This is a genomic window from Streptomyces sp. NPDC001832, from assembly GCF_040297265.1.
Taxonomy (GTDB): domain Bacteria; phylum Actinomycetota; class Actinomycetes; order Streptomycetales; family Streptomycetaceae; genus Streptomyces.
Genome location: NZ_JBEOYU010000007.1, coordinates 1 through 57,671, shown reverse-complemented (window position 1 = coordinate 57,671; position 57,671 = coordinate 1). Strand labels below are relative to the sequence as shown.

General features: G+C 69.3%; 49 protein-coding genes and 1 pseudogene. 44 read left to right on the top strand and 6 right to left on the bottom strand.

What is annotated here, in order from left to right; genetic code table 11:
- Nucleotides 1–140 precede the first annotated feature (140 nt).
- From secD to ABT115_RS08185, 4 genes are all read left to right on the top strand, one after another.
- Nucleotides 141–1,874 (top strand): protein translocase subunit SecD, encoded by a 1,734-nt coding sequence (gene secD / locus ABT115_RS08200; protein ID WP_351785419.1) that lies wholly within the window; start codon nucleotides 141–143, stop codon nucleotides 1,872–1,874.
- 1 nt (nucleotide 1,875) lies between these two features.
- Complete coding sequence (gene secF, locus ABT115_RS08195; protein WP_351785416.1) at nucleotides 1,876–2,976, top strand: protein translocase subunit SecF; 1,101 nt, start codon at nucleotides 1,876–1,878, stop codon at nucleotides 2,974–2,976.
- Nucleotides 2,976–3,527 carry an adenine phosphoribosyltransferase gene (locus ABT115_RS08190; RefSeq protein WP_351785413.1) on the top strand — a complete coding sequence of 184 codons (552 nt, stop codon included), beginning with the start codon at nucleotides 2,976–2,978 and terminating at the stop codon, nucleotides 3,525–3,527. Before secF ends, ABT115_RS08190 begins: the two co-directional genes overlap by 1 nt.
- 390 nt (nucleotides 3,528–3,917) lie before the next feature.
- The gene (locus ABT115_RS08185; RefSeq protein ID WP_502969047.1) at nucleotides 3,918–6,329 is read left to right on the top strand and encodes a RelA/SpoT family protein; all 2,412 of its coding nucleotides are present in this window, start codon (nucleotides 3,918–3,920) and stop codon (nucleotides 6,327–6,329) included.
- Nucleotides 6,330–6,394: 65 nt separating this feature from the next.
- Here ABT115_RS08185 and ABT115_RS08180 read toward each other — a convergent pair whose 3' ends face one another.
- Both ABT115_RS08180 and ABT115_RS08175 read right to left on the bottom strand, forming a co-directional pair.
- Complete coding sequence (locus ABT115_RS08180) at nucleotides 6,395–7,624, bottom strand: DUF349 domain-containing protein (RefSeq protein ID WP_351785407.1); 1,230 nt, start codon at nucleotides 7,622–7,624, stop codon at nucleotides 6,395–6,397.
- Nucleotides 7,625–7,818: 194 nt separating this feature from the next.
- On the bottom strand, nucleotides 7,819–8,604 hold the full coding sequence (locus tag ABT115_RS08175; RefSeq protein ID WP_351785404.1) for a peptidylprolyl isomerase: 786 nt from the start codon (nucleotides 8,602–8,604) through the stop codon (nucleotides 7,819–7,821).
- Nucleotides 8,605–8,753: 149 nt separating this feature from the next.
- Between ABT115_RS08175 and ABT115_RS08170 the strand changes: the two genes are divergently transcribed.
- The gene (locus tag ABT115_RS08170) at nucleotides 8,754–9,440 is read left to right on the top strand and encodes an MBL fold metallo-hydrolase (RefSeq protein ID WP_351785402.1); all 687 of its coding nucleotides are present in this window, start codon (nucleotides 8,754–8,756) and stop codon (nucleotides 9,438–9,440) included.
- Nucleotides 9,441–9,453: 13 nt separating this feature from the next.
- Complete coding sequence (gene hisS / locus ABT115_RS08165; RefSeq protein ID WP_351785399.1) at nucleotides 9,454–10,716, top strand: histidine--tRNA ligase; 1,263 nt, start codon at nucleotides 9,454–9,456, stop codon at nucleotides 10,714–10,716.
- Nucleotides 10,717–10,718: 2 nt separating this feature from the next.
- Here hisS and ABT115_RS08160 read toward each other — a convergent pair.
- Nucleotides 10,719–10,975 (bottom strand): annotated as a pseudogene (locus tag ABT115_RS08160) (ATP-binding cassette domain-containing protein); the annotation flags it as partial.
- A gap of 216 nt (nucleotides 10,976–11,191) precedes the next feature.
- On the opposite strand from ABT115_RS08160, the gene ABT115_RS08155 reads away from it, so the two are divergent.
- The 16 genes from ABT115_RS08155 (at nucleotide 11,192) to nusB (ending at nucleotide 27,817) form a co-directional block, all read left to right on the top strand.
- Nucleotides 11,192–11,827 carry a vitamin K epoxide reductase family protein gene (locus tag ABT115_RS08155; protein ID WP_351785396.1) on the top strand — a complete coding sequence of 212 codons (636 nt, stop codon included), beginning with the start codon at nucleotides 11,192–11,194 and terminating at the stop codon, nucleotides 11,825–11,827.
- Between the two features lie 69 nt (nucleotides 11,828–11,896).
- A complete protein-coding gene (locus ABT115_RS08150) occupies nucleotides 11,897–13,255 on the top strand; it encodes a replication-associated recombination protein A (RefSeq protein ID WP_351785393.1) in 1,359 nt (452 codons plus the stop codon).
- Between the two features lie 374 nt (nucleotides 13,256–13,629).
- The gene (rpsD, locus tag ABT115_RS08140) at nucleotides 13,630–14,244 is read left to right on the top strand and encodes a 30S ribosomal protein S4 (protein WP_277325114.1); all 615 of its coding nucleotides are present in this window, start codon (nucleotides 13,630–13,632) and stop codon (nucleotides 14,242–14,244) included.
- A 237-nt stretch (nucleotides 14,245–14,481) separates the two neighbouring features.
- Nucleotides 14,482–14,934, top strand: coding sequence for a DUF948 domain-containing protein (locus ABT115_RS08135; protein ID WP_351785390.1), 453 nt, complete (start codon nucleotides 14,482–14,484; stop codon nucleotides 14,932–14,934).
- Nucleotides 14,935–14,941: 7 nt separating this feature from the next.
- Entirely contained in the window at nucleotides 14,942–15,304 is a 363-nt protein-coding gene (locus ABT115_RS08130) for a DUF6167 family protein (protein WP_351785387.1), read from the top strand.
- Nucleotides 15,304–17,973: an alanine--tRNA ligase gene (gene alaS, locus ABT115_RS08125; protein ID WP_351785384.1), complete on the top strand. Its 2,670-nt coding sequence runs from the start codon at nucleotides 15,304–15,306 to the stop codon at nucleotides 17,971–17,973. The genes ABT115_RS08130 and alaS overlap by 1 nt, the downstream gene beginning before the upstream one ends.
- Nucleotides 17,974–17,981: 8 nt before the next feature.
- On the top strand, nucleotides 17,982–18,455 hold the full coding sequence (gene ruvX / locus ABT115_RS08120; RefSeq protein ID WP_351785797.1) for a Holliday junction resolvase RuvX: 474 nt from the start codon (nucleotides 17,982–17,984) through the stop codon (nucleotides 18,453–18,455).
- A gap of 96 nt (nucleotides 18,456–18,551) precedes the next feature.
- Nucleotides 18,552–20,369, top strand: coding sequence for an endolytic transglycosylase MltG (gene mltG / locus ABT115_RS08115; protein ID WP_351785381.1), 1,818 nt, complete (start codon nucleotides 18,552–18,554; stop codon nucleotides 20,367–20,369).
- Nucleotides 20,356–21,192, top strand: coding sequence for a shikimate dehydrogenase (locus tag ABT115_RS08110; protein WP_351785378.1), 837 nt, complete (start codon nucleotides 20,356–20,358; stop codon nucleotides 21,190–21,192). The genes mltG and ABT115_RS08110 overlap by 14 nt, the downstream gene beginning before the upstream one ends.
- Before the next feature lie 147 nt (nucleotides 21,193–21,339).
- On the top strand, nucleotides 21,340–22,524 hold the full coding sequence (gene aroC / locus ABT115_RS08105; RefSeq protein ID WP_351785376.1) for a chorismate synthase: 1,185 nt from the start codon (nucleotides 21,340–21,342) through the stop codon (nucleotides 22,522–22,524).
- On the top strand, nucleotides 22,521–24,167 hold the full coding sequence (gene aroB, locus ABT115_RS08100) for a 3-dehydroquinate synthase (protein WP_351785373.1): 1,647 nt from the start codon (nucleotides 22,521–22,523) through the stop codon (nucleotides 24,165–24,167). Before aroC ends, aroB begins: the two co-directional genes overlap by 4 nt.
- Nucleotides 24,164–24,604, top strand: coding sequence for a type II 3-dehydroquinate dehydratase (aroQ, locus tag ABT115_RS08095; protein WP_351785371.1), 441 nt, complete (start codon nucleotides 24,164–24,166; stop codon nucleotides 24,602–24,604). The genes aroB and aroQ overlap by 4 nt, the downstream gene beginning before the upstream one ends.
- 139 nt (nucleotides 24,605–24,743) lie before the next feature.
- On the top strand, nucleotides 24,744–25,556 hold the full coding sequence (locus tag ABT115_RS08090; RefSeq protein WP_351785368.1) for a Pro-rich N-terminal domain-containing protein: 813 nt from the start codon (nucleotides 24,744–24,746) through the stop codon (nucleotides 25,554–25,556).
- A gap of 103 nt (nucleotides 25,557–25,659) precedes the next feature.
- On the top strand, nucleotides 25,660–26,766 hold the full coding sequence (locus ABT115_RS08085; protein ID WP_351785366.1) for an aminopeptidase P family protein: 1,107 nt from the start codon (nucleotides 25,660–25,662) through the stop codon (nucleotides 26,764–26,766).
- 50 nt (nucleotides 26,767–26,816) lie between these two features.
- Entirely contained in the window at nucleotides 26,817–27,383 is a 567-nt protein-coding gene (efp, locus tag ABT115_RS08080; RefSeq protein WP_351785364.1) for an elongation factor P, read from the top strand.
- Between the two features lie 2 nt (nucleotides 27,384–27,385).
- Complete coding sequence (gene nusB / locus ABT115_RS08075; RefSeq protein ID WP_351785362.1) at nucleotides 27,386–27,817, top strand: transcription antitermination factor NusB; 432 nt, start codon at nucleotides 27,386–27,388, stop codon at nucleotides 27,815–27,817.
- Between the two features lie 160 nt (nucleotides 27,818–27,977).
- Here nusB and bldD read toward each other — a convergent pair whose 3' ends face one another.
- Nucleotides 27,978–28,478, bottom strand: coding sequence for a transcriptional regulator BldD (gene bldD, locus ABT115_RS08070; protein WP_014157378.1), 501 nt, complete (start codon nucleotides 28,476–28,478; stop codon nucleotides 27,978–27,980).
- Nucleotides 28,479–28,699: 221 nt separating this feature from the next.
- Between bldD and pyrR the strand changes: the two genes are divergently transcribed.
- The 14 genes from pyrR to ABT115_RS08000 all read left to right on the top strand — a co-directional run bounded on the left by pyrR (nucleotide 28,700) and on the right by ABT115_RS08000 (nucleotide 45,366).
- Nucleotides 28,700–29,284, top strand: coding sequence for a bifunctional pyr operon transcriptional regulator/uracil phosphoribosyltransferase PyrR (gene pyrR / locus ABT115_RS08065; RefSeq protein ID WP_351785359.1), 585 nt, complete (start codon nucleotides 28,700–28,702; stop codon nucleotides 29,282–29,284).
- A gap of 93 nt (nucleotides 29,285–29,377) precedes the next feature.
- Entirely contained in the window at nucleotides 29,378–30,379 is a 1,002-nt protein-coding gene (locus ABT115_RS08060) for an aspartate carbamoyltransferase catalytic subunit (protein ID WP_351785795.1), read from the top strand.
- Nucleotides 30,380–30,381: 2 nt separating this feature from the next.
- Entirely contained in the window at nucleotides 30,382–31,668 is a 1,287-nt protein-coding gene (locus ABT115_RS08055; RefSeq protein WP_351785356.1) for a dihydroorotase, read from the top strand.
- Nucleotides 31,665–32,246, top strand: coding sequence for a PH-like domain-containing protein (locus tag ABT115_RS08050; protein WP_351785353.1), 582 nt, complete (start codon nucleotides 31,665–31,667; stop codon nucleotides 32,244–32,246). Before ABT115_RS08055 ends, ABT115_RS08050 begins: the two co-directional genes overlap by 4 nt.
- On the top strand, nucleotides 32,243–33,409 hold the full coding sequence (carA, locus tag ABT115_RS08045) for a glutamine-hydrolyzing carbamoyl-phosphate synthase small subunit (protein ID WP_351785350.1): 1,167 nt from the start codon (nucleotides 32,243–32,245) through the stop codon (nucleotides 33,407–33,409). The genes ABT115_RS08050 and carA overlap by 4 nt, the downstream gene beginning before the upstream one ends.
- Nucleotides 33,402–36,710 (top strand): carbamoyl-phosphate synthase large subunit, encoded by a 3,309-nt coding sequence (gene carB, locus ABT115_RS08040; RefSeq protein WP_351785347.1) that lies wholly within the window; start codon nucleotides 33,402–33,404, stop codon nucleotides 36,708–36,710. Before carA ends, carB begins: the two co-directional genes overlap by 8 nt.
- A 61-nt stretch (nucleotides 36,711–36,771) precedes the next feature.
- Complete coding sequence (locus tag ABT115_RS08035; RefSeq protein WP_351785345.1) at nucleotides 36,772–37,881, top strand: quinone-dependent dihydroorotate dehydrogenase; 1,110 nt, start codon at nucleotides 36,772–36,774, stop codon at nucleotides 37,879–37,881.
- Nucleotides 37,878–38,717, top strand: coding sequence for an orotidine-5'-phosphate decarboxylase (gene pyrF / locus ABT115_RS08030; protein WP_351785342.1), 840 nt, complete (start codon nucleotides 37,878–37,880; stop codon nucleotides 38,715–38,717). Before ABT115_RS08035 ends, pyrF begins: the two co-directional genes overlap by 4 nt.
- Nucleotides 38,718–38,961: 244 nt before the next feature.
- Nucleotides 38,962–39,285, top strand: coding sequence for an integration host factor (locus ABT115_RS08025; protein ID WP_351785340.1), 324 nt, complete (start codon nucleotides 38,962–38,964; stop codon nucleotides 39,283–39,285).
- A 38-nt stretch (nucleotides 39,286–39,323) separates the two neighbouring features.
- The gene (gene gmk / locus ABT115_RS08020; RefSeq protein WP_351785337.1) at nucleotides 39,324–39,941 is read left to right on the top strand and encodes a guanylate kinase; all 618 of its coding nucleotides are present in this window, start codon (nucleotides 39,324–39,326) and stop codon (nucleotides 39,939–39,941) included.
- Between the two features lie 80 nt (nucleotides 39,942–40,021).
- Nucleotides 40,022–40,294 (top strand): DNA-directed RNA polymerase subunit omega, encoded by a 273-nt coding sequence (rpoZ, locus tag ABT115_RS08015; protein WP_164264569.1) that lies wholly within the window; start codon nucleotides 40,022–40,024, stop codon nucleotides 40,292–40,294.
- Between the two features lie 132 nt (nucleotides 40,295–40,426).
- Nucleotides 40,427–41,629, top strand: coding sequence for a bifunctional phosphopantothenoylcysteine decarboxylase/phosphopantothenate--cysteine ligase CoaBC (coaBC, locus tag ABT115_RS08010; protein WP_351785333.1), 1,203 nt, complete (start codon nucleotides 40,427–40,429; stop codon nucleotides 41,627–41,629).
- A gap of 243 nt (nucleotides 41,630–41,872) precedes the next feature.
- A complete protein-coding gene (gene metK, locus ABT115_RS08005) occupies nucleotides 41,873–43,081 on the top strand; it encodes a methionine adenosyltransferase (RefSeq protein ID WP_351785331.1) in 1,209 nt (402 codons plus the stop codon).
- 140 nt (nucleotides 43,082–43,221) lie between these two features.
- The gene (locus ABT115_RS08000) at nucleotides 43,222–45,366 is read left to right on the top strand and encodes a primosomal protein N' (RefSeq protein WP_351785328.1); all 2,145 of its coding nucleotides are present in this window, start codon (nucleotides 43,222–43,224) and stop codon (nucleotides 45,364–45,366) included.
- A gap of 79 nt (nucleotides 45,367–45,445) precedes the next feature.
- Here ABT115_RS08000 and ABT115_RS07995 read toward each other — a convergent pair whose 3' ends face one another.
- Nucleotides 45,446–45,994 carry a hypothetical protein gene (locus tag ABT115_RS07995; RefSeq protein ID WP_351785325.1) on the bottom strand — a complete coding sequence of 183 codons (549 nt, stop codon included), beginning with the start codon at nucleotides 45,992–45,994 and terminating at the stop codon, nucleotides 45,446–45,448.
- Nucleotides 45,995–46,223: 229 nt separating this feature from the next.
- On the opposite strand from ABT115_RS07995, the gene fmt reads away from it, so the two are divergent.
- The 5 genes from fmt (at nucleotide 46,224) to ABT115_RS07970 (ending at nucleotide 52,415) form a co-directional block, all read left to right on the top strand.
- The gene (gene fmt / locus ABT115_RS07990; RefSeq protein ID WP_351785323.1) at nucleotides 46,224–47,156 is read left to right on the top strand and encodes a methionyl-tRNA formyltransferase; all 933 of its coding nucleotides are present in this window, start codon (nucleotides 46,224–46,226) and stop codon (nucleotides 47,154–47,156) included.
- A gap of 66 nt (nucleotides 47,157–47,222) precedes the next feature.
- A complete protein-coding gene (locus tag ABT115_RS07985) occupies nucleotides 47,223–48,656 on the top strand; it encodes an RsmB/NOP family class I SAM-dependent RNA methyltransferase (RefSeq protein WP_351785320.1) in 1,434 nt (477 codons plus the stop codon).
- Between the two features lie 181 nt (nucleotides 48,657–48,837).
- Nucleotides 48,838–50,250, top strand: coding sequence for a dihydrolipoyl dehydrogenase (gene lpdA / locus ABT115_RS07980; protein ID WP_351785317.1), 1,413 nt, complete (start codon nucleotides 48,838–48,840; stop codon nucleotides 50,248–50,250).
- Between the two features lie 300 nt (nucleotides 50,251–50,550).
- Nucleotides 50,551–51,234 carry a ribulose-phosphate 3-epimerase gene (rpe, locus tag ABT115_RS07975; protein WP_351785314.1) on the top strand — a complete coding sequence of 228 codons (684 nt, stop codon included), beginning with the start codon at nucleotides 50,551–50,553 and terminating at the stop codon, nucleotides 51,232–51,234.
- 164 nt (nucleotides 51,235–51,398) lie between these two features.
- Complete coding sequence (locus tag ABT115_RS07970; RefSeq protein ID WP_351785792.1) at nucleotides 51,399–52,415, top strand: sugar-binding transcriptional regulator; 1,017 nt, start codon at nucleotides 51,399–51,401, stop codon at nucleotides 52,413–52,415.
- 65 nt (nucleotides 52,416–52,480) lie between these two features.
- Here ABT115_RS07970 and ABT115_RS07965 read toward each other — a convergent pair whose 3' ends face one another.
- A complete protein-coding gene (locus ABT115_RS07965) occupies nucleotides 52,481–53,503 on the bottom strand; it encodes a terpene synthase family protein (RefSeq protein ID WP_351785311.1) in 1,023 nt (340 codons plus the stop codon).
- Between the two features lie 306 nt (nucleotides 53,504–53,809).
- Here ABT115_RS07965 and ABT115_RS07960 point away from each other — a divergent pair, with 306 nt between their 5' ends.
- The 3 genes from ABT115_RS07960 to ABT115_RS07950 all read left to right on the top strand — a co-directional run bounded on the left by ABT115_RS07960 (nucleotide 53,810) and on the right by ABT115_RS07950 (nucleotide 57,484).
- The gene (locus ABT115_RS07960; RefSeq protein ID WP_351785308.1) at nucleotides 53,810–55,276 is read left to right on the top strand and encodes a GuaB1 family IMP dehydrogenase-related protein; all 1,467 of its coding nucleotides are present in this window, start codon (nucleotides 53,810–53,812) and stop codon (nucleotides 55,274–55,276) included.
- Nucleotides 55,277–55,460: 184 nt separating this feature from the next.
- Nucleotides 55,461–56,918 (top strand): aldehyde dehydrogenase family protein, encoded by a 1,458-nt coding sequence (locus ABT115_RS07955; RefSeq protein ID WP_351785306.1) that lies wholly within the window; start codon nucleotides 55,461–55,463, stop codon nucleotides 56,916–56,918.
- Between the two features lie 110 nt (nucleotides 56,919–57,028).
- Nucleotides 57,029–57,484: an Lrp/AsnC family transcriptional regulator gene (locus ABT115_RS07950; RefSeq protein WP_351785304.1), complete on the top strand. Its 456-nt coding sequence runs from the start codon at nucleotides 57,029–57,031 to the stop codon at nucleotides 57,482–57,484.
- Nucleotides 57,485–57,671: the final 187 nt, after the last annotated feature.

The following is a 57,671-nucleotide window of genomic DNA, read 5'->3' as shown; positions in this document are numbered from 1 at the left end:
CGGGGAGGCTGCCGTGAGCCCACCGGCATCCGGCACTCCCCGGACCGTGCGATCTTCTGCGGGGGCGGGTCCCCACTACACTTCGTGGCCGCTCGGGCGCGTACCCGGCGCGGGGCGGTTGGACAGGGAGAAACGAGAAGGTGGCAGCACCGAAGAAGAGCCGAGGGCCGGCCGGCGGTCAGGGCAGGCCGGGGCGTGCCCTGGCTCTGATCCTGATCGCCATGGTCGCGCTCACCGGCGGGATGTTCCTGGCCGGTCAGACGGCCCCACGACTGGGTATCGACCTGGCGGGTGGCACGTCCATCACGCTTGAGGCGCAGAGCGAGCCAGGCCAGGAAGCGGCGATCAACAAGACCAACATGGACACCGCGGTCCAGATCATGGAGCGCCGTGTCAATGGTCTTGGCGTCTCCGAGGCCGAGGTCCAGACGCAGGGCGATCGCAACATCATCGTCAACATCCCCAAAGGCACGGACTCCGCCCAGGCCCGTGAGCAGGTCGGCACCACCGCCAAGCTCTACTTCCGGCCGGTGCTGACCGTCGCCCCGGGCACGCCCACCCCGGAGCCCAGCGCCTCGTCGTCCGGCAAGCCCAGCCCCTCCGCGAGCCCGAGCTCAGCGGACAACGGGAAGGCGTCGGCGACGCCGAGCGTGAGCGCCACCACCCAGGGCCGCGCGGTCACCGGCGCACTCAAGACCGATTCATCGCCCACCCCCAAGGCGAGCGCCACGACGACGGCCGACGCCACACCGTCGGCATCCGCTGCGGACCAGGCAGCCGCCGCCAAGCTGCAGAAGCAGTTCGCGGAGCTCGACTGCTCCAACAAGGCGTCCCGCGCCAAGGCCGCACAGGGCGCCAAGCCCACCGACATGGTCGTCGCGTGCAGCTCCGAAGGCGACGCCAAGTACGTCCTCGGCCCGGCCGAGGTGTCCGGCACCGAGGTCGACAACGCCAAGGCCGGTTTTGACCAGCAGCGCGGCATGTGGATCGTCAACATGGAGTTCACCAAGAAGGGCTCCAAGCAGTTCCAGGCGGTCACCGAGAAGCTCTCCGCGCAGCAGCCCCCGCAGAACCAGTTCGCCATCGCCCTGGACGGCGAGGTCGTCTCCGCGCCCCAGGTGAACTCGACGCTCAGCGGCAGCGCAGAGATCTCGGGCAGCTTCACCCAGCAGTCCGCCGAGGACCTGGCCAATGTGCTTTCCTACGGTGCGCTCCCGCTCTCGTTCAAGGAGCAGAGCGTCACCACCGTCACCCCCGCGCTCGGTGGCGATCAGCTCCAGGCAGGTCTGATCGCCGGCGCCATCGGTCTGGCCCTGGTGGTCATCTATCTGGTGGCCTACTACCGCGGACTGGCGCTCATCGCGCTCCTGAGCCTGATGGTCTCCGGCATCCTGACCTACACGATCATGTCGCTGCTCGGCCCGGCCATCGGCTTCGCCCTGAACCTCCCAGCGGTCTGTGGCGCCATCGTGGCCATCGGTATCACCGCGGACTCCTTCATCGTGTATTTCGAGAGAATCCGCGACGAGATCCGCGACGGCCGTACGCTGCGCCCGGCCGTCGCGCGCGCCTGGCCCCGCGCCCGGCGCACCATCCTGGTCTCCGACTTCGTGTCGTTCCTCGCCGCCGCCGTCCTCTTCGTCGTCACCGTCGGCAAGGTCCAGGGCTTCGCCTTCACGCTGGGTCTCACCACCCTGCTCGACGTGGTCGTGGTGTTCCTCTTCACCAAGCCCGTCATGACGCTGCTGGCCCGTAGAAAGTTCTTCTCCAGCGGTCACCCGTGGTCCGGTCTGGACCCGAAGCGGCTCGGCGCCAAGCCGCCGCTGCGCCGCTCGCGCCGTGTCAACGCATCCACTGACCCGAAGGAGGCGTGACATGTCGCGACTCGGCAGTCTCGGCGCCCGTCTCTACCGCGGCGAGGTCGGCTACGACTTCATCGGCAAGCGCAAGATCTGGTACGGGATCTCGATCCTGATCACCATCACAGCCATTGTCGGCCTGGCGGTCAGCGGCCTGAACATGGGCATCGAATTCAAGGGCGGTGCGGTCTTCACCACCCCGAAGACAAGCGTCAGCGTCGCCGAGGCGGAGGACTTCGCGACGGAGGCATCCGGTCACCAGGCGATCGTCCAGAAGCTCGGCAACGGCAGTCTGCGTATTCAGATCTCCGAGGTCGACACCGCGAAGTCCGACCAGATCAAGGCCCAGCTCTCCAAGGACCTCGACGTCCCGACGGAGAAGATCGCCGCTGACCTGGTCGGCCCCAGCTGGGGTGAGCAGATCGCCAACAAGGCCTGGACGGGCCTGGGCATCTTCATGGTTCTCGTGGTGATCTACCTGGCCATCGCCTTCGAGTGGCGCATGGCGATCGCGGCCCTGGTCGCACTGATCCACGACATCACCATCACGGTCGGGGTCTACTCCCTGGTCGGCTTCGAGGTCACCCCGGGCACCGTGATCGGTCTGCTGACCATTCTCGGCTACTCCCTCTACGACACGGTCGTCGTCTTCGACAGCCTCAGGGAGAGCACGCACGGCGTCACCAAGCAGACCCGGTGGACGTACAGCGAGATCGCCAACCGCTCGATCAACGGCACGCTGGTCCGCTCCATCAATACCACCGTCGTGGCTCTGCTCCCCGTCGCCGCTCTGCTCTTCATCGGTGGCGGCGTCCTCGGCGCCGGTATGCTGAACGACATTTCGCTGTCGCTGTTCGTCGGCCTCGCCGCCGGTGCGTACTCCTCGATCTTCATCGCCACCCCGCTGGTCGCCGACCTCAAGGAACGCGATCCGCAGATGAAGGCCCTGAAGAAGCGGGTTCTCGCCAAGCGTGCGGCAGCCGCAGCCAAGGGAGAGTCTGCCGAGGACGAACCGTCGAACGACGACCTCCTGGAGAACGCCGCCCCTGCCGCCGCGGTCGTCGGCCAGCGCCAGCAGCCCCGCAGGGGCCAAGGCCGGACCCCGGGGAAGCGCTGATGACCAGCACCACCGAGAGCACGAGGGAACTCCTGCTCAGCCGTATCCGCGACGTGCCGGACTATCCGAAGCCGGGCGTGATGTTCAAGGACATCACGCCGCTGCTCGCGGACCCGCTCGCGTTCACGGCCCTCACAGACACCCTCGCGGAGCTGTGCGTCCGGCACGGTGCCACGAAGGTCGCAGGTCTGGAGGCTCGCGGCTTCATCCTGGCCGCGCCGGTCGCGGTCCGGGCGGGGATGGGATTCATTCCCGTGCGCAAGGCGGGGAAGCTCCCCAGGGCCACGCTGCGGCAGGCGTACGACCTGGAGTACGGCACCGCGGAGATCGAGCTCCACGCGGAGGACCTCCGTGCCGGCGACCGGATCATGGTCATCGACGACGTCCTCGCCACGGGTGGCACCGCTCAGGCGTCGCTGGAACTCATCCGGCGGGCCGGTGCCCAGGTCGCTGGCCTCGCGGTCCTCATGGAGCTCGAGTTCCTCGCCGGCCGGGCCCGGCTGGAGCCCGCCCTGGCAGGCGCACCGCTCGAGGCGCTCAGCCAGGTCTGAGAACCCCCAACCATGAAACGGGTGCCCCAGGGATTTCCCTGGGGCACCCGTTTCATGTCTGCGCATGTGGCCAAGGGCTTCAACAACGGGATGAAGATCAAGGGGGGTGCTTCCCGGGCGCCCGGGAACAACCGGTGCCCGTCAGGCGTTGTGACGGCTCTCACGGTCCCCGCGGGAGGACCGGCCACAGGATCGATACGATGGCCTTTCCGGGTATCCGGATCCGCATGAGGAGCGCTCTTGCCAGACGAGGCCCAGCCAGTCGCCGCCCCGCAGCCTGACAAGCCGGTGGCGGTCCCAGTCGCGCCCGGGAAGAAGCAGGCCGCGGAGAAGCCGAAGCCCCCGGCCCCCAAGACCGGCAAGGGCCCGGAGCGGGCCAGCGCACCGGCGCTGCGGCCCGGGCCCGCTTCGCCCGCTCAGCCGGCCGCCCCCGCCTCCCCGGTCGTTTCCGCGCCGAAGCCCCCGGCGAAGCCGGTAGCCGCGCCCGCTTCCGCGACCCGCTCCGGCGGCTCCTCCAGCCGGGTACGGGCCAGGCTCGCCCGCCTCGGTGTGCAGCGCTCCAGCCCGTACAACCCGGTGCTCGAACCGCTGCTGCGCACCGTCCGCAGCAACGACGCCAAGATCGAGACTGCCACGCTGCGCCAGATCGAGAGCGCCTACCAGGTGGCCGAGCGCTGGCACCGCGGCCAGAAGCGCAAGAGCGGCGACCCGTACATCACACACCCGCTGGCCGTCACGACGATCCTTGCCGAGCTGGGCATGGACCCTGCGACGCTGATGGCCGGACTGCTGCACGACACGGTCGAGGACACCGAGTACGGCCTGGACACCCTGCGCCGGGACTTCGGCGACCAGGTCGCCCTGCTCGTCGACGGGGTCACCAAGCTGGACAAGGTCAAGTTCGGCGAGGCCGCACAGGCCGAGACCGTGCGCAAGATGGTTGTCGCCATGGCCAGGGACCCCCGGGTCCTCGTCATCAAGCTCGCCGACCGGCTGCACAACATGCGCACCATGCGCTACCTCAAGCGGGAGAAGCAGGAGAGGAAGGCCCGCGAGACGCTTGAGATCTATGCCCCACTGGCACACCGCCTGGGCATGAACACCATCAAGTGGGAGCTGGAGGACCTTGCCTTCGCGATCCTCTACCCCAAGATGTACGACGAGATCGTCCGCCTCGTCGCCGAACGGGCACCCAAGCGTGATGAATACCTCGCCATAGTGACCGACGAGGTCCAGGCCGACCTGCGCTCCGCCCGGATCAAGGCCACCGTCACCGGCAGGCCGAAGCATTACTACAGCGTCTACCAGAAGATGATCGTGCGGGGCCGGGACTTCGCCGAGATCTACGACCTGGTGGGCATCCGGGTCCTTGTCGACACAGTCCGCGACTGTTACGCGGCGCTCGGCACCGTCCACGCGCGATGGAATCCGGTCCCAGGCCGGTTCAAGGACTACATCGCGATGCCCAAGTTCAACATGTACCAGTCGCTGCACACCACGGTGATCGGTCCCAGTGGCAAGCCCGTCGAGCTGCAGATTCGTACGTTCGACATGCACCGCCGTGCCGAGTACGGCATCGCCGCGCACTGGAAGTACAAGCAGGAGGCCGTCGCGGGCGCCTCCAAGGTGCGCACCGACGTACCCAAGAACACCGGTCGCGGCCAGGAGACCGTCAACGACATGGCGTGGCTGCGCCAGCTCCTGGACTGGCAGAAGGAGACCGAGGACCCCGGCGAATTCCTGGAGTCGCTCCGCTTCGACCTCTCCCGCAACGAGGTCTTCGTCTTCACGCCCAAGGGCGACGTCATAGCGCTCCCCGCGGGTGCGACGCCGGTCGACTTCGCGTACGCCGTGCACACGGAGGTCGGCCACCGGACCATAGGAGCACGGGTAAACGGGCGGCTCGTACCGCTCGAATCGACCCTTGACAACGGCGATCTGGTGGAGGTCTTCACCTCCAAGGCGGCCGGTGCCGGACCGTCCCGGGACTGGCTGGGTTTCGTCAAGTCGCCGCGTGCCCGGAACAAGATCCGCGCCTGGTTCTCCAAGGAGCGCCGCGACGAGGCGATCGAGCAGGGCAAGGATGCCATCGCGCGTGCCATGCGCAAGCAGAACCTGCCGATCCAGCGGATTCTGACCGGCGATTCCCTGGTCACCCTCGCCCACGAGATGCGCTACCCCGACATCTCGTCGCTGTACGCGGCGATCGGCGAGGGCCATGTGGCCGCGGCCGGTGTCGTACAGAAGCTTGTCCAGGCGCTCGGTGGCGAGGACGCCGCCAACGAGGACCTCGCGGAGAGCTCGCCGCCCTCGCGCGGCCGCAGCAAGCGCCGAGCCAATGCCGATCCGGGTGTCGTCATCAAGGGCGTCGAGGACGTCTGGGTCAAACTGGCCCGCTGCTGTACGCCGGTCCCCGGCGACCCGATCATCGGCTTCGTCACCCGCGGCAGCGGCGTCTCCGTGCACCGCGCCGACTGCGTCAACGTCGACTCGTTGTCGCAGCAGCCGGAGCGGATCCTGGAGGTCGAGTGGGCGCCCACCCAGTCCTCGGTCTTCCTGGTCGCCATCCAGGTCGAGGCCCTGGACCGGTCGAGGCTGCTCTCGGACGTCACCCGCGTCCTGTCCGACCAGCACGTCAACATCCTGTCGGCGGCCGTCCAGACCTCCCGTGACCGGGTGGCCACATCACGCTTCACCTTCGAGATGGGCGACCCGAAGCACCTCGGACACGTGCTGAAGGCGGTACGGGGCGTGGAGGGCGTCTACGACGTCTACCGCGTCACCTCGGCCCGCAGGCCCTGACCGACGACCTGACAAGGCCCCCTGCGCGTCCCTCTGGACGCGCAGGGGGCCTTGTCACAAGCCTCTCAGCCGCCGAACTCCTCCAGGCCCTTCAGCGCCTGGTCCAGCAGTGCCTGCCGGCCTTCGAGCTCCTTGGCCAGCTTGTCGGCCCGGGCGTTGTTGCCCGAGGCGCGGGCCGTGTCGATCTGCGCACGCAGCTTGTCCACGGCCGCCTGCAGCTGACCGGTCAGACCCTCCGCGCGCGCACGCGCCTCCGGGTTCGTCCGGCGCCACTCCGACTCCTCCGCCTCCTGGAGCGCTCGCTCCACCGCGTGCATCCGCCCCTCGACCTTCGGGCGGGCGTCACGCGGCACATGGCCGATGGCCTCCCAGCGCTCGTTGATGGACCTGAACGCGGCCCTGGCCGCCTTCAGGTCCTGCACGGGCACCAGCTTCTCGGCCTCGACCGCGAGCTCCTCCTTGAGCTTGAGGTTCTCGCCCTGCTCCGCGTCCCGCTCGGCGAACACCTCGCTGCGGGCGGCGAAGAAGACGTCCTGAGCACCGCGGAAACGGTTCCACAGATCGTCCTCGGCCTCGCGCTGGGCACGGCCCGCCGCCTTCCACTCCGTCATCAGGTCGCGGTAGCGGGCGGCCGTCGCTCCCCAGTCAGTGGACCCGGAGAGCGACTCGGCCTCGACGACCAGCTTCTCCTTGGCCTTGCGGGCCTCCTCGCGCTGGGCGTCCAGCGAGGCGAAGTGGGCCTTGCGACGCTTGGAGAACGCCGAGCGGGCGTGCGAGAAGCGGTGCCACAGCTCGTCGTCCGACTTGCGGTCGAGCCGCGGCAGCCCCTTCCATGTGTCGACGAGCGCACGGAGACGATCGCCCGCGGAGCGCCACTGCTCGCTCTGCGCCAGCTCCTCGGCCTCGGCGACCAGCGCCTCCTTGGCGCGCTTCGCCTCGTCGGTCTGCTTCGCCTTCCGGGCCTTGCGCTCCTCGCGCCGCGAGTCGACCGTCGCCACCAGCGCGTCGAGTCGCTTGCGCAGCGCGTCGAGGTCGCCGACCGCGTGATGCTCGTCCACCTGCAGGCGCAGATGCTCGATGGCGGTCGTGGCGTCCTTGGTCGACAGATCGGTGGTCTTCACCCGCCGTTCGAGGAGGCCGATCTCGACCACAATGCCCTCGTACTTGCGCTCGAAGTAGGCCAGAGCCTCCTCGGGGGAACCCGCCTGCCACGATCCGACGACCTGCTCGCCATCGGCTGTACGCACGTACACGGTGCCCGTCTCATCGACGCGGCCCCACGGGTCGCTGCTCACAGCGCCTCCTCCACCTGATGCCTGCGAGAGGGTTCGCCCCCCTGGCATCGTCCACAGTTTCCTGGGGCGGGCTGCGCCCGCCCTGCACAACGCCAATCTAGGCGACCGGCCGCCCGGCTGTCCGCACTCAGCGCGGCCGAAAATAATCCGGCCCGCGCTTCGCCGTCATCACCGGCCGGCCCGGTCCGGCCGCGTCACGACTTGTCGACGGCGGCCTTCGAGATGTCCACGGCCTTCTTGGGCGCTCCGTCAGGCGCACCGCCGGCCACACCCGCCGCACCGATCTCCTTGACGGCCTTCAGTGAGGCATCGTCCATGGTGCCGAACGGGGTGTAGGTGGGCGGCAGCTTGCTGTCCTTGTACACCAGGAAGAACTGGCTGCCACCGGTGTGTGGCTGGCCGGTGTTCGCCATCGCCACCGTGCCCGCCGGATAGGTCACCGTGCCGTCCTGGCCCGCCTTGCCCAGCGCGGTCAGGTTCTCGTCCGGGATCGTGTAGCCGGGGCCGCCCGTGCCGTCGCCCTTGGGGTCACCGCACTGCAGGACGAAAATGCCCTGCGTCGTCAACCGGTGACACTTCGTACCGTCGAAGAAGCCCTTGTCGGCCAGCGACTTGAAGGAGTTCGTGGTGTGCGGCGTCTTCGCCGCGTCCATCGTGAACGCGATGTCGCCCTGGTTCGTGTTCAGCGACATTGTGTACTTCGCCTTTTTGTCGATCTTCATCGCGGGCTCGGGCACGCTGCTCTCGCTCGCCGACGGCGAGTCCGACGGGCTGGCGCTCGCGGCCGCGTCGCTCTTGTCCTTGCCGTCGCCGTCCAGGGCGATGTACGAGCCCACCCCGACGACCGCCACCACGGCCACCACGGACGTGATGATGACCGTCAGACGCCTTGTCCTGCGGCGGGCCTCCTCCCGGCGCTGCTGCTGCCGCTCGAACTTCTCCCTGGCGAGCTGCCGCCGCCGCTGATCGCTGCTGACCACCGGGTGATCTCCTTGTAGGTCGTGTGATGAGCCTGGGCTGCCCCGTACCGTATATGGGTTAGCTGTGGAATGAGGAGCGCCGGTAGGCTCTGAACTGCCGCGACCTTTCTCAGTCGCAATCCACCGTCGGACGACCATTAAGGACGATCGTGCTCATTGCCGGGTTCCCCGCCGGGGCCTGGGGGACCAACTGTTACCTGGTCGCCCCGGCCGCAGGCGAGGAGTGCGTGATCATCGACCCGGGCCACCAGGCCGCATCCGGAGTCGAGGAAGCGTTGAAGAAGCATCGGCTGAAGCCCGTCGCCGTCGTACTGACCCACGGCCACATCGACCATGTCGCCTCGGTCGTCCCGGTGTGCGGCGCGCACGACGTCCCTGCCTGGATCCACCCGGAGGACCGGTACATGATGAGCGACCCGGAGAAGGCTCTCGGCCGCTCCATCGGGATGCCGCTCATGGGCGAGCTGACGGTGGGGGAGCCGGACGACGTCAAGGAACTTGGTGACGGCGCCCAGCTGAAGCTGGCCGGTCTGGAGTTCGATGTCGCGCATGCGCCCGGCCATACCAAGGGGTCGGTGACGTTCAGGATGCCCGAGGCCGCGGATGTGCCGCAGATCCTCTTCTCGGGCGACCTGCTCTTCGCCGGCTCCGTCGGACGCACCGACCTGCCCGGCGGCGACCACGCCGAGCTGCTTGAGTCGCTGGCCCGTGTGTGCCTGCCGCTCGACGACTCGACCGTGGTGCTGTCCGGCCACGGCCCCCAGACGACCATCGGCCGCGAGCGCGCCTCGAATCCGTATCTGAACGGTACGGACGCGCCCCGACGAGGAATGTGACGAGAGAAGTTCCGTGAGCACCTTCAAGGCCCCCAAGGGCACGTACGACCTGACCCCGCCCGACTCCGCGAAGTACCTCGCGGTGCGTGACGCGATCGCCGCACCCCTGAAGAACTCCGGCTACGGCTACATCGAGACGCCCGGCTTCGAGGACGTCGCCCTCTTCTCGCGCGGCGTCGGTGAGTCCACGGACATCGTGACCAAGGAGATGTACACCCTCACCACCAAGGGCGGCTCCCAGCTGGCGCTGCGCCCCGAGGGCACCGCGTCCGTGCTGCGCGCCGCGCTGGAGGCCAACCTCCACAAGCTCGGCAACCTGCCTGTGAAGCTCTGGTACTCCGGCTCGTACTACCGCTACGAGCGCCCGCAGAAGGGCCGCTACCGGCACTTCTCACAGGTCGGCGCCGAGGCGATCGGTGCCGAGGACCCGGCGCTGGACGCCGAGCTGATCATCCTGGCCGACCAGGCATACCGCACGCTGGGTCTGCAGAACTTCCGCATCCTGCTCAACTCGCTGGGCGACAAGGAGTGCCGCCCCGTCTACCGGGACGCGCTCCAGGGCTTCCTGCGCGAGCTCGACCTGGACGAGGAGACCCGTCGCCGCATCGAGATCAACCCGCTCCGGGTCCTCGACGACAAGCGGCCCGAGGTGCAGAAGCAGCTGACCGGCGCGCCGGTTCTGCGCGACTATCTGTGCGATGCCTGCAAGGCGTACCACGAGGAGGTGCGCGACCTGCTCTCCGCGGCAGGCGTGGTGTACGAGGACGACGAGAAGCTGGTCCGCGGCCTCGACTACTACACCCGCACCACCTTCGAGTTCGTCCACGACGGACTCGGCTCGCAGTCTGCGGTGGGTGGCGGCGGCCGCTACGACGGCCTCTCCGAGATGATCGGTGGCCCGGCGCTCCCGTCGGTCGGCTGGGCGCTCGGCGTGGACCGTACGGTGCTCGCGCTGGAGGCGGAGGGCATCGAGCTCGAACTGCCCGCGGCCACCAGCGTCTTCGCGGTGCCGCTCGGCGAGGAGGCCCGGCGGGTGCTCTTCGGGATCGTGACGCAGTTGCGCCGCGAGGGTGTGGCGTCGGACTTCGCGTACGGAAACCGCGGCCTCAAGGGTGCGATGAAGAGCGCGAACCGGTCGGGGGCGCGGTTCACGATCGTCGCGGGGGAGCGGGACCTGGCCGAGGGCGTCGTCCAGCTCAAGGACATGGCGTCCGGCGAGCAAACGGCGGTACCCCTGCCGGGCGTGGCCGAGGTGATCCGCGGGCGCCTGGCCTAGGGCGGTCTCGGGTAGTAGCGGGCGAAGTGCGTCACCGTCTCGCGTACGTCAACTCGGCGGGCGCGCATTCATCCTGCCAGACGACTCCGACCCGGGAAGGTCAACGGCGGTAGGCGGAAGCCGGGTCAGCGCCGAGCACTGACCCGGTCTCTTCGTCGCGGTTGCGACGGCCCTGCAGGATTTCCACGGTGGTGCTCTTCCCGGCCCCGTTCGGTCCGAGGATGCCGAACACCTCGCCACGCCGTATGCCCAGGTCCATGCCGTCGACCGCGGTCACGTCGCCGTAGCGCTTGCGCAGGCCGCGCACTCCAGCGCAAGTTCGGTCACGGTTCAGAGCGTCCCGCGGACCCGCGTGTTCCGTTCCGGCCGGGCTCAGAGTTTTGCGCACATATTTATGTCCATCGAACAGAGGGCCAGCGGTGCGGTACGGCACAATGTCCGTGCCCAGCAGGCCACTCACTGATGGAACGGCGATATGACGACTGCAGCGGTTGACCATCCCTCCTCCGACCAGGAAGAGGACGGCGGGAAGAGGAGCATCGGAGGCAGTCGGGCGTTCGCACTGCTGTTGGTGATCACGGGCGCGGCCGGACTTTTCGCCTCCTGGGTCATCACGATCGACAAGTTCAAGCTGCTGGAGGACCCCAACTTCACACCGGGCTGCAGTCTCAACCCGGTCGTCGCATGCGGCAACATCATGACGAGCGAGCAGGCGTCCGCGTTCGGCTTCCCGAACCCGATGCTCGGTCTGGCTACCTACTCCGTGATCATCGGCATCGGTCTGGCGCTGCTCGCGGGCGCCCGCTTCCGCAGCTGGTACTGGCTCGGGATGAATGCCGGCACGCTGTTCGGCGTCGGCTTCTGTACCTGGCTCCAGTACCAGTCGCTCTACAACATCAACTCGGTCTGCCTGTGGTGCTGCCTGGCCTGGGTCGCCACGATCTTCATGTTCTGCTACGTCACCACGCACAACATCAAGCACCGGATCCTGCCCGCGCCGAACTGGCTGCGCAACGGACTGACGGAGTTCCACTGGGTGCCGCCGGTCCTGTGGACCGGCATCATCGGCATGCTGATCCTGACCCGCTGGTGGGACTTCTGGACCAGCTGACCGGCCCCTCGCTCCTGCCGGGCGACCGGCCCGGCAGGGATGTCAGCGCCGTGACATAGGCTTCAAAACGTGGAGCCCGACCTCTTTACCGCAGCTGCCGAAGACCGTCAGGAGAAGGACCTGTCCAGCAGCCCACTGGCTGTCCGGATGCGCCCCCGCACCCTCGACGAGGTCGTCGGCCAGCAGCATCTGCTCAAGCCGGGCTCGCCGCTGCGCCGCCTCGTCGGCGAGGGGAGCGGCGGGCCCGCAGGCCCCTCGTCGGTGATCCTCTGGGGCCCGCCCGGCATCGGAAAGACGACTCTGGCGTACGTGGTCAGCAAGGCCACCAACAAGCGCTTCGTCGAGCTCTCCGCGATCACCGCGGGCGTCAAGGAAGTGCGGGCCGTCATCGAGGGCGCCCGCCGCGCCAGCGGCGGCTACGGCAAGGAGACTGTTCTCTTCCTCGACGAGATCCACCGCTTCTCCAAGGCGCAACAGGACTCGCTGCTCCCGGCAGTGGAGAACCGCTGGGTGACGCTGATCGCCGCGACCACCGAGAATCCGTACTTTTCGATCATCTCGCCGCTGCTGTCGCGCTCGCTGCTGCTCACCCTGGAATCGCTCACCGACGACGATCTGCGCGGCCTGTTGCAGCGTGCCCTGACCGACGAGCGCGGACTCGGCGGCGCGGTGGCGCTGCCGAGGGACACCGAGGCACATCTGCTGCGCATCGCGGGCGGCGATGCCCGGCGGGCGCTCACGGCGCTGGAGGCCGCGGCCGGTGCGGCGCTGGCCAAGCAGGAGAAGGAGATCACCCTCCTGACCCTGGAGGAGACCGTCGACCGTGCCGCCGTCAAGTACGACCGGGACGGAGACCAGCACTACGACGTGGCGAGCGCGCTCATCAAGTCGATCCGCGGCTCCGATGTGGATGCCGCGCTGCACTATCTGGCCCGGATGATCGAGGCGGGGGAGGACCCCCGGTTCATCGCCCGGCGGCTGATGATCTCAGCCAGCGAGGACATCGGTCTCGCAGACCCCACGGCACTGCCCACTGCCGTCGCGGCCGCCCAGGCGGTCGCCATGATCGGTTTTCCCGAGGCGGCGCTCACCCTGAGTCATGCCACGATCGCCCTGGCCCTCGCCCCCAAGTCCAATGCGGCGACACTGGCGATCTTCGCCGCTCAGGAGGACGTACGGAAGGGCCTTGCGGGCCCCGTCCCGGCACATCTGCGCGACGGCCACTACAAGGGCGCCGCCAAGCTGGGACACGCCCAGGGCTATGTGTATCCGCATGATGTCCCCGGCGGTATCGCCGCCCAGCAATACGCCCCGGACGCCGTACGCGGCAAGCACTACTACCAGCCCACGCGCTACGGTGCGGAGGCGCGCTACGCGGATGTGGTGGAGCGGGTCCGCGAGCGGCTCTCAGGCCCGTCCGCCGACTGAGAAGGACGCGCAGGGGTCATTCCCCGTTCAAGCGTGCCGCTGCCTCGAAGAGCGTGTGCATGGCGTGCAGCACTTCGCCGACGTCCTGCACCGGCTCGTGGAATTCGAAGTGCGTTCAGCCCGGGGACGAGCAGTGCCGACGAACAGGTACTCTGTAGAGGAGTTCGTGTGCGCTCGGCTGCTGACGGCATCCGAGTGATCTCAAGCCCGCCGGGACGCGGCTGACCACGATCTGATCGGTCCTCCGTCGTATCGGCACCCTGAGCGGTGTCGACGCTGTCAGTGCTGTCCGTGACGTGTGTGGTGTTCCCCGGGCGAGACATGCGATCTCCTCAAGTAAGGTAAGCCTAACCTACGATGGAGGTCTGGAGAACGTGCCTAACCAGTCGCGTCCCAAGGTCAAGAAGAGCCGCGCGCTCGGCATTGCGCTGACGCCGAAGGCTGTCAAGTACTTCGAGGCCCGCCCCTACCCGCCGGGCGAGCACGGCCGTGGCCGCAAGCAGAACTCGGACTACAAGGTCCGTCTGCTGGAGAAGCAGCGTCTGCGCGCCCAGTACGACATCAGCGAGCGCCAGATGGCGCGTGCCTACGACCGCGCCAAGAAGGCCGAGGGCAAGACGGGCGAGGCGCTCGTCGTCGAGCTCGAGCGTCGTCTCGACGCCCTGGTCCTGCGGTCGGGCATCGCCCGCACCATCTACCAGGCCCGCCAGATGGTCGTGCACGGTCACATCGAGGTCGACGGCCGCAAGGTCGACAAGCCGTCCTTCCGTGTCCGTCCCGACAACGTCGTGACGGTCCGCGAGCGCAGCCGCGACAAGCACCCCTTCCAGGTTGCCCGCGAGGGTGGTTACGCCCCCGACGGCGAGACCCCGCGCTACCTGCAGGTGAACCTGAAGGCCCTGGCCTTCCGCCTTGACCGGGACCCGAACCGCAAGGAAATCCCGGTGATCTGCGACGAGCAGCTCGTCGTCGAGTACTACGCCCGCTGATCCAGGCGCAGCCGCTCTCACCAGCGCTCAGGCCCGCCCCTTCCCGATACGGGAGGCGGCGGGCCTCAGCGTTCTCCCGGGGCTGCCCCGGACTGCGCTCCTTGCCGCCGGTAATGCGGTACGGGGCGCGACCACCGGCGCGATAGGCTCGGGAGACGACGATCGGCTGTTGCAGCAGCGGTCGCGAGCAGAGACAGACAGATACAGAGTCAGCGACAAGATAGAGAGCGGTGCACTGTGTCCGGTGGAGAGGTAGCCGGGATCCTGGTGGCCGTCTTCTGGGCGATCCTGGTTTCGTTCCTCGCCGTCGTACTGGTGAGGCTGGCCCAGACACTCAGGGCGACCACCAAGCTCGTGGCGGACGTGACCGAGCAGGCGGTCCCGCTGCTTGCCGACGCCTCCGCCACTGTGCGCGCCGCGCAGACCCAGCTTGACAAGGTCGACGCGATCGCCACGGACGTCCAGGAAGTCACCTCGAACGCCTCGGCGCTTTCCACCACTGTCGCATCGGCCTTCGGCGGCCCGCTCGTCAAGGTCGCCGCTTTCGGTTACGGGGTACGGCAGGCCATCGGCCGCAAGACCAATCCGGAACCGGAACCTGCCCGCCGTACCGTGATCGTCGGCCGCACCGTGCCGGCCGCGCGCGGCAGGAAGCGTAGCGGCAAAAACACCCGCGGATCGAAGGACTGACGCAGCGATGTTCCGCCGTACGTTCTGGTTCACCGCCGGCGCCGCCGCCGGAATCTGGGCCACCACCAAGGTCAACCGGAAGCTCAAGCAGCTGACCCCCGAGAGTCTCGCGGCGCAGGCCGCGGACAAGGCGATCGAGACCGGCCACAAGCTCAAGGACTTCGCTCTGGACGTCCGCGAGTCCATGGCCCGGCGCGAGGCCGAACTGGGCGAGGCGCTGGGCCTGGAGGCACCGGTCGACCTCGACCTCCCCGTACAGCGTCATTTCGCCGTCGAAGCGGCCGAGCCTGTCGGACCGGACAGGTCCCTCAAAGCCGCCAACTACCGCAAGCTCCCCTACAACTCGTACAACCGGAATGAGGACCACTGATGGAGTCGGCTGAAATTCGTCGCCGCTGGCTGAGCTTCTTCGAGGAGCGCGGTCACACCGTCGTGCCTTCGGCGTCGCTCATCGCGGACGACCCGACTCTGCTCCTGGTCCCCGCGGGCATGGTCCCCTTCAAGCCGTACTTCCTCGGCGAGGTCAAGCCGCCCGCCCCGCGCGTCACCAGCGTGCAGAAGTGTGTCCGTACGCCGGACATCGAAGAGGTCGGCAAGACCACCCGGCACGGCACGTTCTTCCAGATGTGCGGCAACTTCTCCTTCGGTGACTACTTCAAGGAAGGCGCCATCAGCTACGCCTGGGAGGCTCTGACGAGCTCCGTGGCGGACGGCGGCTTCGGTCTCGACCCCGAGCGGCTGTGGATCACGGTCTATCTGGACGATGACGAGGCCGAGCAGATCTGGCGCGACAAGATCGGCGTACCGGCCGAGCGCATCCAGCGCCTGGGCAAGAAGGACAACTTCTGGTCCATGGGCGTCCCCGGACCCTGCGGCCCCTGCTCCGAGATCAACTACGACCGCGGTCCCGAGTTCGGCGTCGAAGGCGGCCCGGCCGTCAATGACGAGCGCTACGTGGAGATCTGGAACCTGGTCTTCATGCAGTTCGAGCGGGGCGCCGGTGACGGCAAGGAGGACTTCCCGATCCTCGGCGACCTGCCGTCGAAGAACATCGACACGGGCCTGGGCCTGGAACGTCTCGCCATGATCCTCCAGGGCGTACCGAACATGTACGAGACCGACACCCTGCGCGTCGTCATGGACCGTGCCACCGAGCTGACCGGCGTGCACTACGGCGCCGACCACGGTTCGGACGTCTCGCTCCGCGTGGTCGCCGACCACATCCGTACCTCCGCGATGCTGATCGGTGACGGCGTCACCCCCGGCAACGAGGGCCGCGGCTATGTGCTGCGCCGCATCATGCGCCGCGCCATCCGCAACATGCGGCTGCTGGGTGCCACGGGCCCGGTCGTCCTGGACCTGGTCGATGTTGTGATCAACACGATGGGGCAGCAGTACCCGGAGCTGATCACCGACCGCAAGCGCATCGAGACCGTCGCCCTCGCCGAAGAGGCTGCCTTCCTCAAGGCCCTCAAGGGCGGCACCAACATCCTCGACACGGCCGTCACCGAGACCAAGGCCGCCGGGGGCAAGGTCCTCGCCGGCGACAAGGCGTTCCTCCTCCACGACACCTGGGGCTTCCCGATCGACCTCACCCTGGAGATGGCCGCCGAACAAGGCCTCTCGGTGGACGAGGACGGCTTCCGCCGCCTGATGAGGGAGCAGCGGGAGCGTGCCAAGGCCGACGCCAAGGCCAAGAAGACCGGCCACGCCGACCTGTCCGCCTACCGTGAGGTCGCTGACAACTCCGGCATCACCGAGTTCACCGGCTACACCGCCACCGAGGGCGAGTCGACCATCGTCGGCCTGCTCGTCGACGGTGTGTCCTCGCCCGCCGCCACCGAGGGCGACGAGGTCGAAGTCGTCCTGGACCGCACCCCGTTCTACGCCGAGGGCGGCGGCCAGCTCGCCGACCAGGGCCGGATCCGGCTCGACAGCGGCGCCGTCATCCAGGTCCGCGACGTCCAGCAGCCCGTCCCCGGCGTCTCCGTCCACAAGGGTTCGGTGCAGGTCGGCGAGGTGACGGTGGGCGCTTCTGCCTACGCCGCCATCGACACCACCCGCCGCCGTGCCATCGCCCGCGCCCACAGCGCCACGCACCTCACGCACCAGGCGCTGCGCGACGCACTGGGCCCGACGGCAGCCCAGGCCGGTTCGGAGAACTCGCCGGGTCGCTTCCGCTTCGACTTCGGCTCGCCCGCCGCCGTACCCGGCACGGTCCTCACCGACGTCGAGCAGAAGATCAACGAGGTCCTCGCCCGTGAACTCGACGTCCAGGCCGAGGTCATGCCGATCGATGAGGCCAAGAAGCAGGGCGCCATCGCCGAGTTCGGCGAGAAGTACGGCGAGCGGGTCCGGGTCGTCACCATCGGCGACTTCTCCAAGGAGCTCTGCGGCGGTACGCACGTCCACAACACCGCCCAGCTGGGTCTGGTGAAGCTGCTCGGCGAATCGTCCATCGGTTCCGGCGTGCGCCGTATCGAGGCCCTCGTCGGTGTCGACGCCTACAACTTCCTCGCCAGGGAGCACACGGTCGTCGCCCAGCTTCAGGAGCTGGTCAAGGGCCGTCCCGAGGAGCTCCCGGAGAAGATCGCCGGAATGCTCGGCAAGCTGAAGGACGCCGAGAAGGAGATCGAGAAGTTCCGCGCGGAGAAGGTCCTCCAGGCCGCCGCCGGTCTGGTCGATTCCGCCAGGGACGTGCGGGGCGTCGCCCTGGTCACCGGTCAGGTCCCGGACGGCACCTCGGCCGACGATCTGCGCAAGCTCGTCCTTGACGTCCGCGGACGCATCCAGGGTGGCCGCCCGGCTGTTGTGGCCCTGTTCACCACAGCCAACGGCCGCCCGCTGACCGTGATCGCCACCAACGAGGCTGCCCGTGAGCGCGGACTCAAGGCCGGTGACCTGGTCCGTACCGCCGCCAAGACCCTCGGCGGCGGTGGCGGCGGCAAGCCGGACGTCGCCCAGGGCGGCGGCCAGAACCCCGAGGCCATCAGCGCCGCCGTGGCCGCTGTCGAACGCCTCGTCACCGAGACCGCGTGACGGCGGGGATGACGCAGATGCGCCGCGGTCGTCGTCTCGCGATCGACGTCGGGGACGCCCGGATCGGGGTCGCTTCGTGCGACCCCGACGGGATCCTCGCCACGCCGGTGGAGACCGTTCCGGGACGCGATGTCCCGGCGGCCCACCGTCGGCTCGGGCAGATCGTCGAGGAGTACGAGCCGATCGAGATCATCATCGGCCTGCCGCGATCCCTCGGCGGCGGTGAAGGCCCCGCCGCTGCCAAGATCCGGGTCTTCGCCCAGGAGGTCGCCCGCTCGGTCGCGCCCATTCCGGTGCGACTCGTGGACGAGAGGATGACCACAGTGACGGCCAGTCAAGGACTGCGCGCCTCGGGCGTGAAGTCCAAGAAAGGTCGTTCCGTCATCGATCAGGCTGCCGCTGTGGTGATCCTTCAGAACGCTCTGGAGTCCGAACGGGCGTCGGGTAAAGCCCCGGGCGAAGGCATCGAAGTGGCGCTCTGATCGCGATACGGTAACGTTCCGCGCGATGCGGCGGTGTTCGAATAAACACCGCACAGCAAAAGAGACGGAATGTCGTCTCGCGGCTCTAGGGGATCGATGACTGAGTATGGCCGGGGCCCCGGCTCCGAACCGTGGCATCCCGAGGACCCCTTGTACGGGGATCAGGGATGGGGAGGGCAACCGTCTGCCCACGGCCAGAGTCAGTACGGCGGCCAGCAGCCCTACCCCCAGGATCCGTACGCGCAACAGCCGCCGCAGGACCCGTACGCACATCAGCACCAGCACCAGCATCAGCAGCAGGATCCCTACGCGCAGCAGCTCCAGCAGGATCCCTACGCGCAGCAGCTCCAGCATCAGCCGCAGGACCCGTACGCACAGCAGCACCAACAGCAGCAGCCTGCGTACGGAGCTCCGCAGGACCCGTACGCACAGCAGCAGCCCCAGCCCCAGCCCCAGTACGACAACGGTGGTTGGGACACCGGGCAGCAGTCCGCCGGGATGCCTTACGACGCCCAGCAGGCCGACCCGTACGACGCCCAGCAGGCCGACCCGTACGGCGGCCGGCAGGTCGGCTACGGCGAGACGGATGACCACTACGGCACGCCGGAGGCGTACCGGCCGCCGCAGCCCCCGGGCCACCGGGAGGCCATCCCCGAGCAGGCCCCCGCGCAGAGTCCCGACTGGGATCCGGAGGCCCAGCCGGAGGAGACCCACCCCTTCTTCACCGGCGCCGACGACCACAGCGACGAAGACGACGACGCGTACGACGACGACCCGCGCGAGTCACGCCGCGGCGGTCGCGGCGGAAATGAGCGCCGGGGCGGCAAGGGGAAGAAGAAGGGCCGCAGCGGCCTCGCCTGCCTGGTTGTCTCGGTGGTCCTGCTAGGCGGCCTCGGCGGAGTGTGCTACGTCGGTTACTCGTTCTGGCAGGACAATTTCGGTGCTGCGCCCGACTACACCGGAACGGGCACCGGCGAGGTCGAGGTCGAGATCAAGAAGGGCGCCCTCGGTTACGAAATCGGCAACATCCTGAAGCAGAAGGGTGTCGTCAAGAGCGTCGACGCGTTCGTCGCCGCGCAGAACGAGAACCCCAAGGGCAAGTCGATCCAGGCAGGCGTCTATCTGCTCCACGAGAAGATGTCCGCGGCCGAGGCCGTGAAGATGATGGTCGACCCGAAGAGTCAGAACCTTCTGGTGATCCCCGAGGGTTACCGCAATGTCGCCATCTACGAGATGGTCGACAAGAAGCTCGGCCTCAAAAAGGGAACGACCAAGGAAGTTGCCGCGTCCGAGGCATCCGACCTCGGTTTGCCCGATTGGGCAAGCGACGACCAGGACATAAAGGACCCGCTGGAAGGATTCCTTTACCCGGCCGCCTATCCGGTCACCAAGGAAACCAAGCCGGAGACAATCCTGAAGAAGATGGTCTCCCGTGCCAACGAGGAGTACGACAAGCTCGACCTCGAGGGAACGGCCAAGAAGTACGATCTGGACGGCCCATGGCAGGTTCTCACTGTCGCCAGCCTGGTCCAGGCGGAGGGTCTCACGCACGACGACTTCCGCAAGATGGCCGAAGTCGTCTACAACCGCCTGGAGCCGGACAATACGGTCACGAACCGTAAGCTTCAATTCGACTCCTCATTCAATTACCTCAAGAATCAGAGCGAGATCAAGATCGGGTCGAGTGAGATCCTGAGCAATCCGGACCCGTACAACACCTATTACCACGAGGGTCTTCCGCCGGGTCCGATCAGCAATCCGGGCGAAGAAGCCCTGCGCGCAACGCTCAATCCCACCAGTGACGGGTGGATGTTCTTCATCTCGCTCGACGGCAAGAAAACCGATTTCACCAAGACGGCCGCCGAGCACGAGAAGCTCAACAAGAAGTTCAAGGAAAAGCATGGCCTCGTCTGACGGGCGTCGCCGGGCAGCCGTCCTCGGCTCGCCCATCGCCCACTCGCTCTCTCCGGTCCTTCATCGGGCCGCGTACCAAGAGCTCGGTCTCACCGGATGGTCGTACGACCGGTTCGAGATCGACGAGGACGCGCTCCCCGGTTTCGTCCAGGGACTCGACTCCACCTGGGCCGGGCTCTCGCTGACCATGCCGCTCAAGCGCGCGATCATCCCGCTGCTGGACTCCATCAGCGAGACCGCGTCCTCGGTGGAGGCGGTCAATACGGTGGTCCTCACCGAGGACGGCCGGCGGATCGGGGACAACACCGATATCCCCGGCATGTTGGCCGCGCTGCGCGAACGCGGTTTGGAGAAGGCCGACGCCGCCGCCGTGCTCGGTGCCGGAGCGACCGCTTCCTCTGCGCTCGCCGCGCTGTCCGAGATCTGTACGGGACCGGTCACGGCGTACGTCCGCAGCCGGGAACGGGGCCGGGAGATGCGCGGCTGGGGCGAACGCCTCGGCGTCGACGTCCGGATCTCCGACTGGACGGCGGCCGAGCAGGCGCTGCATGCCCCGCTGGTCGTCGCCACCACCCCGGCCGGTGCCACGGACGCGCTGGCCGATGCCGTACCGGACCGGCCCGGAATGCTCTTCGATGTGCTGTACGAGCCCTGGCCGACCGGACTCGCGGCCGCCTGGGCTGCCCGTAACGGCTCAGTCGTCGGAGGTCTCGATCTTCTGGTGCACCAGGCCGTTCTCCAGGTCGAGCAGATGACGGGCCGTTCACCCGTGCCGCTCGCGGCCATGCGACAGGCCGGGGAAGCGGCGCTCGCCGCCCGCTGACCCCTTGCGCCCGCCGGTGGGACGCGTCCGCCTGCTGGACCGGCGACCGGTTCACGTCCCCGATCGTGGGAGGATCAAAGGTGGCGGGCCAGGGCCGCGCACCCGGTCGCGCCATCGCAGTTCCAGGCGCGAGCATGAGGAGCACCGTTGAGCAGGTTGCGCTGGCTGACCGCGGGGGAGTCGCACGGCCCCGCACTCGTGGCGACGTTGGAGGGTCTTCCCGCCGGCGTCCCGATCACCACGGAGATGGTGGCGGACGCGCTCGCCCGGCGGCGGCTCGGTCATGGCCGCGGTGCGCGGATGAAGTTCGAGAAGGATGAGGTCACCTTCCTCGGCGGGGTGCGCCACGGTCTCACCATGGGCTCTCCGGTCGCCGTGATGGTGGGCAACACCGAGTGGCCCAAGTGGGAGCAGGTCATGTCGGCCGACCCGGTCGGCCCCGAGGATTTGGCGGCGCTGGCCCGCAATGCCCCGCTGACCCGCCCGCGGCCCGGCCACGCCGACCTCGCGGGCATGCAGAAGTACGGCTTCGACGAGGCCCGGCCGATCCTGGAGCGCGCCAGCGCCCGGGAGACCGCGGCCCGGGTCGCGCTCGGTGCCGTCGCACGGTCGTACCTCAAGGAGACCGCCGGCATCGAGATCGTCAGCCATGTCGTCGAACTGGCCGCGGCCAAGGCGCCCTACGGCGTCTACCCGACGCCCGCCGACGTCGAGAGGCTCGACGCCGACCCGGTGCGCTGCCTGGACGCCGACGCGAGCAAGGAAATGGTCGCCGAGATCGACCAGGCCCACAAGGACGGCGACACCCTCGGTGGCGTCGTCGAGGTGCTCGCGTACGGAGTGCCCGTCGGCCTCGGCTCACACGTCCACTGGGACCGCCGTCTCGATGCCCGGCTCGCCGCGGCCCTGATGGGCATCCAGGCCATCAAGGGGGTCGAGGTCGGTGACGGCTTCGACCTGGCCCGGGTTCCCGGCTCCAAGGCGCACGACGAGATCCTGGTCACCGAGGACGGCATCAAGCGCGCCTCCGGGCGTTCTGGCGGCACCGAGGGCGGTCTGACCACCGGCGAACTGCTGCGGGTCCGCGCCGCGATGAAGCCCATTGCGACTGTGCCGCGCGCGCTCGCAACCGTTGACGTCGTCACCGGCGAACCCGCCAAGGCCCACCATCAGCGCTCCGATGTCTGTGCCGTTCCGGCCGCGGGCATCGTCGCCGAGGCGATGGTCGCCCTGGTCCTCGCCGACGCCGTCGCCGAGAAGTTCGGCGGGGACAGTGTTCCCGAGACCCGCCGCAATGTGCAGTCGTACCTCGACCACCTGCAGATCCGATGAGCGGCCCGCTGATCGTCCTCGTCGGCCCGATGGGCGTCGGTAAGTCCACGGTCGGTGAACTGCTCGCCGACCGGCTCGGCACCACCTACCGGGACACCGACACGGACGTCGTCGCCACGGCCGGCAAGCCGATCTCGGAGATCTTCTACGACGAGGGCGAGGAACACTTCCGCGAGCTGGAGCGACAGGCGGTGCACACCGCCGTCGCCGAGCACACGGGTGTCCTCTCCCTCGGCGGCGGCGCCGTGCTCGACGAGACGACCCGCGCGCTGCTCGCCGACCACCCCGTCGTCTATCTCTCGATGGACGTGGAGGAGGCCGTCAAGCGGGTCGGCCTGAACACCGCCCGCCCGCTGCTCGCCGTCAACCCGCGCCGACAGTGGCGCGAGCAGATGGACGCCCGCCGCCATCTGTACACCGAGGTGGCCCGGGCAACCGTCGCCACCGACGAGCGCACCCCCGAAGAGGTCGCCCAGGCGGTCCTCGACGCACTGGAACTGCCGGAGCGCACGGACGATCCCGTTCTCTCCGGCGTGGAGAACACACGCATGACCGAGCAGGGCACCACCCGTATCCAGATCGCCGGCAGCGCGGGATCCGACCCGTACGAGGTGCTGGTGGGCAGGCAACTCCTCGGCGAGCTGCCCACGCTCATCGGCGACCGCGCCAAACGGGTTGCCGTGCTGCACCCCGAGGCGCTCGCCGAGACAGGTGAGGCGGTCCGTCAGGACCTCGTGGAGCAGGGCTACGAGGCCATCGCCATCCAGCTGCCGAATGCCGAGGAGGCCAAGACCGTCGAAGTCGCGGCGTACTGCTGGAAGGCGCTCGGGCAGACCGGCTTCACCCGCACCGATGTCATCGTCGGCGTCGGCGGCGGAGCCACCACCGATGTGGCCGGCTTCGTCGCGGCGAGCTGGCTGCGAGGGGTGCGCTGGATCGCCGTACCCACGACCGTGCTTGCCATGGTCGACGCGGCCGTCGGCGGCAAGACGGGTATCAACACCGCCGAGGGCAAGAACCTCGTCGGCGCCTTCCACCCGCCCGCAGGCGTCCTCTGCGACCTCGCCGCCCTGGACTCGCTGCCTGTTCACGACTACGTCAGCGGCCTGGCCGAGGTCATCAAGGCCGGCTTCATCGCCGACCCCGCGATCCTCGACCTCATCGAGGCGGACCCGGAAGGCGCCCGTACACCCGCCGGAGCGCACACCGCCGAGCTGATCGAACGCGCCATCCGGGTCAAGGCCGAGGTCGTCTCCAGCGACCTCAAGGAATCCGGACTGCGCGAGATCCTCAACTACGGCCACACTCTGGCCCACGCCATCGAGAAGAATGAGCGCTACAAGTGGCGGCACGGCGCGGCCGTCTCGGTCGGCATGGTCTTCGCTGCCGAGCTGGGCCGGCTGGCCGGACGCCTCGACGACGCCACCGCCGAGCGGCACCGCGCCGTCCTGAAGTCCGTCGGACTGCCCCTCACCTACCGTGGCGACCAGTGGCCCAAGCTGCTGGAGAACATGAAGATCGACAAGAAGTCCCGCGGCGACCTGCTGCGCTTCGTCGTTCTCGACGGCCTCGGCAAGCCCACCGTGCTGGAGGGCCCCGACCCGGCCGTGCTGCTCGCAGCCTACGGGGAGGTGTCGGCGTGACCCGCCGAGTCCTCGTCCTCAACGGGCCGAACCTCGGCCGGCTCGGCTCCCGTGAGCCCGATGTGTACGGCGCCACGTCGTACGCCGGACTCGTCGAGACCTGTCAGGCCCTCGGCAAGGAACTCGGCTTCGATGTCGACGTCCGGGAGACCAACGACGAGGGCGAGCTGATCCGCTGGCTCCACGAGGCCGCGGACGGTTCAATTCCGGTCGTTCTCAACCCCGGGGCCTTCACCCATTATTCGTATGGAATGCGGGATGCGGCGGCCCAGCGCACCGCCCCGCTGATCGAGGTGCACATCTCGAACCCTTACGCACGGGAGGAATTCCGCCACAACTCCGTGGTCGCGCCGGTCGCCACGGGGACCGTGGCCGGATTCGGCATCGGCTCCTACCGCCTCGCTCTGCGCGCCCTCGTGGACGAGTTGACCGGCTGACGGACCGATGTACCGGACGGCCGAACCGGCCGACCGGGCACCGTGCACTCTCCCCGGCCGTTCCCTTGGTGGCGGCCGGGGACGGTACGGTTGCCGTTCCACCAGCGCCAGTTGACTGTACGAGACGGAGTGGCACCGGATGCAGCACGCAGTGGGGGCCCCGCTGCCGCCGCCCCAAGGCCCCGGAAGCGGACCTGTCGGCTGGACGCACCAGGCCCAGCGCCTCGGGCCGGCGGGGCCGCCGCCCAGCACCCCTCCCATGCCCCAGGGCTGGAGCGGAACCGCCCCGCAGCACGCCCCGGCGCCTGTCTCCAGGGAGACCACCGGGCATGTGCAGTTGCCGCCCGGCGGGCCCGTCCCGATGCCCGCGCCGCCCGCCGGGTCCGGCACCGGCAGCGCGACCCTCGCCGTACTCCTGATCGGACCCGCAGGCGCGGGCAAGACCACCGTGGCCAAGCTCTGGGCCAGCCGCCGCCGGGTTCCCACGGCCCACGTCAGCCTCGACGACGTCCGCGAATGGGTCTGCTCCGGCTTCGCCGACCCCCAGGCCGGGTGGAACGACCACTCCGAGGCCCAGTACCGCCTCGCCCGTCGCACCTGCGGCTTCGCCGCCCGCAACTTCCTCGCCAACGGCATCTCCTGCATCCTGGACGACGCCGTCTTCCCGGACCGGCCCGTCGTCGGCCTCGGGGGCTGGAAGCGCCATGTCGGCCCCGGACTGCTGCCCGTCGTTCTGCTGCCCGGCCTGGAGATCGTGCTGGAGCGCAACGCGGCCCGCAGCGGGAACCGGCGCCTCTCGGACGAGGAGGTCGCCCGGATCCACGGCCGGATGGCCGGGTGGTACGGCTCCGGACTGCCGATCATCGACAACTCGGCGTACGACGTGGAGACCACCGCTCGCGTACTGGACGACATACTCGCCCGCTCCATAGCAAGCCCTCCGGCCTGGTGAACCGCCATCGGGCGGTGTTCCCCGTCCGGTGAGGACCCGGCCGAGGCCCCCGGTCGGATGCGCTGACCGAGCAGGCCTGCGCCACCGCTCGTAGGCTCGTGACATGTCAGACGTGTACGCCGTCCGCCGCGGGCTGCTCCGCGACCGGAGCGCCGCCGTCGGATCCGCGGCCGCTCTGGTCTCCCGCCCGGCCAATGTCCGCTATCTCGCGGGCGGAGCGCCCCCGGGCGCCGTTCTGCTGCTCGGCCCCGGTGAGGACGTCCTGCTCTGCCCGCACGTCGCGACCGGCGATCCCCCCGACGGGCGCACCGACGATCAGCTGCAGGTGTCACTGCTGCCGGCCACCCACGGTGATCCGGTGGTCGCGGCCGCCGATCTGGCCTCCTCCTTCGGCGCGGAGGCCCTGGCCGTCGAGGAGCACCATCTGACGGTCTCCCGCCACCGCGCCATGAGTTCGGTCGCCCCACGGCTCCGGCTTGCCGATCTCGGCGCCATCGTGGAGCAATTGCGGGTCGTCAAGGACGAGGAGGAGATCGCCTGTCTGCGAATCGCCGCCGAGATCACCGACCAGGCCCTGGGGGAACTCCTCGAATCCATCCTGGTGGGCCGCACCGAACGGCATCTCGCCCTGGAGCTGGAGCGCCGCCTGGTGGACCACGGCGCCGACGGTCCCGCCTTCGCCACCTCCGTAGCCACCGGGCCGAACTCCGGCCAGGGCCGGCACCGCCCCTCGGACCGGCGGGTGGAGGAGGGAGACTTCCTCTCCGTCTGCCTGGGCGCGAACTATCGCGGCTACCGCTGTGAGATCGGCCGTACGTTCGTCATCGGGACGACGCCCGCCGACTGGCAGATCGAGCTCTACGACCTGGTTTTCGCCGCTCAGCGGGCCGGGCGCGAGGCTCTCGTGCCGGGGGCCGCCTACCGCGATGTGGACCGTGCTGCCCGCTGTCTCCTGGACTCCGCGGGTCACGGCGGGGGCCTCGCACCATGCACCGGGCACGGGGTGGGGCTCGAAATCGACGAGGACCCGCAGCTGGCACCTGCAGCCATGGGTAAACTGGACGCTTGTGTACCGGTCACCGTCGAACCGGGGGTCCACCTCCCGGGCCGGGGCGGGGTCCGGATCGATGACACGCTCGTCGTGCGCCCCGAGGCGGACGGCGGACCCGAGCTACTCACCATTACGACCAAGGAGCTGCTCGCGCTCTAGCGCGCATCCTCGGTCGTTCCACCAGCTTCAGTCCAGGAGATTCCGCAACCGTGGCTTCCACGAACGACCTCAAGAACGGCCTGGTGCTCAAGCTCGACGGGGGCCAGCTCTGGTCCGTCGTCGAGTTCCAGCACGTCAAGCCCGGCAAGGGCCCGGCCTTCGTGCGCACCAAGCTCAAGAACGTGCTCTCCGGCAAGGTCGTCGACAAGACGTTCAACGCCGGCGTGAAGGTCGAAACGGCCACCATCGACCGTCGCGACATGCAGTTCTCGTACATGGACGGCGAGTACTTCGTCTTCATGGACATGGACACGTACGACCAGCTCATGGTCGACCGCAAGACTGTCGGCGACGCCGCCAACTTCCTGATCGAGGGCTTCACCGCCTCCGTCGCCCAGCACGAGGGCGAGGTGCTCTACGTCGAGCTGCCCGCCGCCGTCGAGCTGACCGTCCAGCACACCGACCCGGGCGTCCAGGGCGACCGCTCCACCGGTGGCACCAAGCCCGCCACGCTGGAGACCGGGTACGAGATCGGCGTCCCGCTCTTCATCACCACGGGTGAGAAGATCAAGGTCGACACCCGCACGGGCGACTACCTCAGCCGGGTGAGCGGCTAACCGTGGCTGCCCGGAACAAGGCCCGCAAGCGAGCCTTCCAGATCCTTTTTGAGGCAGACCAGCGCGGTGAGTCCGTGCAGACGGTCCTCGCGGACTGGGTGCGGCACTCGCGGGCCGACAACCGTCAGCCGCCGGTCACCGAGTACACGATGGAGCTCGTCGAGGGGTACGCGCAGTACGCGGACCGGATCGACGACCTCATCGTGACCTACGCCGTGGACTGGGAGATCGACCGCATGCCGGTCGTCGACCGGAACATCCTGAGGCTCGGTGCGTACGAGCTGATCTGGGTGGACGGGACCCCGGACGCAGTGGTGATCGACGAGGCGGTCCAGCTCGCCAAGGAGTTCTCCACCGATGACTCCCCACCCTTCGTGAACGGGCTGCTGGCCCGGTTCAAGGACCTCAAGCCGAACCTGCGCCGGGAGCAGTAGCCTCCGGCGGCCGTTCAGCCGACGAAGGGCCCATGGTCGTGTGACCGTGGGCCCTTCGGCATGCGGAGTCCGGCTGTTGCGCAACGAAAATGCCGTGTCTGCGCGGGCTCCCGAACAGGGAACCCGCGCAGACACGGCGGCACGCTTCTGCGGAGCGGCGTCAGCCCTCGTCGTGGGCGACGGCGCGGCGGGCGTCGGCGTCCAGCACGCCCCAGCTGATCAGCTGCTCCGTGAGCACGGACGGCGACTGGTCGTAAATCACGGCCAGCGTGCGCAGGTCGTCCTGGCGGATCGACAGCACCTTGCCGTTGTAGTCGCCGCGCTGGCTCTGGATCGTCGCGGCATAACGCTGCAGCGGTCCGGCCTTCTCCGGCGGAACGTGGGCGAGGCGCTCCAGGTCCAGGACAAGCTTCGGCGGCGGCTCGGCGGCCCCGCCAGGCGTCGTACCGGGCAGGAGTTCCTGCACCGGGACTCCATAGAAATCCGCGAGCTCGGCGAGGCGCTGTACGGTTACGGCACGGTCGCCGCGCTCGTACGAACCGACCACGACGGCCTTCCAGCGGCCCTGGGACTTCTCCTCCACGCCATGGAGGGAGAGGCCCTGCTGAGTGCGGATGGCACGGAGTTTGGCCCCGAGCTGTTTTGCGTATTCGCTGGACATAAGGCTCCCCGGACGCTGGAACATTTCGCGGCGCCGCCGCGTGGCTGGTAACTCACTGTGAGGTTACGCAGCGTTACTTGGATGCGTCAAGCCGAATGGTCCTGACCGGCACCTTCCGGGGGTGCTACCAGGGCATGGCAGGAGCCCTGGTAGCGTTGATGACGCAATTTCGACGTCCTTTAAGGTCCGTCCAGTGAGGCGGAGAAGGAGGTCCGTTTCTTATGGACGCACAGCATGAAGCCACCGGCAACGCGGCACGCCCCGTTCTGGAGGCTCCCGACATCGCCCGGGCACTGACGCGAATCGCCCACGAGATCGTCGAACGCGCCAAGGGCGCCGACGATGTGGTGCTCCTCGGCATTCCGACGCGAGGCGTCTTCCTCGCCGGCCGGCTCGCCGAAAAACTCCAAGAGATCACCGGTCGGAAGATGCCGGTCGGCTCACTCGACATCACGATGTACCGCGATGACCTGCGGCTGCGCCCTGCGCGTGCCCTGGCCCGCACCGATATCCCCGGCGAGGGCATCGAGGGCCGCCTGGTCGTCCTCGTCGACGATGTTCTCTTCTCGGGCCGCACGATCCGCGCCGCGCTCGATGCGCTGGGCGACATCGGCCGGCCCCGCGCGGTGCAGCTCGCGGTCCTCGTCGACCGCGGTCACCGCGAACTCCCGATCCGTGCCGACTACGTCGGCAAGAACCTCCCCACGTCGCTGCGGGAGACGGTCAAGGTCCAGCTCGCCGAGGAGGACGGCCGCGACGCCGTGCTGCTCGGTTTTCAGCAGACCGCCCCGGCGGGCGAGCAGTAACTGCGCTTCACCCGTACGGCGTACCTCGAACCCGTATGGCAGCTTTCGCGCGCCCGCATGTCTGAACACTCCAGCCACCCGGAGAACACCCAGATGAAGCGTCACCTCATCTCGGCCGCCGACCTCACACGCGACGACGCCGTCCTGATCCTCGACACCGCCGAGGAGATGGCCCGGGTCGCGGACCGGCCGATCAAGAAGCTCCCCACCCTGCGCGGCCGTACCGTCGTCAACCTCTTCTTCGAGGACTCGACGCGTACCCGCATCTCCTTCGAGGCCGCCGCCAAGCGCCTCTCCGCCGATGTCATCAACTTCTCCGCGAAGGGCTCGTCCGTCTCCAAGGGCGAGTCGCTCAAGGACACCGCACTGACCCTGGAGGCGATGGGCGCCGACTGCGTCGTCATCCGGCACGGTGCCTCCGGTGCCCCGTACCGCCTCGCCACCTCCGGCTGGATCGAGGGCGCCGTCGTCAACGCCGGTGACGGCACCCACGAGCACCCCACGCAGGCCCTGCTGGACGCCTTCACCGTGCGCCGCCGCCTGGTCGGGGCCGAGAGCGGTCTCGGCCGGGACCTCGAAGGCCGCCGGATCACCATCGTCGGCGACATCCTGCACAGCCGGGTGGCCCGCTCCAACGTCCACCTGCTGAATACGCTCGGCGCCCACGTCACCCTGGTGGCCCCGCCGACCCTCGTCCCCATCGGCGTCGAGCAGTGGCCGTGCGACATCAGCTACAGCCTCGACGCGGTGCTGCCGAAGTCCGACGCCGTGATGATGCTCCGTGTGCAGCGCGAACGGATGAACGCCGCGTACTTCCCGACCGAGCGCGAGTACTCCCGCCGCTACGGCCTGGACGGCGACCGCATGGCGAAGATGCCCGGGCACGCCATCGTCATGCACCCCGGCCCGATGGTCCGGGGCATGGAGATCACCGCAGAGGTCGCCGACTCCGACCGGTGCACGGTCGTCGAGCAGGTCGCCAACGGCGTCTCGGTCCGCATGGCCGTCCTGTACCTGCTGTTGGGCGGGTTCGAGCCCGCCACCCAGTCCCACCCGTCGCCCGCCACCCCCTCCCGTACCGAGGAGAACAAGTAATCATGAGCAAGACCCTTATCCGCGGCGCGAGGATCCTCGGCGGCGAGCCCCAGGATGTCCTGATCGACGGCGAGACCATCGCTGCGGTCGGTACCGGTTTCGAGGCCGGTGACGCGACCGTCGTCGAAGCCGGGGGTCAGATCCTGCTGCCCGGCCTGGTCGACCTCCACACCCATCTGCGCGAGCCCGGCCGCGAGGACTCCGAGACCGTCCTCACGGGGACGAAGGCGGCGGCCGTCGGTGGCTTCACCGCCGTCCATGCCATGGCCAACACCTTCCCGGTCGCTGACACCGCCGGTGTCGTCGAGCAGGTCTGGCGGCTCGGTAAGGAGTCCGGCTACTGCGACGTGCAGCCGATCGGCGCCGTAACCGTCGGCCTGGAGGGCAAGAAGCTCGCCGAGCTCGGCGCCATGCACGATTCGGCCGCCGGAGTGAAGGTCTTCTCCGACGACGGCAAGTGCGTGGACGACGCGGTGATCATGCGACGCGCGCTGGAATATGTGAAGGCCTTCGATGGCGTCGTCGCCCAGCACGCCCAGGAGCCCCGCCTCACCGAGGGCGCCCAGATGAACGAGGGCATCGTCTCCGCGGAACTCGGCCTCGGCGGCTGGCCCGCCGTCGCCGAGGAGTCGATCATCGCCCGCGACGTACTGCTCGCCGCCCACGTCGGCTCCCGGGTGCACATCTGCCACCTGTCGACCGCCGGTTCCGTCGAGATCGTCCGCTGGGCCAAGTCCAAGGGCTGGAACGTCACCGCCGAGGTCACCCCGCACCACCTGCTCCTCACCGACGAGCTCGTACGGTCCTACAACCCGGTCTACAAGGTGAACCCGCCGCTACGCACCGAGGCCGACGTCATGGCCCTGCGCGAGGCGCTCGCCGACGGCACCATCGACTGCGTCGCCACCGACCACGCCCCGCACCCGCACGAGGACAAGGACTGCGAGTGGGCCGCCGCCGCCATGGGCATGGTGGGCCTGGAGACCGCGCTCTCCGTCGTCCAGCAGACGATGGTCGAGACCGGCCTCATCGACTGGGCGGGCGTCGCCGACCGGATGTCGTTCCGTCCGGCCGCCATCGGCCGTCTCGGGGGACACGGGCGGCCCGTCTCGGCCGGTGAGCCCGCAAACCTCACCCTGGTCGATCCGGCTTACCGTGGTGTCGTGGACCCCGCGGGCTTCGCCTCCCGCAGCCGCAACACTCCGTACGAGGGTCGCGAGCTGCCGGGCCGAGTGACCCACACCTTCCTGCGGGGCCGTGCCACGGTCGTCGACGGGAAGCTCGCGTGACATCTCTCACCCCCTTGTACCTCCAGCTCGCCGCCGAGCAGAAGTCGGCCGAAGTGACCGACTGGCCCGCTCGCATCAGCTGGGTCATCGGACTGATCGTCCTCATCGCCTTCATCTACTGGCTGATGCGCCAGGGATGGAAGTGGCGGGGGAGTCTCCAGTCCGATCTGCCGGAGCTCGCGACGACCCCGGAGGGGTTCGCGGACGGCGAGAAGCTGCTGACGCTGACCGGCCGGTACCACGCCTCGACTACCGCCGGGCAGTGGCTCGACCGGATCGTCGCCCGCGGCCTCGGTACCCGTAGCCGTGTCGAGCTCACCCTGACCGGCCAGGGCCTCGACGTCGTACGCCCCGGCGCAGCCGACTTCTTCGTCCCGGTCGCCGCACTGCGCGAGGCCCGGCTCGACAAGGGCATCGCCGGCAAGGTCCTCCCCGAGGGTGGCCTGCTGATCATCACCTGGGCGCACGGCGACAAGCTGATCGACTCCGGTTTCCGCTCCGACCACTCGGCCGAGCACCCGGCCTGGGTCGAGGCCATCAACCATCTCACCAGCACTACGGAAGGCACCGCACGATGACGATCTCCACCCGGGGAGCCGCCAAAGCTCCCGCCGTACTCGTCCTGGAGGACGGCCGCACCTTCCGCGGCCGCGCCTACGGGGCCGTGGGGGAGACCTTCGGCGAGGCCGTTTTCTCCACCGGCATGACCGGCTACCAGGAGACGCTGACCGACCCCTCGTACCACCGTCAGGTCGTCGTGATGACCGCCCCGCACGTCGGCAACACCGGTGTGAACGACGAGGACCCCGAGTCGAAGCAGATCTGGGTCGCCGGATACGTCGTCCGCGACCCCGCCCGGGTGCCCTCCAACTGGCGCTCTCAGCGCTCGCTCGACGAGGAGCTGGAGCGCCAGGGGATCGTCGGCATCAGCGGCGTCGACACCCGCGCCCTCACCCGCCACCTGCGCGAGCGAGGCGCCATGCGCGTCGGCATCTTCTCCGGCCCTGCGCTGAGCGGCGGCCCCGCCGCGGGCCCGGCCGACGAGGCCACGCTGCTGGCCCGCGTCCAGGAATCTCCCGAGATGGTGGGCGCCGACCTCTCCGCCGAGGTCGCCACCAAGGAGGCGTACGTCGTCCCCGCGATCGGCACGAAGAAGTTCACCGTCGCCGCGATCGACCTGGGCATCAAGGGCATGACCCCGCACCGGATGGCCGAGCGCGGTATCGAGGTGCACGTGCTGCCCGCCACCGCCACCCTGGAGGAGGTGTACGCGGTCGAGCCCGACGGCGTCTTCTTCTCCAACGGACCCGGCGACCCCGCCACCGCCGACCACCCGGTCTCCGTCATGCAGGGCGTCCTGGAGCGGCACACCCCGCTCTTCGGGATCTGTTTCGGCAACCAGATCCTGGGCCGAGCCCTGGGCTTCGGCACCTACAAGCTGAAGTACGGCCACCGCGGCATCAACCAGCCCGTGCAGGACCGTACGACCGGCAAGGTCGAGGTCACCGCGCACAACCACGGCTTCGCCGTCGACGCCCCGCTCGACAAGGTGTCCGACACGGAGTTCGGCCGTGCCGAGGTCTCCCACGTCTGTCTGAACGACCAGGTCGTCGAGGGGCTGCAGCTCCTCGACCGGCCGGCCTTCAGCGTCCAGTACCACCCCGAAGCAGCCGCGGGCCCGCACGACGCCGCGTACCTCTTCGACCGCTTCGTATCTCTGATGGAGGGCCAGCGTGCCTAAGCGCTCCGATATCCAGTCCGTCCTGGTCATCGGCTCCGGCCCGATCGTCATCGGCCAGGCAGCCGAGTTCGACTACTCCGGCACACAGGCCTGCCGCGTGCTCAAGGCCGAGGGCCTGCGCGTCATCCTGGTGAACTCCAACCCGGCGACGATCATGACCGACCCGGAGATCGCCGACGCCACGTACGTCGAGCCGATCACCCCCGAGTTCGTCGAGAAGATCATCGCCAAGGAGCGCCCCGACGCGCTGCTCCCCACGCTGGGCGGCCAGACCGCGCTCAACACCGCGATCTCCATGCACGAGAACGGTGTCCTCGAGAAGTACGGCGTCGAGCTCATCGGCGCCAACGTCGAGGCCATCCACAAGGGCGAGGACCGCGACCTCTTCAAGGGTGTCGTCGAGGCCGTCAACGCCAAGACCGGCCACGGCGAGTCCGCCCGCTCGGTCATCTGCCACTCCATGGACGACGTCCTGGCGGGCGTCGAGACGCTCGGCGGCTACCCCGTGGTCGTCCGCCCCTCCTTCACCATGGGCGGCGCAGGCTCAGGCTTCGCCCACGACGAGCAGGAGCTGCGCCGGATCGCCGGCCAGGGCCTGACGCTCTCCCCGACCACCGAGGTGCTCCTGGAGGAGTCCATCCTCGGCTGGAAGGAGTACGAGCTGGAGCTGATGCGCGACAAGCACGACAACGTCGTGGTCGTCTGCTCCATCGAGAACTTCGACCCGATGGGCGTTCACACGGGTGACTCGATCACCGTCGCCCCGGCGATGACGCTCACCGACCGCGAGTACCAGCGACTGCGCGACATCGGCATCGCGATCATCCGCGAGGTCGGCGTCGACACCGGCGGCTGCAACATTCAGTTCGCCGTCAACCCGACCGACGGCCGGGTCATCGTGATCGAGATGAACCCGCGCGTCTCCCGCTCCTCGGCGCTCGCCTCGAAGGCCACCGGCTTCCCGATCGCCAAGATCGCCGCCAAGCTGGCCGTCGGCTACACGCTCGACGAGATCCCGAACGACATCACCGAGAAGACGCCGGCCTCCTTCGAGCCGACCCTCGACTATGTCGTCGTCAAGGCCCCGCGGTTCGCCTTCGAGAAGTTCCCCTCCGCCGACTCCACCCTCACCACCACCATGAAGTCGGTGGGCGAGGCCATGGCGATCGGCCGGAACTTCACCGAGGCGCTCCAGAAGGCACTGCGTTCCCTGGAGAAGAAGGGCTCGCAGTTCTCCTTCACCGGTGAGACCGGCGACAAGACCGAGCTGCTGGCCGAGGCGGTCCGCCCGACCGACGGCCGGATCAACACCGTCATGCAGGCGATCCGGGCCGGCGCCACCCAGCAAGAGGTCTTCGACGCCACGAAGATCGACCCCTGGTTCGTCGACCAGCTCTTCCTCATCAAGGAGATCGCCGACGAGCTGGCCGCCGCCGACGAGGTCGGCCCCGAGCTGCTCGCCGAGGCCAAGCGTCATGGCTTCTCCGACGCGCAGATCGCCGACATCCGCAGCCTGCGCGAGGACGTCGTACGCGAGGTGCGGCACGCCCTGGGCATCCGCCCGGTCTACAAGACGGTCGACACCTGCGCCGCCGAGTTCGCCGCGAAGACGCCGTACTTCTACTCCAGTTACGACGAGGAGAGCGAGGTCGCGGCCCGCACCAAGCCGGCGGTGATCATCCTCGGCTCCGGCCCCAACCGCATCGGCCAGGGCATCGAGTTCGACTACTCCTGCGTCCACGCCTCCTTCGCGCTCAGCGACGCGGGCTACGAGACCGTGATGGTCAACTGCAACCCGGAGACCGTCTCCACCGACTACGACACCTCCGACCGCCTGTACTTCGAGCCGCTGACGCTCGAGGACGTGCTGGAGATCGTGCACGCCGAGTCCCTCGCGGGCCCGGTCGCCGGTGTCATCGTCCAGCTCGGCGGCCAGACCCCGCTGGGTCTGTCGCAGGCGCTCAAGGACAACGGCGTGCCCGTCGTCGGTACGTCCCCGGAGGCCATCCACGCCGCCGAGGACCGTGGCGCCTTCGGCCGCGTCCTGGCCGAGGCCGGCCTCCCGGCCCCGAAGCACGGCACCGCCACCACATTCGACGAGGCCAAGTCCATCGCCGACGAGATCGGCTATCCCGTCCTCGTACGCCCCAGCTATGTGCTCGGCGGCCGCGGCATGGAGATCGTGTACGACGAGACGCGGCTCTCCTCGTACATCGCCGAGTCCACCGAGATCAGCCCCACCCGGCCGGTCCTGGTCGACCGCTTCCTCGACGACGCGATCGAGATCGACGTCGACGCGCTCTACGACGGCACCGAGCTCTACCTCGGCGGTGTCATGGAGCACATCGAGGAGGCCGGTATCCACTCCGGCGACTCCGCCTGCGCGCTGCCCCCGATCACGCTCGGCGGCTACGACATCAAGCGGCTGCGCGCCTCCACCGAGGGCATCGCCAAGGGCGTCGGCGTACGCGGACTGATCAACATCCAGTTCGCGCTCTCCGGCGACATCCTGTACGTGCTGGAGGCCAACCCGCGCGCCTCCCGCACCGTCCCCTTCACCTCGAAGGCGACCGCGGTGCCGCTCGCCAAGGCCGCCGCCCGGATCTCGCTCGGCGCGACCATCGCCGAACTGCGCGAGGAGGGCCTGCTCCCGGCGAACGGCGACGGCGGCACCCTGCCGCTCGACGCACCGATCTCCGTCAAGGAGGCCGTCATGCCGTGGTCGCGCTTCCGTGACATCCACGGCCGCGGCGTCGACACCGTCCTCGGCCCGGAGATGCGCTCCACCGGTGAGGTCATGGGCATCGACTCGGTCTTCGGCACGGCGTACGCCAAGTCGCAGGCCGGCGCCTACGGCCCGCTGCCCACCAAGGGCCGCGCCTTCATCTCGGTCGCCAACCGCGACAAGCGCTCGATGATCTTCCCGGCGCGCGAACTCGTCGCCCACGGCTTCGAGTTGCTCGCCACCTCCGGCACCGCCGAGGTCCTCAAGCGCAACGGCATCAACGCCACGGTCGTGCGCAAGCAGTCCGAGGGCGTGGGCCCGCAGGGCGAGAAGACCATCGTCCAGCTGATCCACGACGGCGAGGTCGACCTGATCGTCAACACGCCGTACGGCACGGGCGGCCGCCTCGACGGCTACGAGATCCGTACCGCCGCCGTGGCCCGGTCCGTGCCGTGCCTGACGACGGTCCAGGCGCTCGCCGCCGCCGTTCAGGGCATCGACGCACTCACCCACGGAGACGTCGGCGTCCGCTCCCTCCAGGAACACGCGGAGCATCTGACCGCGGCACGCGACTAGTCCAGCAGGGGGACACCGGAGACGGTGTCCCCCTCTCCGTGAGGACACCGAGGACACCCCGATGTACAAATTCTTCTTCCAGCTGGTCTTCAAGCGGATGGACCCGGAGCAGGCGCACCACCTGGCGTTCCGCTGGATCCGCCTCGCCGCCCGCATCCCCGTGCTGCGCACCTTCGTCGCCGCCGTGCTCGCCCCCCGCTACAAGGAGCTTCGCACCGAGGCCCTCGGCCTGCGGATGCACGGCCCCTTCGGCCTCGCCGCCGGCTTCGACAAGAACGCCGTCGCGATCGACGGCATGTCGATGCTCGGCTTCGACCACATCGAGATCGGTACGGTCACGGGCGAGCCGCAGCCCGGCAACCCCAAGAAGCGTCTCTTCCGCCTCGTCGCGGACCGCGCGCTGATCAACCGCATGGGCTTCAACAACGAGGGCTCCGCGGCCGTGGCCGAGCGCCTGGCCACCCGCAACCCGGTCTTCCGGACCACGGTCGGCGTCAACATCGGCAAGACCAAGGTCGTGCCGGAGGCCGAAGCCGTCGGCGACTACGTGAAGTCGACCGAACGGCTCGCCCGCCACGCCGACTACCTCGTCGTCAACGTCTCCTCGCCCAACACGCCCGGTCTGCGCAACCTCCAGGCCACCGAGGCGCTCCGGCCTCTGCTCAGCGCCGTGCGCGAGGCAGCCGACCGGACCGTCACCGACCGCCGGGTCCCGCTCCTCGTCAAGATCGCCCCCGACCTCGCCGACGAGGACGTCGACGCGGTCGCCGACCTCGCGGTCGAGCTCGGCCTGGACGGCATCATCGCCACCAACACCACCATCGCCCGCGACGGTCTGGGGCTGAAGTCCTCGCCGTCCCTCGTCAAGGAGACCGGCGGACTCTCCGGCGCACCCCTCAAGGCGCGCTCCCTGGAGGTCCTCGGCCGCCTGTACGCGCGGGTGGGCGACCGGATCACCCTGGTCGGTGTGGGAGGCATCGAGAACGCCGAGGACGCCTGGCAGCGCATTCTCGCCGGCGCCACCCTCGTCCAGGGCTACAGCGCGTTCATCTACGAGGGGCCGTTCTACGCCCGGGCAATCCACAAGGGCCTGGCCGCGCGTCTGGCCACCTCCCCGTACGCCACCCTCGCCGAAGCCGTCGGCGCAGAAACCAGGAAGGCTTCCGCATGATCCCGGAACCGTTCGGCGCACGCCTGCGCCGCGCCATGGACACCCGCGGGCCGCTCTGCGTCGGCATCGACCCGCACGCCTCGCTGCTCACCGCCTGGGGCCTGAACGACGACGTCGCAGGTCTGGAGCACTTCACACGTACGGTCGTCGAGGCACTGGCGGACCGGGTCGCCGTCCTCAAGCCGCAGTCCGCGTTCTTCGAGCGCTTCGGCTCGCGCGGCATCGCCGTCCTGGAGAAGGTGGTCGAGGAGGCGCGGGCGGCCGGTGCACTGGTCCTGATGGACGCCAAGCGCGGCGACATCGGCTCCACCATGGGCGCCTACGCGGCGACCTACCTGGACAAGGACTCGCCGCTGTTCTCGGACGCGGTCACCGTCTCACCGTACCTGGGCTTCGGTTCGCTGCGCCCGGCGCTCGACGCGGCCGTCCTGTCCGGCGCGGGTGTCTTCGTCCTCGCCCTCACCTCCAACCCGGAGGGTGCGGAGGTGCAGCGCGCCACCGCCGCCGACGGCCGTTCGCTGGCCCAGCTGATGCTCGACCACATGGCCGCCGAGAACGAGGGGGCCACCCCGCTCGGCTCCGTCGGCGCGGTGGTCGGTGCCACGCTCGGGGACGCGGGCGTGAATCTGGCGATCAATGGTCCGCTGCTCGCCCCCGGTATCGGGGCCCAGGGGGCGACGCCCGCGGATCTGCCCGGTGTCTTCGGCGACGCGGTGGGCAATGTGGTGCCCAGTGTGAGCCGCGGCGTACTGAGCCAGGGACCGGACGTGGCGGGGCTGCGCGCAGCCGCCGACCGTCTCACGGACGAGGTCCGGGCGGCCGTCGCAGGTAGATGAACATGCCACGTAACAGCGTGTTGACTCAATCCTGACCAAAAAACTCGGTTGTTATGCCCGAAATGTCCTGGTCGGCCGAGGCTGACCAGGACTTTTCGCTGGTTCTCGCTGACTCGAGCGTCCTTGGCCGCTAGTCTCCGTCGAGAGGCGATGTACACAAGTTGTCCGTCGCTCACCTGGTGTGGAGCGCACAGCGTCCTCACCGGTCCGTATCCGACAGATCGACATCCGAGGTGACGTAGGCGTGGCTCTTCCGCCCCTTACCCCTGAACAGCGCGCAGCCGCGCTCGAAAAGGCCGCCGCGGCTCGCCGGGAGCGGGCCGAGGTCAAGAATCGACTCAAGCACTCCGGCGCCTCCCTTCACGAGGTCATCAAGCAGGGCCAGGAGAACGAAGTCATCGGGAAGATGAAGGTCTCCGCCCTCCTGGAGTCCCTGCCCGGCGTGGGCAAGGTCCGCGCCAAGCAGATCATGGAGCGGCTCGGTATCTCCGAGAGCCGCCGGGTCCGGGGTCTCGGCTCCAACCAGATCGCATCCCTGGAGCGCGAGTTCGGTGGCAGCGCCGCCTGACGTTCTCAGGTACCCCTGAGAACCTGGATAATCGCTTCATGGCTGCAACATCCCGGGGGACGTCCCCCGCACCCCCGGACGTACGTCCGCGGCTGACCGTGCTCTCCGGCCCCTCGGGGGTCGGTAAGAGCACGGTCGTCGCCCACATGCGCAAGGCCCACCCCGAGGTATGGCTCTCGGTGTCGGCGACGACCCGCAAGCCGCGCCCCGGTGAGCGCAACGGTGTCCACTACTTTTTCGTGGACAACGACGAGTTCGACAAGCTGATCGCCAACGGCGAGCTGCTGGAGTGGGCCGAGTTCGCCGGCAATCGGTATGGCACGCCCCGCCGCGCCGTGCTCGACCGCCTGGAGGCGGGAGAGCCGGTGCTGCTGGAGATCGATCTCCAGGGCGCCCGGCTGGTCCGGCAGTCGATGCCGGACGCCCGGCTCGTCTTCTTGGCCCCGCCGAGCTGGGAGGAGCTGGTGCGCCGGCTCACCGGCCGCGGGACCGAGTCGGACGAGGTGATCGAGCGCCGGCTCGCCGCCGCCAGGATCGAACTGGCCGCCGAGTCCGAGTTCGATACGACGCTGGTCAACACCTCCGTCCAGGACGTGGCACGTGAGCTGCTAGCCTTGATGCTGGAGGTTTCCGGCCAACCTGCCGGCGGCGACTGACGCAGCCGACACGCGCGGCAGTACGGAACTCCGCACTGTCAAAGATTTCTTTGATCTTTACCCCCTTCGGAAGGCAGAGAGTGTCCTCTTCCATCACCACGCCCGAGGGCATCATCAACCCGCCGATTGATGAGCTCCTCGAGGCCACCGACTCGAAGTACAGCCTCGTGATCTACGCCGCCAAGCGCGCGCGCCAGATCAACGCGTACTACTCGCAGCTCGGCGAGGGTCTCCTGGAGTACGTCGGTCCGCTCGTCGACACCCACGTGCACGAGAAGCCGCTTTCGATCGCGCTCCGCGAGATCAACGCGGGCCTGCTCACCTCCGAGGCCATCGAGGGCCCCGTGCAGTAAGCAGGGATTGCTTCCTCACCACAGGCCCGGCGGCCACGGCTGCCGGGCCTGCGGTGTGTCCGGGGCGACACCATCGGGCCGGGTGCGGTGAGGCAGCATGGGGGTGTTCGTATCCGAGTGCGGGGAGACGCAGTGGACAAGCCGAAGGTCGTTCTTGGGGTCAGCGGAGGCATCGCCGCGTACAAGGCGTGCGAGCTGCTGCGCCGGCTGACCGAGTCCGGTCATGACGTGAGGGTCGTCCCGACCGAGTCGGCGCTGCACTTCGTGGGGGCGGCCACCTGGTCGGCGCTCTCGGGTCACCCGGTGTCGACGGAGGTCTGGGACGACGTCCACGAGGTGCCGCACGTCAGGATCGGGCAGGGCGCCGACCTTGTCGTCGTCGCCCCGGCCACCGCCGACGTGCTCGCCAAGGCCGCCCACGGTCTCGCCGACGACCTGCTCACCAACACGCTCCTCACCGCCCGCTGTCCGGTCGTCTACGCGCCCGCCATGCACACCGAGATGTGGGAGCACCCCGCCACCCAGGAGAATGTCGCCACGCTGCGCCGCCGCGGCGCCGTCGTCATCGAGCCCGCCGTCGGCCGGCTCACCGGCGCCGACACCGGCAAGGGCCGACTGCCCGACCCCGGGGAGATCTTCGAGCTCTGCCGCCGGGTGCTGGCCCGCGGGTCCGTCGAAGCCGACCTGGCCGGCCGCCACGTCGTGATCAGCGCGGGCGGTACGCGGGAGCCGCTCGACCCGGTGCGCTACCTCGGTAACCGTTCTTCCGGCAAGCAGGGCTACGCCCTGGCCCGCACCGCGGTCGCCCGCGGCGCCCGGGTCACTCTCATCGAGGCCAATACCGGCCTGCCCGACCCGGCCGGCGCCGACGTCCTGCACGCAGGGACCGCCATACAGCTGCGCGAGGCCGTGCTGAAGGCCGCGGCGGACGCCGATGTGGTCGTGATGGCGGCGGCGGTCGCCGACTTCCGCCCCGCAGAGTACGCCCCGGGGAAGATCAAGAAGAAGGACGGGCAGGAGCCCGCGCCCATCAAGCTCGTCCGGAATCCCGACATCCTCGCCGAGGTCGCCGGTGAACGCGCCCGGCCGGATCAGATCGTCGTCGGTTTTGCCGCCGAGACCGACAACGTCCTCACCAACGGCCGCGAGAAGCTCCGCCGCAAGGGCTGCGATCTCCTCGTCGTCAATGAGGTGGGGGAGCGCAGGACGTTCGGCTCCGAGGAGAACGAAGCGGTGGTCCTCGCAGCCGACGGCGGTGAGACCTCGGTACCGTTCGGCCCCAAGGACGCGCTCGCCGACACGGTCTGGGATCTCGTGTCGTCGCGGCTGGGATGAAATTTTCATTTCATGTCTTCTCGCAGGCCAAAACCCCTGGAATACGGGCGTGATTGGCTTTTTCCGGAGGTGATTTTCGTACCGCGACGAGTCGTGCCGCAGGTCACAGAACTACCAATGGGCGAGACATGTTGTCCGCCGAGCGATAACGACCGATAAACTGACCCGCGGACCGTGCCGGGCGCAGCTCCCGGCAATCCGCCAAATGATCAGCCAGCAGCCGCTGCAACCCCAGGGAGCGATGTGTCCCGCCGTCTCTTCACCTCGGAGTCTGTCACCGAGGGCCACCCCGACAAGATCGCTGACCAGATCAGCGACACCATTCTCGACGCACTGCTCCGTGAGGACCCCCGGTCCCGCGTCGCCGTCGAAACCTTGATCACCACCGGTCTGGTGCATGTTGCGGGTGAGGTCACGACCAAGGCCTACGCCGACATTCCCACCCTCGTACGCAACAAGGTTCTCGAGATCGGCTACGACTCCTCCAAGAAGGGCTTCGACGGCGCCTCCTGCGGTGTCTCGGTGTCCATCGGCGCGCAGTCGCCCGACATCGCACAGGGCGTGGACACCGCGTACGAGAAGCGGGTCGAGGGCGATGAGGACGAGCTCGACAAGCAGGGCGCCGGCGACCAGGGCCTGATGTTCGGCTACGCCTGCGACGAGACGCCCGAGTTCATGCCGCTCCCGATCTACCTCGCACACCGGCTCTCGCGCCGGCTCTCCGAGGTCCGCAAGAACGGGACCATCCCGTACCTGCGCCCGGACGGCAAGACCCAGGTCACCATCGAGTACGACGGCGACAAGGCCGTCCGTCTCGACACGGTCGTCGTCTCCTCGCAGCACGCCAGCGACATCGACCTCGACTCGCTGCTCGCGCCCGACATCCGCGAGTTCGTCGTCGAGCACGTGCTCGCACAGTTGATCGAGGATGGCATCAAGCTGGACACCGACGGCTATCGGCTGCTGGTCAACCCGACCGGGCGCTTCGAGATCGGCGGTCCGATGGGCGACGCCGGCCTGACCGGTCGCAAGATCATCATCGACACCTACGGCGGCATGGCCCGCCACGGCGGTGGCGCCTTCTCGGGCAAGGACCCGTCGAAGGTCGACCGTTCGGCCGCGTACGCCATGCGCTGGGTCGCCAAGAACGTCGTCGCCGCGGGCCTCGCGGCCCGTTGCGAGGTGCAGGTCGCATACGCGATCGGCAAGGCCGAGCCCGTCGGTCTGTTCGTCGAGACGTTCGGCACCGCCGCGATCGAGACCGAGAAGATCGAGCACGCCATTGGCGAGGTCTTCGACCTCCGTCCGGCCGCGATCATCCGCGACCTCGACCTGCTCCGCCCGATCTACGCCCAGACCGCGGCGTACGGCCACTTCGGCCGCGAGCTTCCCGACTTCACCTGGGAGCGCACGGACCGCGTGGACGCGCTGCGCACGGCGGCCGGGCTGTAGGACCGGTCGGCTCAGCCTTCCGCTCTCCCTCTGTACGCCGGGGCCCGGACGCCGCACATGGTGTCCGGGCCCCGGCGTGTGCGGCCGCCGGTGCCCGCTCGCCTGGGCGGGTGTCAGTGGTGTCTGGTAGGAATTTGGCTGTGAGCAGCGACAACGGGCGATCCGAGGACCCCGCGGGCGGGGCCCCGGAGCAGCTTGCGCTCATTCGTGAGACGGTGCGCAAGGCCAAGGTGCCGCGGGCCAAACCGCGGACCTGGCGCGGCGCCGCGCTCGCCAAGGAGCTGCCCGTCGCCCGGGTGCTGGTCAACAAGGGCGTGCTCCATCTCGACCAGTACTTCGACTACGCCGTGCCCGAGGAGCTCGACACCGACGCGCAGCCCGGAGTGCGGGTGCGGGTGCGATTCGGGGCCGGGGGGCGCAATGTCCGCGGCGGGCGGCGCGAAGGGGGCGGGCTGATCGACGGGTTCCTCGTGGAGCGGCTTGCCGAATCGGACTACCCAGGAGCCCTGGCCGCGCTGGCCTATGTCGTATCGCCCGAGCCGGTGCTGGGGCCGGAGCTGCTGACGCTTTCGCGGGCTGTCGCCGACCGTTACGCGGGCAGCCTCGCCGATGTGCTGCAGCTCGCCGTGCCGCCCAGGAACGGACGAGCCGAGTCCAAGCCCTCGCCGGAGCCGCTGCCGCCGCCCCCGGTCCCCTCGGCCGGGACCTGGGAGCGGTACGCACAGGGGCCCGCGTTCCTGCGGGCGCTGGCTGAAGGCGGTGTGCCCCGGGCCGTATGGACGGCGCTGCCCGGACCGCACTGGCCCGAGGAGATCGCCAGGGCCATGGCCGCGACACTCGCCTCCGGTCGTGGTGCACTCGTCGTCGTGCCGGACGGCCGGACCGCGAGGCGTGTGGACGCCGCGCTCACCAAGCTGCTCGGCGAGGGCCGCCACGCGCTGCTGACCGCCGACTCCGGACCGGAGAAGAGGTACCGGGAGTGGCTCGCCGTTCGGCGCGGCTCCGTGCGGGCGGTCGTCGGGACGAGGGCCGCGATGTTCGCACCCGTCGACGGCCTCGGCCTGGTCGCCGTCTGGGACGACGGGGACTCCAGCCACAGCGACGACAACGCCCCCTTCCCGCACGTTCGCGAAGTGCTCGAACTACGGGCCGCGCACGGCCGGTGCGCATTCCTGCTCGGCGGTACGAACTGCACCGTGGAGGCCGCCCAGCTGGTGGAGAGCGGCTGGGCGCTGCCGCTGCGCGCGGACCGGGAGCAGCTGCGCATCGCGGCGCCCCTGGTGCGTACGGTCGGCGACGGGGAGCTGGCGCGCGACGGGGCCGCGAGGGCCGCCCGGCTGCCCAGCCTGGCATGGCAGACGGTACGGGACGGGCTGCGCAGCGGCCCCGTCCTGGTCCAGGTGCCGCGCCGTGGATACGCACCGCGGCTGGCCTGCGAGCGCTGCCGTGAACCCGCCCGCTGCCGGCACTGCGCCGGACCGCTTCAGGCACCGGACCAGCGGGATCTCGACTGCGCCTGGTGCGGGCGGGCCGAGACCGCCTGGCACTGTGTCGCCTGCGGCTCCAACCGGCTGCGGGCCCGGATAGTCGGCGCCCGGCGCACCGCCGAGGAGCTCGGCCGGGCGTTTCCCGCGGTCCCGGTACGGACGTCGGGCCGTGACCACATCCTGGACTCGGTGCCGGACGCGCCGGCACTGGTCGTCAGCACACCCGGCGCCGAACCCGTCGCCGAGGGCGGCTACGCGGCGGCGCTGCTGCTGGACGGCTGGGCGATGGTCGGGCGCCCCGACCTGCGGGCCGGCGAGGAGGCGCTGCGCCGTTGGACGGCCGCGGCCTCGCTGGTGAGGGGGCAGCCGGAGGGCGGCACGGTGGTGATCGTCGCCGAGCCCACGCTGCGGCCCGTGCAGGCCCTGGTGCGCTGGGACCCGGTCGGACACGCCCGCCGTGAGCTGGCGGAACGGGCCGAGCTCGGCTTTCCGCCGGTGTCCAGGATGGCCTCGGTGACCGGCTCGCCGGAGGCGCTCGCCGCGTTTCTCACGGCCGCCGAACTGCCGCCGGAGGCCGAGGTACTGGGCCCGGTCCCGGTGCCGGGCGCCGAGCCCGGCAGGCCTCGCAGGCCGTGGGACGCACCGCCGGGGGAGTCCTGGGAGCGGGCGCTGCTCAGGGTGCCGCCGGGGAGCGGGGCGGCGCTTGCGGCCGCGCTGAAGGCGGCGCAGGCGGCCCGGATGTCCCGGGGGGGCGGTGCGCAGGTCCGGATCAGGGTGGATCCGCCGGACATCGGGTGAGGGTTCGGTGGGGCGGGGCTGGGCGAGGAAATGCGGCTGCCCCGCCGCGCGTCGGGCGGCGGGGCAGCCGGTGGGGTGATCAGCCGTTGCGTGGGCCGGGGAAGATGCCCGGGCGCACGTCCTCGCGCAGGGACGGGCGGTCCATCGCCGACTGCGGGGGCATGGAGCGTGCGGCGGGCACGGCGGGCAGCGTCGGCGCACTGGCGGAGCCGGGCGCGATGGGCAGGGGGCGCGGCACAGTGGTTTCCGCGGTGTCCTCGGCGGCTCCCGGCTGCCGGGTGTTGCGACGCGCGCCGTAGCGCCGGTGCACCGCCTGTTTCGTGACCCCGAGTGCGGAGCCCACCGCGTCCCAGGAGAAGCCCAGCGAGCGGTCGAAGTCCACCGCCGCGGTGACCAGGGTCTCGACGCTGTCCCGCAGCTCCTGGGCCAGCCTGACGGTGGGGGCCGGGGCCCTGCCGTAGACGACGAAGCCCGTGGACGGGCCGGAGCGGCGCGGACGGTAGACGTTGCCCAGTTGGGCGGTGAGCGTGCGCAGCGCGTCCACCTGCCGCCGGACCCGCTCGATGTCCCGCACCAACAGATGCAGGCTGGCCCGCGCTTGGGCGTCGTGGGTTGCGTGGTCGGCCATGAAGAAGCCTCTCGAACCGGCATTGAAAGGGATCGGGCCGCACCGTGGCGGCCCGCTTCGGTCAATCTCTCTTGACCAACGTGTCAGCCGGGGATCTGGTCACGGTGCAGGGGCGCGTGCGCATATCCAAGGGGCGCGCAGCCATGCGTACGCCCCCCGGTCGCCCGGCCCATACACTTGTGCGTTGCTCGTCACCGTACTTTTCGGCCTGAGAGGCAGTCAGCCACCCATGAAGCTCGTCTTCGCAGGCACCCCCGAGGTAGCCGTACCCGCCCTGGACGCCCTGATCGCCTCCAACCGGCACGAGGTGGCCGCCGTCGTCACCCGGCCCGACGCCCCCGCCGGACGAGGCCGCCGCCTGGTCGCCAGCCCCGTCGCCGAGCGCGCCGAGGAGGCCGGGATCGAGGTGCTCAAGCCCGCCCGGCCGCGCGACGAGGACTTCCTGGCGCGGCTGCGGGAGATCGGCCCGGACTGCTGTCCGGTCGTCGCCTACGGGGCGCTGCTGCCCAAGGCCACGCTCGACGTGCCCGCCCGCGGCTGGGTCAACCTCCACTTCTCGCTGCTGCCCGCCTGGCGCGGCGCGGCTCCCGTACAGCACGCGATCATGTCCGGGGACGAGGTGACCGGTGCGTCGACCTTCCTGATCGAGGAGGGGCTCGACTCCGGCCCGGTGTACGGCGTACTCACCGAAGCGGTACGGCCCACCGACACCAGCGGTGACCTGCTCACCCGGCTGGCGTTCGCCGGTGCGGGGCTGCTCGTCGCGACCATGGACGGCATCGAGGACGACACGCTGCACGCCGTACCGCAGCCTGCCGAGGGCGTCACTCTCGCACCGAAGATCACCGTCGAGGACGCCCAGGTGCAGTGGTCCGCCCCCGCCCTGCGAGTCGACCGGGTGGTGCGCGGCTGCACTCCCGCTCCCGGGGCATGGACGCTGTTCCGCGGGGAGCGGTTGAAGGTGATCCAGGCGGTGCCCGTACCGGACCGTGGCGATCTGGCGCCCGGCGAGCTCTCGGCGGCCAAGAACCATGTGTACGTGGGCACCGGATCGCACGCCGTCGAGCTGCTCTGGGTCCAACCGCAGGGCAAGAAGCCGATGCGGGCCGCGGACTGGGCCCGCGGGGTGCGGATCGTCCACGGCGAACTGCTGGGGATCTAGGGCCGGGGCGACGGCGACGTACGCTGGGAGGGTTCGCCCTCTCACCATCAGCGGAGCACCTTTCACGTGAACGACCAGCCCAGTCGCCGTCCTGCCAAGCCGCATCGCCGCCCCAAGAAGGACCCCGTCCGGTTCCTCGCCTTCGAAGCGCTCAGGGCCGTCGACGAACGCGACGCGTACGCCAACCTCGTCCTTCCCCCGCTGCTGAAGAAGGCCCGCGCCAAGGGCGACTTCGACAGCCGGGACGCGGCGCTGGCGACCGAGCTGGTCTACGGGACGCTGCGCCGCCAGGGGACGTACGACGCGATCGTCGCGGCCTGCATCGACCGGCCGCTGCGTGAGGTCGACCCGCCGGTCCTGGACGTGCTCAACATGGGCGTGCACCAGTTGCTCGGCACCCGTATCCCCACCCACGCGGCGGTCTCCGCCAGCGTGGAACTGGCCCGGGTGGTGCTCGGCGAAGGACGGGCCAAGTTCGTCAACGCCGTGCTCCGGAAGGTTTCCGCGGACGACCTCGACGGCTGGGTGGCGCGCGTCGCCCCGTCGTACGACGAGGACGCCGAGGACCACCTCGCGGTCGTGCACTCGCATCCGCGTTGGGTCGTGTCCGCTCTCTGGGACGCGCTGGGCGGCGGCCGCGCCGGGATCGAGGACCTCCTGGAAGCGGACAATGAACGGCCCGAGGTCACCCTGGTCGCCCGCCCCGGCCGGGCCACCACCGACGAACTGCTCACCGCCCTCGGTGACGAGAACGGTCTGCCCGGCCGCTGGTCGCCCTATGCCGTACGGATGGCGGAGGGCGGCGAGCCCGGTGCGCTGGCCGCCGTGCAGGAGGGCCGGGCGGGGGTCCAGGACGAGGGCAGCCAGCTGGTGGCCGCCGCCCTCGCCAACGCACCGCTGGAGGGCAGCGACACCCGGTGGCTCGACGGCTGTGCGGGGCCCGGCGGCAAGGCCGCCCTGCTCGGCGCGCTCGCCGCCGAACGCGGCGCCGCCCTGCTGGCCGCCGAGAAGCAGCCGCACAGGGCCCGCCTCGTACAGCGCGCGCTGGCCGGCAACCCCGGCCCGTATCAGGTGATCACCGCCGACGGCACCCGCCCGCCGTGGCAGCCCGGCACCTTCGACCGGATCCTGATGGACGTGCCGTGCTCGGGCCTCGGCGCGCTGCGGCGACGCCCGGAGGCGCGATGGCGGCGCCGTCCGGAAGACCTGGAGAGCTTCGCACCGCTGCAACGCGGTCTGCTGCGTGAGGCATTGAAGGCGGTGCGGGTCGGCGGCATCGTCGGTTACGCGACCTGCTCGCCGCATCTCGCGGAGACCCGGGTCGTCGTCGAGGATGTGCTCAAGGGGCGTGGCGGCCGGCCGGTGGAGGCGGAGTGGGTCGACGCCCGACCGCTGATGCCGGGAGTGCCCGCGCTGGGCGACGGTCCCGACATCCAGCTGTGGCCACATCTGCACGGCACGGACGCGATGTACCTGGCGCTGCTGCGCCGTACCGCCTGAGCGGCTGTCAGCGGCGCTGAACCGTTTCCCCGCGGAACTCGGCCCGTTCTGCAACTCTTGCCGTACGACTCCGCGGCCCGGCTGTCCGGGTAGCAACCGTCGAGTTCGTGAACAGATAGTTCGACCGGGCGCGAGCAGCCCCCGCAAGAGGCCGACCGCCCCCACGAGAGAGGAATGTTCCATGGATGAGCAGGGCGAGCACTTCGATGTCGTCGTACTCGGAGCAGGCCCCGGCGGATACGTCGCCGCCGTCCGCGCCGCCCAACTGGGCAAGCGTGTCGCGGTCGTGGAGGAGAAGTACTGGGGCGGCGTCTGTCTCAATGTGGGCTGCATCCCCACCAAGGCCCTGCTGCGCAACGCCGAGCTGGCGCACATCGTCACCCGTGAGGCGAAGACCTTCGGCATCAAGGTCGAGGGGCAGGTCTCCTTCGACTACGGCGAGGCGTTCCGGCGCAGCCGCAAGGTGGCGGACGGCCGGGTCAAGGGCGTCCACTACCTGATGAAAAAGAACAAGATCACAGAGATCAGCGGGCGCGGCGCGTTTCTCGACCCGCACACGCTCGAGGTGGCCCTGTTCGACGGTTCGACGCGGACGATCGGGTTCGATCACTGCATCATCGCCACCGGCGCCACCCCGAAGCTGCTGCCCGGTACCCGCCGCACCTCGCGCGTGGTGACGTACGAGGAGCAGATCCTTGCCGAGGAACTGCCGCAGTCCATCGTGATCGCCGGCGCCGGCGCCATCGGCATCGAGTTCGCGTACGTTCTGCACAACTACGGCGTGAAGGTCACCGTCGTCGAGTTCCTGGACCGTATCGCCCCGCTGGAGGACGCTGACGTCTCCGCCGAACTGGCAAAGCAGTACCGCAAGTTGGGTATCGACGTGCTCGCCTCGACCCGGGTCGAGGCGATCGACGAGTCCGGACCGCAGGTCCGGGTCACGGTCACCGGCAAGGACGGCACCCAGCAGGTACTGGAGGCCGACAAGGTGCTGCAGGCGATCGGCTTCGCGCCGAACGTCGACGGCTACGGACTGGAGAACACCGGCGTCCGCGTCACCGGGCGCGGCGCGATCGACGTCGACGGCCGCTGCCGCACCTCCGTCCCGCACATCTACGCCATCGGCGACGTCACCGCGAAACTGATGCTCGCGCACGCGGCGGAAGCGATGGGTGTGGTCGCCGCGGAGACGCTCGCGGACGCCGAGACGATGGAGCTCGACTATGTGATGATCCCGCGCGCCACCTACTGCCGGCCGCAGATCGCCAGCTTCGGCTGGACCGAGGCGCAGGCCCGTGAGAAGGGCTTCGACGTCAAGGTGGCGAAATTCCCGTTCACCGCCAACGGCAAGGCGCACGGCCTGGGCGACACCACCGGTTTCGTGAAGCTGATCAGCGACGCCCGATACGGCGAACTCGTCGGCGCCCACCTCATCGGCCCGGACGTGACCGAACTGCTGCCCGAGCTGACCCTGGCCCAGCAGTGGGACCTCACGGTCCACGAGGTGGCCCGCAATGTCCACGCCCACCCGACGCTCGGCGAGGCCGTCAAGGAGGCGGTCCACGGCCTCGCCGGGCACATGATCAACATGTGAGAAGGCAGCGGTGCCTCGCACCGGAGCGGCGTCGGTCGCGAAGAAGGGGCGGACGCCGCCGGGACCGGCGCCAGGGTTTGGGGCACCAGGACCGAGCGGCGGGCGCCATCCGCCTCGGCGGCGAGTTCGTTTGGTGAGACAGCTGAGAAGGCCCCCGTACCGTCCTCGAAGGGCCCGACGCGGGCTGAAACGCCCGTATCGCGCGGCCGGGGGCCCGGATTCCGCGAACTGTAATGATCCCGTGAGGCTTTGGCCCGCACCGGGGCAGGGAAGTGGCGCGGAACGTGGCAGGCTTGGCACATGGCCCAGATCAACCCCAGCATCCTGTCCGCAGACTTTGCCCGTCTCGCCGAGGAGGCGAAGGCCGTCGCAGGCGCCGACTGGCTCCACGTCGACGTGATGGACAACCACTTCGTGCCCAACCTGACCCTCGGCGTGCCGATCGTGGAATCGCTCAGCCGGGCCACGGACACTCCGCTGGACTGCCATCTGATGATCGAGGACCCGGACCGCTGGGCGCCGCAGTATGTCGAGGCGGGAGCCGGTTCCGTCACCTTCCACGTGGAGGCCGCGGCAGCCCCCGTACGGCTGGCGCGGGAGATCCGGGCCAAGGGCGCCCGCGCCTCCATGGCGCTCAAGCCCGCGACGCCCATCGAGCCGTACGAGGACCTGCTCCCCGAGCTCGACATGCTGCTGATCATGACGGTAGAACCTGGCTTCGGCGGTCAGGCGTTCCTGGACATCATGCTGCCGAAGATCCGCCGCACCCGTGAGCTGATCTCCAAGCACGGCCTCGAACTGTGGCTCCAGGTCGACGGCGGCGTCGCCGCGTCCACCATCGAGCGATGCGCCGAGGCCGGTGCGGATGTCTTCGTCGCGGGTTCTGCGGTGTACGGGGCCAAGGACCCGGCCGAAGCGGTGCGCGCCCTGCGCGCCAAGGCAGAAGGGGCTACCGCCTCGGCGGCCTGGGCGTGCCGCCACTGAAGCCGGAACCGGCGCCGGGACCCACTCCGGTCCCCGATTGCAGGTCGGCCCGGCCAAGGGCAGATGAACGCGGTCCGACGGGACCGATCAAGGATCGCCGGATCTGACAGGATGAACGGCGTATCGAGAGTGTGAACAGCAGTGAGGAGATCGCGGTGTCTGCAATGTCGGCGGGACGGTCCGCCCTGCGGATGGGGCCCGCGGAGCTGGTGCAGGCGGCGGCCATGGCCCGCCGCTTCTACCTCGAAGGAAAGTCGAAGATCCAGATCGCCGAGGAGTTCGGCGTCAGCCGCTTCAAGGTGGCCCGGGTCCTGGAGACGGCTCTTGAGCGCGACCTCGTACGGATCGAGATCCGCGTCCCCGCCGAGCTGGACGCCGAGCGTTCCGACGCGCTCCGGGCCCGCTACGGGCTGCGTCACGCGGTCGTCGTCGAATCTCCCGCGGAGGAGCAGGACGACGCACCGGACCCGGAGAACCTGGGTGAGGTCGCGGCCGATCTCCTCGGAGAACTGGTGAACGAGGGCGATGTGCTCGGCCTGGCCTGGGGCCGGTCCACCATCCACATGGCAGCGGCTCTCGACCGGCTGCCGCCATGCACGGTCGTGCAGCTCACCGGGGTCTATGACGCGGGGACGGCCGAGCGCGGCTCGGTCGAGGCGGTCCGGCGGGCCGCCCAGGTCGCCGGTGGTGAGGCCCACCCGATCTACGCGCCGATGCTGCTGCCCGACCCGGCTACGGCCGCCGCGCTGCGCCACCAGACCGGTATCGCCCGTGCCTTCGAGTACTTCGACAAGGTGACGGTCGCCGCCGTGTCCATCGGCTCCTGGGAGCCGGGCATCTCCACAGTCCACGACATGCTCACGGACGAGGAGCGGGCGCACTACGCGTCGCTCGGCGTCGCCGCCGAGATGTCCGCGCACCTCTTCGACACGGAGGGGCGGCGGGTCGGCCGGGACCTGGGGGAGCGGTGCATCACGGTCGAGGCCGACCGGCTGCGCCGGATCCCCGAGGTGGTGGCGATCGCGGGCGGCCAGCGGAAGGCTGCGGCGATCGGAGCAGTGCTGCGGTCCGGGCTCGTCACCAGCCTGGTGACGGATACGGCGGCGGCCGACTATCTGCTGACCGAGTCGCCGGCACCGCGGCGGCCGGCGCTGGAGCGGACGGATCCGGACGGCGCCTGAGCGGGGTGCCGGGGCCGGGCGGCGGTGCTTTTCACCGGGGCCGCCCGGTGGTCCGGCTCGACGGTTCAGTTCCGGGCCACGCCCAGGACCGTCGCCTCCAGGTACTCCTCCGGCTCGTCGTACTGGCTCACATCGGCAGGGTTGTACCGGGGAGTCTGCTGCGACCAGTCCAGGTTGCCGCGCATCCAGCTCCGCATCCCGTCCAGGTACGGCGTGAGCAGCCAGGACAGCTGCGGGTACGCGGCCAGCAACTCGGTCTCGGCGGTGAGGAACCGTTTCGTCTCCGTGGCGATCTCCGCGCAGACGTGTTCGAGCGCCTGCTGCTTGCCGTAACCGCGGTGGTGTCGGACCAGATGGACGAGATTGTGGATCTCGCCGAGTACCTGTTCCTTCTCGTACGAGTACACGTCGTTGGCCCAGCACACGACGTTGCACGACGCTTCCAGTGCGGTGATGAACCGGGCATCGTCGTGGATCGACTCGGGAGCCTCGATCCCGGCCACGATCTCTATCAGGTCCATGCAGACATGTATCGCGCCGGTGTGGCGACGCTTGGCGATGTACGCCTCCTCGGACGGCACCACACCCGCGGCCCGGTTTCCGGTCTCCCAGGTGGTGGCCGTCGTGAGATACGTGGTCAGGTGCCGCCCGAACCGGGTGCGCCAGTGTGCCGGAGCGGATGGAGTCGTCCGTTCCCACAGATCCACCAGGGCTACCACAGCGGCGGGGAGGTCCTCGTCGGGCATGGTGCCCGTACCGGCGCCCTCGATCACGGACCGCATCGACGCGACCACGTCCCGCACCCGCTCCGGGCTGCGGCCGAGATGGCCGTCGTCGAGCTGGTCGTCGACGAGAAACAGCCATACGAACCAGTCGGCGACGAGGTCGAGACTCTTGCTGTCGGCGGTCGGATGCACCATGCCGACGAACGCTCCGAAGTCCGCCTGCTCGAAGCGATCCCTGGCTGAATCGCGGTGCACCAGACCGGTGTTGCGGATCCAGGTGTCGAGATGGACTCGGGTGTGCCCGACGTGCGGATTCGTCCGCTGGGGGAACGGGCAGTAGATGTCCGGCAGTTCGCTCTCCACGGGCGGGTCGTGATCCTCTCCGGTCGTACGTGTGACGGAAGTTGTGTCCCTCCGCCTGTTCCTCCGGGGCGTAGTCGTGACCCTCGGGACCTGCGGATTGGAAGCTACCCGACCGCTTGTCACCAGGTCCAGGAAAGATGATCGCGAATGATCCGGATGCCGTGCGGGTAGGGTCCGTGGAGAAGGCAGGTTCCACTTGCCCGGGACTCCCGCTCCGTTCTTTTGGAGGAACGCATGAACGCGGGGGCCGTTTGCTGTGTCTTCGTGGAAGCGACCTGCTCCGTTTCGTGTGAAAAAATGAGCGTTATGCGTTTTCTTGAGCCCGGTACTGGTCGTTTCACAGACTCCCCCTCGGTCCCGTACGACCTCACGTACGACGATGTCTTCATGGTTCCGGGCCGTTCGGCGGTCGGTTCCCGCCAGGGTGTCGATCTCTCCTCGCTCGACGGCAGCGGCACCACCATCCCGCTCGTCGTCGCGAACATGACGGCCATCGCGGGCCGCCGGATGGCCGAAACGATCGCCCGCCGCGGCGGGCTCGTAGTCATCCCTCAGGACATCCCGATCGATGTCGTCACCGATGTCATCTCCTGGGTGAAAACGCGCCACCTCGTGCTCGACACACCGATCGTGCTGACGCCGGGCCAGACGGTGGCCGACGCCCTGTCCCTTCTGCCGAAGCGCGCGCACGGCGCGGGTGTCGTCGTCGACGAGGGGCAGCGGCCCCTCGGTGTCGTCACCGACCACGACCTGACCGGTGTCGACCGCTTCACCCAGCTCTCCGTGGTCATGTCCAAGGATCTGGTGCTGCTCGACGCGGACGTCGACCCGCGCGACGCGTTCAACAAGCTCGACGGCGTCCACCGAAAGCTCGCCCCGGCGGTCGACGCGGACGGCCGGCTCGTCGGCATCCTCACCCGTAAGGCCGCACTGCGCGCCACTCTGTACACCCCTGCCACCGACGCAGCCGGCAGGCTACGGATCGCCGCTGCCGTCGGGATCAACGGCGATGTGGCTGCCAGGGCCAAGCAACTCCTCGATGCGGGCGTCGACACGCTCGTCGTGGACACCGCCCACGGCCACCAGGAGTCCATGATCAGCGCGGTCAGGGCCGTCCGGGCGCTCGACCCGCAGGTGCCGGTCGTCGCGGGCAACGTCGTTGCCGCCGAGGGCGTGCGCGACCTCATCGAGGCCGGCGCGGACATCGTCAAGGTGGGTGTCGGCCCCGGCGCCATGTGCACCACTCGGATGATGACCGGCGTGGGTCGGCCGCAGTTCTCCGCCGTCCTGGAGTGCGCTGCCGAGGCGAAGAAATACGGCAAGCACGTCTGGGCGGACGGCGGCGTCCGCCACCCGCGCGATGTCGCCATGGCGCTCGCCGCGGGCGCGTCCAACGTGATGATCGGCTCCTGGTTCGCCGGTACGTACGAGTCGCCCGGTGACCTCCAGCAGTCCGCCGACGGCCGTTTCTACAAGGAGTCCTTCGGTATGGCGTCCGCACGCGCCGTGAAGAACCGTACGTCGGACGAGTCGGCGTACGACCGGGCTCGCAAGGCGCTGTTCGAGGAGGGCATCTCCACCTCGCGGATGTTCCTCGACCCGGCCAGGCCCGGCGTCGAGGACCTGATCGACTCGATCATCGCGGGCGTCCGCTCCTCCTGCACCTACGCCGGCGCTGCCTCCCTGGAGGAGTTCGCCGAGAAGGCGGTCGTCGGGGTGCAGAGCGCCGCCGGTTACGCCGAGGGCAAGCCGCTGCATGCCAGCTGGAGTTGATCCAGCAGTTCCGCAACACCGCTGCTCCTCATGGCTGTTCGTGCCGTGAGGGGCAGCGGTTTTTTCAGAACGTGTCGCGGGGCTTCAGCGATGTCCGGTTCCAGCCCTCACACCCCCAATTGCCGGTCCTTCTAAGTAATATGAAGCGCCATCAGCTGAATTCCTCTCTGTGGTAAGGGATCTCATGTCCTTCTTCACCGACCTGGCCCATCAGTACATCGACGGAGAGTGGAGGCCGGGCAAGGGGTCCTGGGACATCATCGACTTCAATCCGTACAACGGGGAGAAGCTGGCCTCGATCACGGTCGCCACGGCCGACGAGGTGGACCAGGCGTACCGGTCCGCCGAGGCCGCCCAGCGGGCGTGGGCCGACACCAACCCGTACGCTCGCCGGCTGGTGATGGAGCGGGCGCTGCGCATCGTCGAGGAGCGCGAGCCCGAGATCAGCGACGCGATCGTCGCGGAACTGGGCGGTACCCGGCTGAAGGCTGCCTTCGAGCTGCATCTCGCCAAGGAGTTCCTGCGGGAGTCGATCCAGCTCGCGCTGCGGCCCTGTGGACAGATACTGCCCTCGCCGACCGAGGGCAAGGAGAACCGCGTCTACCGCGTGCCCGCCGGTGTCGTGGGTGTCATCAGCCCCTTCAACTTCCCGTTCCTGCTGTCGCTCAAGTCGGTCGCTCCCGCGCTGGCGCTCGGTAACGCCGTGGTGCTCAAGCCGCACCAGAACACCCCGGTCTGCGGCGGCACACTGGTGGCGAAGGTGTTCGAGGATGCGGGGCTGCCGGCCGGGCTCCTGAACGTCGTGGTCACCGACATCGCGGAGATCGGGGACGCACTGCTGGAGAACCCCATTCCGCAGGTCATCTCCTTCACCGGCTCGGACAAGGTGGGACGGCACGTCGCCACGGTCTGCGCGGCGAACCTCAAGCGCGCCGTGCTCGAACTCGGTGGCAACAGCGCGCTCATCGTCCTCGACGACGCCGATCTGGACTACGCCGTGGATGCGGCCGTCTTCAGCCGGTACGTGCACCAGGGCCAGGTCTGCATGGCCGCGAACCGGATCCTGGTCGACCGGGCGGTGGAGAAGGAGTTCACCGAGAAGTTCGTTGCCAAGGTCGCGTCCCTGCGGGTGGGTGACCCGGCAGACCCGGAGACCCAGATCGGCCCGCTGATCAACTCCTCGCAGGCCGAGGCCATTTCCTCGCTCGTCGACCAGACCGTCGAGGCCGGCGCGACGGCTCTGCTGCACGGCAGCGCTGACGGCAACCTGGTGAGCCCGTCCGTGCTGACCGGTCTGGCCGCCGATTCCCCCGTTCTGTCCCAGGAGATCTTCGGGCCGGTCGCGCTCCTTGTGCCGTTCGACGGCGAGGACGAGGCGGTACGCATCGCCAATGACACTCCGTACGGTCTGAGCGGCGCGGTGCACACCGGCAGCATCGAGCGCGGCGTACGGATCGGGCAGCGCATCCACACCGGCATGATCCACATCAATGACGGCACGGTCCACGACGAGCCCATCATCCCGTTCGGCGGCGAGAAGAGCTCCGGCCTCGGCCGGCTGAACGGTGAGTCGATGGTCGAGGCCTTCACCACCCAGAAGTGGATCTCGGTGCAGCACGGCCGCTCGCAGTTCCCGTTCTGACCGGTCACCGGATGCGGTGAGCGAACCCTGCGGGGCCGCTCATGGTCTACTTCGGGGGCGGCCCGTGCCGCCCCCGACACCGGCCATCGCAGAGAAGTGAACCGCCCGAAGTGCGCCTGAACGACCTCGACGAACGCATCGTCCACGCCCTCGCCGAAGACGCCCGGCGCTCCTACGCGGACATCGGCGCGATCATCGGCCTGTCCGCGCCCGCCGTGAAGCGCCGCGTGGACAGGCTGCGCGCTGAGGGCGCGATCACCGGCTTCACGGTGCGGGTGGACCCGGCGGCGCTGGGGTGGGAGACCGAGGGGTTCATCGAGATCTACTGCAGGCGCAATACATCGCCGGAGGCGATCAAGCAGGGGCTTGCACGGTATCCGGAGATCGCGTCGGCTTCCACGGTGACGGGGGAGGCCGACGCGATCGTGCAGGTCTTCGCGGCGGACATGCGCCATTTCGAGCAGGTGCTCGAGCGGATTGCGGGCGAGCCGTATGTGGAGCGGACGAAGTCCGTACTGGTGCTGTCGCCACTGCTGCGGCGGTACTCGGCGGGGTCGCCGGAGTAGGGCGCCCCGGGCGGCCGGCCGCTTCGTCCTGATCGCCGGACGGCTGGACAACTGTCGGGCGGGCTGGTGATGACCGGGCTGCGGGTCTCCTAGGACGTGTTTCGAAAGTCCCGCCTGCCCCGCGGCGTCTGGCACGCACGCTCGCCGCGTTGTCGGGATCGTCCTCGTACGTCCAGTACGAGGACGA

Excerpts from the sequence above, each read along its gene's own strand:
- ABT115_RS08085 (WP_351785366.1), top strand. The coding sequence starts at position 25,660 with ATGTCAGACGTGTACGCCGTCCGCCGCGGGCTGCTCCGCGACCGGAGC.
- ABT115_RS08060 (WP_351785795.1), top strand. The coding sequence starts at position 29,378 with ATGAAGCGTCACCTCATCTCGGCCGCCGACCTCACACGCGACGACGCC.
- fmt (WP_351785323.1), top strand. The coding sequence starts at position 46,224 with ATGAAGCTCGTCTTCGCAGGCACCCCCGAGGTAGCCGTACCCGCCCTG.
- ABT115_RS08155 (WP_351785396.1), top strand. The coding sequence starts at position 11,192 with ATGACGACTGCAGCGGTTGACCATCCCTCCTCCGACCAGGAAGAGGAC.
- ABT115_RS07955 (WP_351785306.1), top strand. The coding sequence starts at position 55,461 with ATGTCCTTCTTCACCGACCTGGCCCATCAGTACATCGACGGAGAGTGG.
- mltG (WP_351785381.1), top strand. The coding sequence starts at position 18,552 with ATGACTGAGTATGGCCGGGGCCCCGGCTCCGAACCGTGGCATCCCGAG.
- ABT115_RS08055 (WP_351785356.1), top strand. The coding sequence starts at position 30,382 with ATGAGCAAGACCCTTATCCGCGGCGCGAGGATCCTCGGCGGCGAGCCC.
- ABT115_RS08110 (WP_351785378.1), top strand. The coding sequence starts at position 20,356 with ATGGCCTCGTCTGACGGGCGTCGCCGGGCAGCCGTCCTCGGCTCGCCC.
- secF (WP_351785416.1), top strand. The coding sequence starts at position 1,876 with ATGTCGCGACTCGGCAGTCTCGGCGCCCGTCTCTACCGCGGCGAGGTC.
- ABT115_RS07960 (WP_351785308.1), top strand. The coding sequence starts at position 53,810 with ATGCGTTTTCTTGAGCCCGGTACTGGTCGTTTCACAGACTCCCCCTCG.
- carA (WP_351785350.1), top strand. The coding sequence starts at position 32,243 with ATGACGATCTCCACCCGGGGAGCCGCCAAAGCTCCCGCCGTACTCGTC.
- gmk (WP_351785337.1), top strand. The coding sequence starts at position 39,324 with ATGGCTGCAACATCCCGGGGGACGTCCCCCGCACCCCCGGACGTACGT.
- ABT115_RS08130 (WP_351785387.1), top strand. The coding sequence starts at position 14,942 with ATGTTCCGCCGTACGTTCTGGTTCACCGCCGGCGCCGCCGCCGGAATC.
- pyrF (WP_351785342.1), top strand. The coding sequence starts at position 37,878 with ATGATCCCGGAACCGTTCGGCGCACGCCTGCGCCGCGCCATGGACACC.
- alaS (WP_351785384.1), top strand. The coding sequence starts at position 15,304 with ATGGAGTCGGCTGAAATTCGTCGCCGCTGGCTGAGCTTCTTCGAGGAG.
- ABT115_RS08190 (WP_351785413.1), top strand. The coding sequence starts at position 2,976 with ATGACCAGCACCACCGAGAGCACGAGGGAACTCCTGCTCAGCCGTATC.
- bldD (WP_014157378.1), bottom strand. The coding sequence starts at position 28,478 with ATGTCCAGCGAATACGCAAAACAGCTCGGGGCCAAACTCCGTGCCATC.
- lpdA (WP_351785317.1), top strand. The coding sequence starts at position 48,838 with ATGGATGAGCAGGGCGAGCACTTCGATGTCGTCGTACTCGGAGCAGGC.
- pyrR (WP_351785359.1), top strand. The coding sequence starts at position 28,700 with ATGGACGCACAGCATGAAGCCACCGGCAACGCGGCACGCCCCGTTCTG.
- ruvX (WP_351785797.1), top strand. The coding sequence starts at position 17,982 with ATGACGCAGATGCGCCGCGGTCGTCGTCTCGCGATCGACGTCGGGGAC.
- ABT115_RS07970 (WP_351785792.1), top strand. The coding sequence starts at position 51,399 with ATGTCGGCGGGACGGTCCGCCCTGCGGATGGGGCCCGCGGAGCTGGTG.
- aroB (WP_351785373.1), top strand. The coding sequence starts at position 22,521 with ATGAGCGGCCCGCTGATCGTCCTCGTCGGCCCGATGGGCGTCGGTAAG.
- ABT115_RS07995 (WP_351785325.1), bottom strand. The coding sequence starts at position 45,994 with ATGGCCGACCACGCAACCCACGACGCCCAAGCGCGGGCCAGCCTGCAT.
- ABT115_RS08035 (WP_351785345.1), top strand. The coding sequence starts at position 36,772 with ATGTACAAATTCTTCTTCCAGCTGGTCTTCAAGCGGATGGACCCGGAG.
- ABT115_RS08090 (WP_351785368.1), top strand. The coding sequence starts at position 24,744 with ATGCAGCACGCAGTGGGGGCCCCGCTGCCGCCGCCCCAAGGCCCCGGA.
- rpe (WP_351785314.1), top strand. The coding sequence starts at position 50,551 with ATGGCCCAGATCAACCCCAGCATCCTGTCCGCAGACTTTGCCCGTCTC.